This window comes from Roseivivax sp. CAU 1761 (assembly GCF_054482755.1).
The window spans coordinates 1-54,468 of record NZ_JBTLRM010000012.1 but is presented as its reverse complement, the minus strand read 5'-3'; the positions used below and the strand labels follow the sequence as shown (position 1 = coordinate 54,468).

Annotated in this window: 56 protein-coding genes, 1 tRNA gene and 1 pseudogene (1 of these 58 only partly in view); 32 read left to right on the top strand and 26 right to left on the bottom strand. The window is 70.7% G+C overall.

The genetic code is table 11. The features are described from left to right. The 4 genes and pseudogenes from ACXYMW_RS09605 to ACXYMW_RS09590 all read left to right on the top strand — a co-directional run. Positions 1–12: the final stretch of a DUF4011 domain-containing protein gene (locus ACXYMW_RS09605; protein ID WP_459035095.1), read on the top strand. The gene continues 3,672 nt to the left of window position 1, outside the view; the window shows 12 of its 3,684 coding nt (coding positions 3,673–3,684); its start codon lies beyond the left edge, outside the window; it ends in the stop codon at positions 10–12. Beyond that, positions 9–1,601: an AAA domain-containing protein gene (locus tag ACXYMW_RS09600; protein WP_459035094.1), complete on the top strand. Its 1,593-nt coding sequence runs from the start codon at positions 9–11 to the stop codon at positions 1,599–1,601. The genes ACXYMW_RS09605 and ACXYMW_RS09600 overlap by 4 nt, the downstream gene beginning before the upstream one ends. 153 nt (positions 1,602–1,754) lie before the next feature. After that, a pseudogene (locus ACXYMW_RS09595) lies at positions 1,755–2,028 on the top strand (transposase); the annotation flags it as partial. A 244-nt stretch (positions 2,029–2,272) separates the two neighbouring features. Continuing rightward, on the top strand, positions 2,273–3,916 hold the full coding sequence (locus ACXYMW_RS09590; protein ID WP_459035093.1) for a DNA recombination protein RmuC: 1,644 nt from the start codon (positions 2,273–2,275) through the stop codon (positions 3,914–3,916). Between the two features lie 90 nt (positions 3,917–4,006). Here the strand turns inward: ACXYMW_RS09590 and ACXYMW_RS09585 are convergent. The 9 genes from ACXYMW_RS09585 to ACXYMW_RS09545 form a co-directional block, all read right to left on the bottom strand. Next, positions 4,007–4,082, bottom strand: a tRNA-Thr gene (locus ACXYMW_RS09585). 58 nt (positions 4,083–4,140) lie between these two features. After that, positions 4,141–4,527, bottom strand: coding sequence for a Na+/H+ antiporter subunit G (locus ACXYMW_RS09580; protein WP_459035092.1), 387 nt, complete (start codon positions 4,525–4,527; stop codon positions 4,141–4,143). After that, entirely contained in the window at positions 4,524–4,808 is a 285-nt protein-coding gene (locus tag ACXYMW_RS09575) for a K+/H+ antiporter subunit F (protein ID WP_459035091.1), read from the bottom strand. The genes ACXYMW_RS09580 and ACXYMW_RS09575 overlap by 4 nt, the downstream gene beginning before the upstream one ends. Continuing rightward, a complete protein-coding gene (locus ACXYMW_RS09570; RefSeq protein ID WP_459035090.1) occupies positions 4,805–5,305 on the bottom strand; it encodes a Na+/H+ antiporter subunit E in 501 nt (166 codons plus the stop codon). Before ACXYMW_RS09570 ends, ACXYMW_RS09575 begins: the two co-directional genes overlap by 4 nt. 1 nt (position 5,306) lies before the next feature. Then, on the bottom strand, positions 5,307–6,983 hold the full coding sequence (locus ACXYMW_RS09565; protein ID WP_459035089.1) for a monovalent cation/H+ antiporter subunit D: 1,677 nt from the start codon (positions 6,981–6,983) through the stop codon (positions 5,307–5,309). Beyond that, on the bottom strand, positions 6,980–7,342 hold the full coding sequence (locus tag ACXYMW_RS09560; RefSeq protein ID WP_459035088.1) for a Na+/H+ antiporter subunit C: 363 nt from the start codon (positions 7,340–7,342) through the stop codon (positions 6,980–6,982). The genes ACXYMW_RS09565 and ACXYMW_RS09560 overlap by 4 nt, the downstream gene beginning before the upstream one ends. A gap of 1 nt (position 7,343) precedes the next feature. Then, a complete protein-coding gene (locus ACXYMW_RS09555) occupies positions 7,344–10,202 on the bottom strand; it encodes a monovalent cation/H+ antiporter subunit A (RefSeq protein WP_459035087.1) in 2,859 nt (952 codons plus the stop codon). Positions 10,203–10,849: 647 nt separating this feature from the next. After that, positions 10,850–11,635, bottom strand: a complete 786-nt coding sequence (locus tag ACXYMW_RS09550; RefSeq protein ID WP_459035086.1) for a sensor histidine kinase — start codon at positions 11,633–11,635, stop codon at positions 10,850–10,852. Next, the gene (locus tag ACXYMW_RS09545; RefSeq protein WP_459035085.1) at positions 11,632–13,095 is read right to left on the bottom strand and encodes an extracellular solute-binding protein; all 1,464 of its coding nucleotides are present in this window, start codon (positions 13,093–13,095) and stop codon (positions 11,632–11,634) included. The genes ACXYMW_RS09550 and ACXYMW_RS09545 overlap by 4 nt, the downstream gene beginning before the upstream one ends. A gap of 115 nt (positions 13,096–13,210) precedes the next feature. On the opposite strand from ACXYMW_RS09545, the gene ACXYMW_RS09540 reads away from it, so the two are divergent. The 8 genes from ACXYMW_RS09540 to ACXYMW_RS09505 all read left to right on the top strand — a co-directional run bounded on the left by ACXYMW_RS09540 (position 13,211) and on the right by ACXYMW_RS09505 (position 22,407). Beyond that, positions 13,211–14,659 carry a histidine kinase dimerization/phospho-acceptor domain-containing protein gene (locus tag ACXYMW_RS09540; RefSeq protein ID WP_459035084.1) on the top strand — a complete coding sequence of 483 codons (1,449 nt, stop codon included), beginning with the start codon at positions 13,211–13,213 and terminating at the stop codon, positions 14,657–14,659. After that, positions 14,619–14,984, top strand: coding sequence for a sensor histidine kinase (locus ACXYMW_RS09535; RefSeq protein WP_459035083.1), 366 nt, complete (start codon positions 14,619–14,621; stop codon positions 14,982–14,984). The genes ACXYMW_RS09540 and ACXYMW_RS09535 overlap by 41 nt, the downstream gene beginning before the upstream one ends. Continuing rightward, the gene (locus ACXYMW_RS09530; protein WP_459035082.1) at positions 14,981–15,445 is read left to right on the top strand and encodes a response regulator; all 465 of its coding nucleotides are present in this window, start codon (positions 14,981–14,983) and stop codon (positions 15,443–15,445) included. Before ACXYMW_RS09535 ends, ACXYMW_RS09530 begins: the two co-directional genes overlap by 4 nt. Before the next feature lie 1,386 nt (positions 15,446–16,831). Further along, entirely contained in the window at positions 16,832–17,797 is a 966-nt protein-coding gene (gene coxB, locus ACXYMW_RS09525; RefSeq protein WP_459035136.1) for a cytochrome c oxidase subunit II, read from the top strand. Between the two features lie 83 nt (positions 17,798–17,880). Continuing rightward, the gene (gene ctaD, locus ACXYMW_RS09520) at positions 17,881–20,391 is read left to right on the top strand and encodes a cytochrome c oxidase subunit I (protein ID WP_459035135.1); all 2,511 of its coding nucleotides are present in this window, start codon (positions 17,881–17,883) and stop codon (positions 20,389–20,391) included. Between the two features lie 11 nt (positions 20,392–20,402). Continuing rightward, positions 20,403–20,810 carry a hypothetical protein gene (locus ACXYMW_RS09515; protein WP_459035081.1) on the top strand — a complete coding sequence of 136 codons (408 nt, stop codon included), beginning with the start codon at positions 20,403–20,405 and terminating at the stop codon, positions 20,808–20,810. After that, positions 20,807–21,373 (top strand): cytochrome c oxidase assembly protein, encoded by a 567-nt coding sequence (locus tag ACXYMW_RS09510; protein WP_459035080.1) that lies wholly within the window; start codon positions 20,807–20,809, stop codon positions 21,371–21,373. Before ACXYMW_RS09515 ends, ACXYMW_RS09510 begins: the two co-directional genes overlap by 4 nt. After that, on the top strand, positions 21,370–22,407 hold the full coding sequence (locus ACXYMW_RS09505; RefSeq protein WP_459035079.1) for a c-type cytochrome: 1,038 nt from the start codon (positions 21,370–21,372) through the stop codon (positions 22,405–22,407). The genes ACXYMW_RS09510 and ACXYMW_RS09505 overlap by 4 nt, the downstream gene beginning before the upstream one ends. On the opposite strand, the gene ACXYMW_RS09500 is transcribed toward ACXYMW_RS09505, so the two are convergent. Continuing rightward, positions 22,377–22,856: a low molecular weight protein-tyrosine-phosphatase gene (locus ACXYMW_RS09500; RefSeq protein WP_459035078.1), complete on the bottom strand. Its 480-nt coding sequence runs from the start codon at positions 22,854–22,856 to the stop codon at positions 22,377–22,379. The two genes, ACXYMW_RS09505 and ACXYMW_RS09500, sit on opposite strands and share 31 nt — an antisense overlap. A 57-nt stretch (positions 22,857–22,913) precedes the next feature. Here ACXYMW_RS09500 and ACXYMW_RS09495 point away from each other — a divergent pair, with 57 nt between their 5' ends. Genes ACXYMW_RS09495 through ACXYMW_RS09480 form a run of 4 tightly spaced genes read left to right on the top strand, consistent with a single transcriptional unit; the run spans position 22,914 to position 25,812 of the window. Beyond that, complete coding sequence (locus ACXYMW_RS09495; RefSeq protein ID WP_459035077.1) at positions 22,914–23,609, top strand: NAD-dependent deacylase; 696 nt, start codon at positions 22,914–22,916, stop codon at positions 23,607–23,609. Beyond that, positions 23,606–24,562: an endonuclease/exonuclease/phosphatase family protein gene (locus ACXYMW_RS09490; protein ID WP_459035076.1), complete on the top strand. Its 957-nt coding sequence runs from the start codon at positions 23,606–23,608 to the stop codon at positions 24,560–24,562. The genes ACXYMW_RS09495 and ACXYMW_RS09490 overlap by 4 nt, the downstream gene beginning before the upstream one ends. A 31-nt stretch (positions 24,563–24,593) precedes the next feature. Then, positions 24,594–25,028, top strand: coding sequence for a type II 3-dehydroquinate dehydratase (aroQ, locus tag ACXYMW_RS09485; RefSeq protein WP_459035075.1), 435 nt, complete (start codon positions 24,594–24,596; stop codon positions 25,026–25,028). Between the two features lie 13 nt (positions 25,029–25,041). Beyond that, positions 25,042–25,812: an HpcH/HpaI aldolase family protein gene (locus tag ACXYMW_RS09480; RefSeq protein WP_459035074.1), complete on the top strand. Its 771-nt coding sequence runs from the start codon at positions 25,042–25,044 to the stop codon at positions 25,810–25,812. Between the two features lie 45 nt (positions 25,813–25,857). On the opposite strand, the gene ACXYMW_RS09475 is transcribed toward ACXYMW_RS09480, so the two are convergent. The 7 genes from ACXYMW_RS09475 to ACXYMW_RS09445 form a co-directional block, all read right to left on the bottom strand. Beyond that, positions 25,858–26,859 (bottom strand): ABC transporter substrate-binding protein, encoded by a 1,002-nt coding sequence (locus tag ACXYMW_RS09475; RefSeq protein ID WP_459035073.1) that lies wholly within the window; start codon positions 26,857–26,859, stop codon positions 25,858–25,860. 40 nt (positions 26,860–26,899) lie between these two features. After that, a complete protein-coding gene (locus tag ACXYMW_RS09470) occupies positions 26,900–27,745 on the bottom strand; it encodes an ABC transporter permease (protein WP_459035072.1) in 846 nt (281 codons plus the stop codon). Positions 27,746–27,845: 100 nt separating this feature from the next. After that, positions 27,846–28,769: an ABC transporter permease gene (locus ACXYMW_RS09465; protein WP_459035134.1), complete on the bottom strand. Its 924-nt coding sequence runs from the start codon at positions 28,767–28,769 to the stop codon at positions 27,846–27,848. A 133-nt stretch (positions 28,770–28,902) separates the two neighbouring features. After that, entirely contained in the window at positions 28,903–29,685 is a 783-nt protein-coding gene (locus ACXYMW_RS09460; RefSeq protein WP_459035071.1) for an ABC transporter ATP-binding protein, read from the bottom strand. Positions 29,686–29,776: 91 nt separating this feature from the next. Further along, positions 29,777–31,237: a dihydropyrimidinase gene (hydA, locus tag ACXYMW_RS09455; protein ID WP_459035070.1), complete on the bottom strand. Its 1,461-nt coding sequence runs from the start codon at positions 31,235–31,237 to the stop codon at positions 29,777–29,779. 74 nt (positions 31,238–31,311) lie between these two features. After that, positions 31,312–31,575 carry a hypothetical protein gene (locus ACXYMW_RS09450; RefSeq protein WP_459035069.1) on the bottom strand — a complete coding sequence of 88 codons (264 nt, stop codon included), beginning with the start codon at positions 31,573–31,575 and terminating at the stop codon, positions 31,312–31,314. Continuing rightward, positions 31,572–32,822, bottom strand: a complete 1,251-nt coding sequence (locus ACXYMW_RS09445; protein ID WP_459035068.1) for a Zn-dependent hydrolase — start codon at positions 32,820–32,822, stop codon at positions 31,572–31,574. The genes ACXYMW_RS09450 and ACXYMW_RS09445 overlap by 4 nt, the downstream gene beginning before the upstream one ends. Before the next feature lie 196 nt (positions 32,823–33,018). Between ACXYMW_RS09445 and ACXYMW_RS09440 the strand changes: the two genes are divergently transcribed. Both ACXYMW_RS09440 and ACXYMW_RS09435 read left to right on the top strand, forming a co-directional pair. Further along, positions 33,019–33,651 carry a TetR family transcriptional regulator C-terminal domain-containing protein gene (locus ACXYMW_RS09440; RefSeq protein WP_459035067.1) on the top strand — a complete coding sequence of 211 codons (633 nt, stop codon included), beginning with the start codon at positions 33,019–33,021 and terminating at the stop codon, positions 33,649–33,651. An 84-nt stretch (positions 33,652–33,735) separates the two neighbouring features. Then, on the top strand, positions 33,736–33,918 hold the full coding sequence (locus tag ACXYMW_RS09435; RefSeq protein WP_459035066.1) for a hypothetical protein: 183 nt from the start codon (positions 33,736–33,738) through the stop codon (positions 33,916–33,918). Between the two features lie 168 nt (positions 33,919–34,086). On the opposite strand, the gene ACXYMW_RS09430 is transcribed toward ACXYMW_RS09435, so the two are convergent. The 4 genes from ACXYMW_RS09430 to ACXYMW_RS09415 form a co-directional block, all read right to left on the bottom strand. Further along, positions 34,087–34,560, bottom strand: coding sequence for a cupin domain-containing protein (locus ACXYMW_RS09430; RefSeq protein WP_459035065.1), 474 nt, complete (start codon positions 34,558–34,560; stop codon positions 34,087–34,089). 97 nt (positions 34,561–34,657) lie between these two features. After that, the gene (gene preA / locus ACXYMW_RS09425; RefSeq protein WP_459035064.1) at positions 34,658–35,965 is read right to left on the bottom strand and encodes an NAD-dependent dihydropyrimidine dehydrogenase subunit PreA; all 1,308 of its coding nucleotides are present in this window, start codon (positions 35,963–35,965) and stop codon (positions 34,658–34,660) included. 13 nt (positions 35,966–35,978) lie between these two features. After that, complete coding sequence (locus ACXYMW_RS09420) at positions 35,979–36,332, bottom strand: DUF1428 domain-containing protein (RefSeq protein ID WP_459035063.1); 354 nt, start codon at positions 36,330–36,332, stop codon at positions 35,979–35,981. Beyond that, positions 36,329–37,684, bottom strand: a complete 1,356-nt coding sequence (locus ACXYMW_RS09415) for an NAD(P)-dependent oxidoreductase (protein WP_459035062.1) — start codon at positions 37,682–37,684, stop codon at positions 36,329–36,331. Before ACXYMW_RS09415 ends, ACXYMW_RS09420 begins: the two co-directional genes overlap by 4 nt. Positions 37,685–37,986: 302 nt before the next feature. On the opposite strand from ACXYMW_RS09415, the gene ACXYMW_RS09410 reads away from it, so the two are divergent. The 8 genes from ACXYMW_RS09410 to ACXYMW_RS09375 all read left to right on the top strand — a co-directional run bounded on the left by ACXYMW_RS09410 (position 37,987) and on the right by ACXYMW_RS09375 (position 43,131). Next, positions 37,987–38,487 carry a type III secretion system chaperone family protein gene (locus ACXYMW_RS09410; RefSeq protein WP_459035061.1) on the top strand — a complete coding sequence of 167 codons (501 nt, stop codon included), beginning with the start codon at positions 37,987–37,989 and terminating at the stop codon, positions 38,485–38,487. A 78-nt stretch (positions 38,488–38,565) separates the two neighbouring features. Then, positions 38,566–39,381 (top strand): pyrroline-5-carboxylate reductase, encoded by an 816-nt coding sequence (proC, locus tag ACXYMW_RS09405; RefSeq protein ID WP_459035060.1) that lies wholly within the window; start codon positions 38,566–38,568, stop codon positions 39,379–39,381. Then, positions 39,374–39,724, top strand: a complete 351-nt coding sequence (locus tag ACXYMW_RS09400; protein ID WP_459035059.1) for a tRNA-binding protein — start codon at positions 39,374–39,376, stop codon at positions 39,722–39,724. Before proC ends, ACXYMW_RS09400 begins: the two co-directional genes overlap by 8 nt. A gap of 68 nt (positions 39,725–39,792) precedes the next feature. Further along, positions 39,793–41,094, top strand: a complete 1,302-nt coding sequence (gene hisD, locus ACXYMW_RS09395) for a histidinol dehydrogenase (RefSeq protein ID WP_459035058.1) — start codon at positions 39,793–39,795, stop codon at positions 41,092–41,094. 127 nt (positions 41,095–41,221) lie between these two features. Beyond that, on the top strand, positions 41,222–41,704 hold the full coding sequence (locus ACXYMW_RS09390) for a UPF0262 family protein (RefSeq protein ID WP_459035057.1): 483 nt from the start codon (positions 41,222–41,224) through the stop codon (positions 41,702–41,704). A gap of 4 nt (positions 41,705–41,708) precedes the next feature. After that, a complete protein-coding gene (locus ACXYMW_RS09385) occupies positions 41,709–42,155 on the top strand; it encodes an arsenate-mycothiol transferase ArsC (protein ID WP_459035056.1) in 447 nt (148 codons plus the stop codon). Then, entirely contained in the window at positions 42,155–42,553 is a 399-nt protein-coding gene (locus ACXYMW_RS09380; protein WP_459035133.1) for a ketosteroid isomerase-related protein, read from the top strand. The genes ACXYMW_RS09385 and ACXYMW_RS09380 overlap by 1 nt, the downstream gene beginning before the upstream one ends. Continuing rightward, the gene (locus ACXYMW_RS09375; protein WP_459035055.1) at positions 42,550–43,131 is read left to right on the top strand and encodes a GNAT family N-acetyltransferase; all 582 of its coding nucleotides are present in this window, start codon (positions 42,550–42,552) and stop codon (positions 43,129–43,131) included. Before ACXYMW_RS09380 ends, ACXYMW_RS09375 begins: the two co-directional genes overlap by 4 nt. A 25-nt stretch (positions 43,132–43,156) precedes the next feature. Here ACXYMW_RS09375 and ACXYMW_RS09370 read toward each other — a convergent pair whose 3' ends face one another. The 3 genes from ACXYMW_RS09370 to ACXYMW_RS09360 all read right to left on the bottom strand — a co-directional run bounded on the left by ACXYMW_RS09370 (position 43,157) and on the right by ACXYMW_RS09360 (position 46,717). Beyond that, positions 43,157–43,933 carry a gamma-glutamyl-gamma-aminobutyrate hydrolase family protein gene (locus ACXYMW_RS09370; protein WP_459035054.1) on the bottom strand — a complete coding sequence of 259 codons (777 nt, stop codon included), beginning with the start codon at positions 43,931–43,933 and terminating at the stop codon, positions 43,157–43,159. Between the two features lie 157 nt (positions 43,934–44,090). Further along, positions 44,091–46,232 (bottom strand): malate synthase G, encoded by a 2,142-nt coding sequence (locus tag ACXYMW_RS09365; protein WP_459035053.1) that lies wholly within the window; start codon positions 46,230–46,232, stop codon positions 44,091–44,093. A gap of 203 nt (positions 46,233–46,435) precedes the next feature. Further along, positions 46,436–46,717, bottom strand: a complete 282-nt coding sequence (locus tag ACXYMW_RS09360) for a hypothetical protein (RefSeq protein ID WP_459035052.1) — start codon at positions 46,715–46,717, stop codon at positions 46,436–46,438. A 177-nt stretch (positions 46,718–46,894) separates the two neighbouring features. Between ACXYMW_RS09360 and pepN the strand changes: the two genes are divergently transcribed. Together pepN and ACXYMW_RS09350 are read left to right on the top strand one after the other, a co-directional pair. Then, positions 46,895–49,444, top strand: a complete 2,550-nt coding sequence (gene pepN, locus ACXYMW_RS09355) for an aminopeptidase N (RefSeq protein ID WP_459035051.1) — start codon at positions 46,895–46,897, stop codon at positions 49,442–49,444. Between the two features lie 215 nt (positions 49,445–49,659). After that, positions 49,660–50,526 carry a lysophospholipid acyltransferase family protein gene (locus ACXYMW_RS09350; protein ID WP_459035050.1) on the top strand — a complete coding sequence of 289 codons (867 nt, stop codon included), beginning with the start codon at positions 49,660–49,662 and terminating at the stop codon, positions 50,524–50,526. 196 nt (positions 50,527–50,722) lie between these two features. On the opposite strand, the gene ACXYMW_RS09345 is transcribed toward ACXYMW_RS09350, so the two are convergent. Further along, a complete protein-coding gene (locus tag ACXYMW_RS09345) occupies positions 50,723–51,472 on the bottom strand; it encodes a transglycosylase SLT domain-containing protein (protein ID WP_459035049.1) in 750 nt (249 codons plus the stop codon). A 263-nt stretch (positions 51,473–51,735) separates the two neighbouring features. Here ACXYMW_RS09345 and gatB point away from each other — a divergent pair, with 263 nt between their 5' ends. The 3 genes from gatB to ACXYMW_RS09330 are packed head-to-tail and all read left to right on the top strand — an operon-like array spanning position 51,736 to position 53,607. Continuing rightward, on the top strand, positions 51,736–53,250 hold the full coding sequence (gene gatB, locus ACXYMW_RS09340; protein ID WP_459035048.1) for an Asp-tRNA(Asn)/Glu-tRNA(Gln) amidotransferase subunit GatB: 1,515 nt from the start codon (positions 51,736–51,738) through the stop codon (positions 53,248–53,250). Position 53,251: 1 nt separating this feature from the next. Next, on the top strand, positions 53,252–53,479 hold the full coding sequence (locus ACXYMW_RS09335; RefSeq protein ID WP_459035047.1) for a hypothetical protein: 228 nt from the start codon (positions 53,252–53,254) through the stop codon (positions 53,477–53,479). Continuing rightward, entirely contained in the window at positions 53,476–53,607 is a 132-nt protein-coding gene (locus ACXYMW_RS09330; RefSeq protein ID WP_459035046.1) for a hypothetical protein, read from the top strand. The genes ACXYMW_RS09335 and ACXYMW_RS09330 overlap by 4 nt, the downstream gene beginning before the upstream one ends. A gap of 6 nt (positions 53,608–53,613) precedes the next feature. Here ACXYMW_RS09330 and ACXYMW_RS09325 read toward each other — a convergent pair whose 3' ends face one another. Next, positions 53,614–53,961, bottom strand: a complete 348-nt coding sequence (locus ACXYMW_RS09325; protein ID WP_459035045.1) for a hypothetical protein — start codon at positions 53,959–53,961, stop codon at positions 53,614–53,616. A gap of 167 nt (positions 53,962–54,128) precedes the next feature. Here ACXYMW_RS09325 and ACXYMW_RS09320 point away from each other — a divergent pair. Further along, positions 54,129–54,468 (top strand): DUF4177 domain-containing protein (locus ACXYMW_RS09320; protein ID WP_459035044.1); only part of this gene is annotated, 340 nt, incomplete at its 3' end.

Sequence of the window (54,468 nt, the reverse complement as noted above, 5' to 3'; positions counted from 1 at the left end):
ACACCGAGATGAGCCTCATTCGGCATGAACTTACCAAGGTGCGTAACCGGATCGGCGTGCGCAGCCTCACCTCGCGCGCCGGCGCGGCACTGATCGATCTCAAGCCCTGCTGGATGATGTCGCCTCTCGCGGTGGCGCAATACCTGCGCAGCGGCTTCGCCTTCGACCTCGTCGTCATCGACGAGGCCTCGCAGATGACGCCCGAAAATGCGCTGGGCGCAATCATGCGGGCGCGCCAGTTGGTCGTCGTCGGCGACACCAAGCAGCTGCCGCCCACGAGCTTCTTTTCCAAGGTGCTCGACGATTCCGACGAGGACGAGGACGCCCGCACCGACAGCGAAAGCATCCTCGACATGGCCAACACCACCTTCACGCCGGTGCGCCAGCTGCGCTGGCACTACCGCTCGCGCCACCCCAATCTGATCGCCATCTCCAACAAGATGGTCTACGACGATCAGCTCACGATCTTCCCCGCGGCCCGTGACAACGATCCCGACCTGGGCGTCGAGCTTGTTGAGATCGAGGGTGAGTATCGCAAGGGGCGCAACATTCCCGAGGCCCATGCCATCGTGCAGGGCGCCGTCCAGCACATGCGCGATCATCCCGAGAGATCGCTCGGCATCGCCACGATGAACAAGGATCAGACCGAGCTCATCATGGCCGAGTTCGAGCGCGAGCGGGCGCGCCACCCGCATGTCGAGGCCTATATCGATCGCTGGGCCGAGCGGGACGACGGGCTCGAGGAGTTCTTCGTCAAGAACCTCGAGACGATCCAGGGCGACGAGCGCGACGTGATCATGATCTCCACGCTCTACGGACCCGACGCGGAAACCGGCAAGGTCTACCAGCGCTTCGGACCCGTGAACTCCGTGCACGGCCACCGGCGCCTCAACGTGCTCTTCTCCCGCGCCAAGGAGAAGATCGTGACCTACACCTCAATGAAGCCCACGGATATCCAGGCGGAAGGCAAGGCCTACGGGGTGGCCATGCTGCGGGCCTGGCTCGAGTTCTCGCGAACCGGCCAGATCACCGAGATCCAGACCGAACGGAAATCGACCGACAGCCCCTTCGAGGATTTCGTCATCTCCCAGATCGAGGCGGCCGGATACGAGGCCGTGCCGCAGGTGGGTGCATCGGGCTACCGGATCGACATCGGCGTCCGGCATCCAAGCTGGCCCTACGGCTTCATCCTGGCCGTGGAATGTGACGGTGCACCCTTCCATTCCTCGCGCTCGAGCCGCGACCGAGACCGGCTTCGCCAGCAGGTCCTCGAAGGCCTTGGCTGGCACTTCCATCGCATCTGGTCGACCGATTGGTTCCGCGACCCGCGCCGCGAGATCGAAAAACTGCGCACAGCCCTTGATGCGGCCCTCGAGCGGGCCAAGGCCGAAGAGGCGCAACGCCAGGAAGACCGTGCCGCGGCGGCAGAGCGCGCCCGGCGCGCCGCCGAAGAGGCCGCTAAGCGGGCGGCGGAGCTTGAGGCGAAGGTGGGCGAGGAGACCGATGAGAGCGCCCAGGGGCAGCTCTTCGATCTCGCATCCACGCCACCGGCCGAGGAGCAGGCCCCGAACGCTCCGGAGGCGAGTAGCGCCACCTCGTAAGCCTATCGCAATGAGCACCCACGCCAGCCCGGGGACACCTTCGGGCTGGCACCCCTCAATGGCTCCCGGAGGGCTGTAAACGGTCCAATCTTCCGGGAATGCCTCTCATTCCCGCCTCCGGCCTCCCGCGGCAGGAAGGCTTGCGTCTGGGACATGGCTGAGGTGCTGCATGGCCAAGGCATGCCGGTCGCCGATGCGGTGAGCCAAGTCGGCATAACGCAGCAGAGCTACCACAGGTGGCGAAGGCAATATGGCGGCATGAGCCAGAGCCAGCTGAAGTGGCTGAAGGAACTTGAGAAAGAGAACCAGCGGCTTAGACGGGCGGTCTCCGACCTGACACTCGACAAGCTCATCCCGACCGAGTCTGCACGGGAAACTTCTAAGCCCCTTGCGCCGACGCCGGTGCATCGACCATGTGAGGCAGGAGGGTGGCTTGGGGGTCGAAACCTGAGTGTCAACGCGTAACAAAAGTGGGTCCGTAACACTGTTACAAATTGACATGTAACCTACTGATAAATATATATCCCTTGAAAATTCAATCCTGTCCAGCAGCACCACCTTCCCCCTTCCGCGAGATCGCCCCCGGGTCCGGCAGCTGCCGTTGACGCCGGAGCACCCCGCCGCCATCCTGCCGGCGAGGCACGAAGGTTTCCGTTTTCAGGGCATTCCACATGCAATTTATCGAGCAATATCAATCGGTCATCCTGCTGGCCATCCTGGCGGCGCTGGTCATCGCGGGGCTCGCGCGAATGCTGGGCGGGCGCCGCGCCGCCGGCCCCGATCCGGCGATGCAGCGCGAGAACACCGAGCTGCAGACCCGGCTGGCGACGCTGGAACGCCAGCACGGCGCGCTCGAGGATGCCCGGGCGGGGCTGCAGGACAGGCTGGGCGCGGCGCAGGCCGAGATCGCCAGCCTGACGGTCGAGCGCGACGGCGCCCGGCAGAGCCTCGCCGAGGAGCGCGCCCGGCTCGAGGCGGCGGTGGCGCGGCTCGAGGCCGGCGCCGCCGAGCGCGAGGACCGCCATGCCGCCGCGCTGGAGGAGCTGCGCCGCGACCGCGAGGCCGCGCTCGAGGCGCAGCGCCGGGCCGCCGAGGCGGCGCGCGGGGAGGCCGCGGCGGAGCGCGCTGCGCTGGCCGACCAGCTGCGCCAGCTCGACGCCACGCGCAGCCGGCTCGAGGCCGAGCTGGCGGCGCAGAAGGAGAGCCACGAGCGGCTGCGCGCCGAAACCGAACGCAACCGCGACCAGTTCGTGCAGCATTTCCGCAACATCTCGTCCGAGCTGCTCGACAGTCAGCGCAAGCAGACCACCGAGTTCCAGCGCGGCGAGCTCGAGAAGGTGATCGAGCCCTTCAAGGTCGAATTGACCGGCCTGAAATCGAACCTCAAGGAGCTGCATGACCGCTCCGAGAGCCAGCGCAAGGAGCTGGGCGGCCAGATCGCGCTGATGCAACAGCAGGCCTCAAAGCTGTCCGACGACGCCCACGCCCTCGCCGTGGCGCTGCGCGGCGAGAAGAAGCGCCAGGGCGATTGGGGCGAAACCATCCTCGACCGCATCCTCGAGGTGGCGGGGCTCGTCGAAGGCACGCATTTCACCCGCCAGGGCAGCGTGACCAATGCCGAGGGCCGCCGCCTGGTGCCCGACATCGTGGTGCACCTGCCGCAGGACCGCGACGTGGTGATCGATTCCAAGGTCTCGCTGAACGCCTACAGCGACCTGGTGAACGCCCAGGACAAGGAGGCGGAGGCGGCGGCGCTGAAGCGCCACGCGGCGGCGGTGCGGGCGCATTGCCGGGCGCTCGGCGGCAAATCCTACGACGATCTGGGCTACCAAACGGTGGATTCGGTGCTGATGTTCATGCCGGTGGACGGCGCGCTGACCGCGGCGCTGAGCCAGGATTCCGACCTGATGATCCAGGCCGCCGAACAGGGCGTGCATCTGGTCACGCCGGCGACGCTGATGCCGATCCTGAAGATCGTCGATCACCTCTGGACCATCGAGCAGCGCAACCGCAACGTCGAGGACATCGTCGAACGCGCCGGGCGGCTGCACGACAAGTTCGTGCTGGCGGTCGAATCTGTGCAGGCGATCGGCCAGCATCTCGACAAGGCGGTGGGCGCGCATGGCGAGGCGCTGAACCGGCTGTCGCAGGGTTCGGGCAACGTGCTGCGCCAGGTCGACCAGCTGCGCCGGCTGGGCGCCAAGACCCGCAAGACGCTGCCCTCGGAGCTTCTGGAGATGGCCGACGAGCCGGACCCCGAGGAGCAGGCGCCGGACGCGGCCGGCGACCGCGACCGCTCGGTTCCGGCCGAGTGAGGCGGGCGGGGCACCGCCCTCCCCCGTGGCCGGCGCGCGGGCCGCGGGACAGGTCCCCCGGGCGCGGCTATCTGCGTATGGTGTGGGACGTGGTGCCGGCAGAGGGACTCGAACCCCCGACCCCGAGATTACAAATCACGTGCTCTACCAGCTGAGCTATACCGGCCTGGTGCCGCCCTCCTAGACCGCCGGGGGCAGCGGGGCAAGGGCCCCTGCCCCGCCGGTCAGGGTGTCTTGGGCGCCTCGTCGGCATCCGCGCCCGGCGCGTCGAGCACCGCCCAGGTGGCGTCGCGCGGCGGCGCCGGCGGGTCGATGCAGCGACGCTGGTGCAGGTGCACCTTGGCGATGAAATGCGCCGAGATCGGCGCCGTGACGAACAGGAAGGCCATGATCAGGATCTCGTGCAGCGAGCCCTCGTGATGCACGAAGGCGCGCAGCATCGACGCGGCGAGCAGGGCGCCGACGCCCAGCGTGCCGGCCTTGGTCGGCGCGTGCAGCCGCTTGGTCGGGTCGTCGAGCTTCAGGAGCCCGAAGGACCCGATCAGGGTGAACACGGCGCCGATCACCAAGAGCGCCGCGATGGCGAGGTCGGCAATCTCGATGAGGGTCATTCGATCAGGTCTCCCCGCAGCACGAAGCGGCAATAGGCCACCGTCGAGACGAAGCCCAGCATCGCCACGATCAGCGCCGCCTCGAAGTAGATCTGCGTGCCCTGGGCGATGCCCAGCAGCACGATCAGGCCGATGGCGTTCAGCACCATGGTGTCGAGCGCGAGGATGCGGTCGCCGGTCCACGGCCCGATGATCAGCCGCACCATGGCGAGAACCTGCGCCAGCGACACCGCGGCGAAGGCGCCGTAGAGCGCGAGTTCGGCAAGGCGGTCGGCGGTCATTCGAAGATCTCCTTCAACCGGCGTTCGTAGCGGCGCTTGATGTCGTCGCGCACCGCCTCCGGGCTGTCGGCGTCGAGCGCGTGGACCAGCAGCGAATGGCCCTCGCTCGAAAGGTCCGCCGACACCGTGCCCGGGGTCAGGGTGATGGTGCCGGCGAGGATGGTGATCGCCTCGGGCGTGCGGATGTCGAGCGGCACCACCACCCACATCGAGCGCATCTTGGAATTCGAGCGGGTCAGCACGATCCAGGCCACCACCACGTTGGCCACGAAGATGTCCCAGATCACCACCAGCGAGTAGAGGAACATCTTCCAGGGGTTGATGTGGCGCGGCGCATCCGGCCAGTACGGGTAGCTCACCTGCGGGATCAGGATGCCCAGAAGCACGCCCAGCACCACCGCGTTCACCCCGAAGGAATTGGTCAGGATGCAATAGGTCAGGGCGAGCAGGATCGACAGGTAGGGATGCGGCAGGATCCGCCGGAACAGGCGCGTCATCTCAGTGGCCTCCCTCGTCCTCGGCGACGCCGTCGCCATCGCCGTGATCGCCCGACGAGCCGCCCGCCTCGCCGCCGCTCCCGGACGTGTCACCGGCGTCCTTGCTCTTCTTCTTGATCTCCTTGCCCGGGCTTTCCAGCACGGTGGAGATGTAGGGCGCCGGGGCGAAGAGCTGCGCCGCGGTGGCCTGCATCACGCGCATCGCCGGCCCGGCGAAGACGGTCTGCAGCGCCAGCAGCCCCAGCAGCAGCCCGATGGCGATCAGCGGCAGCGGCGAGATGCGCTCCAGCACCGGGGCCGGGGCGGACTCCGTGTTGTCCATCTCGGTGCCGGGATCGTCCGGCCCGCAATCGACCTGGCGCGCCTTCCAGAACACCGTGGAGCCGGCCCGGGCGAAGCCCACCACCGCGATCAGCGAACCCGACAGCACCACCGCCCAGACCCAGACCATGCGCTCGGTGCCGAAGGCCGCGTCGAGGATCAGAAGCTTGCCGATGAAGCCCGAGAGCGGCGGCAGCCCGGCCTGCGCGATGGCGGCGGCGAAGAACAGCCCGGCCAGCAGCGCGGCGCCGGCGAAGGGCCGCGCCGGCACCAGCCGGCCGCCGCCGCTGCGGTTGCCCTCGACGAGGTCGGCGATCAGGAACAGCGCCGCCGTGGCGAGGGTGGAATGCACCGCGTAGTAGAGCGCCGCCGCCACGCCCTCGGGCGTCAGCATCGCCACCGCGCTCATCAGCATGCCCATCGAGCCCACCACCGAGAAGGCCACCAGCCGGTCGAGCCGGCGCGCGCCCAGCACCCCGATCATGCCGATGGCGAGGCTGAGCAGCGCCAGCGGCTGCAGCCAGAGATCGAACAGGCCCTGCGTGGCCTCGAGATCGGGCGGGAAGACCAGCGTGATGACCCGGATGATGGCATAGGCGCCGACCTTGGTCATGATCGCGAAGAGCGCCGCCACCGCGCCCGGCGCCTCGGCATACGACGAGGGCAGCCAGAATTGCAGCGGCACGATCGCCGCCTTGACCAGGAACACCATGATCAGCAGCACCGCGGCGACCCGGATGCCGGCATTGGCCTCCGGCCCGATGGAGGCGACGCGGCCGGCGAGATCGGCCATGTTGAGGGTCCCGGTCTCGGCGTAGAGGGTGCCCAGGGCGAACAGGAACAGCGTCGAGCCGAGCAGGTTGTAGAGCACGTATTGCGTGCCCGCCTTCACCCGCCGCGTGCCGCCCGAGAAGATCATCAGCCCGTAGGAGGCGATGAGCAGCACCTCGAAGAACACGAAGAGGTTGAAGACGTCGCCGGTCAGGAAGGCGCCGTTGATGCCCATGATCTGGAACTGGAAGAGCGGGTGGAAGCCGCGGCCCCGCGCGTCCCAGTCGCTGCCCATCACGTGCAGCAGCACCAGCACCGCCAGCGCCGAGGTCAGCAGCAGCATCAGCGTCGATAGCCGGTCGGCCACCACCACGATGCCGAAGGGCGCCTCCCAGTCGCCGAGCTGGTAGAGCGTCACGTGGCCGTCCGAGGCGCCGACGAACAGCCCCAGCGCGACGGCGAGCACCGACACCGCGCCGGCCATCGAGAAAGCGCGCTCGATGCGGAGGTGATGCCGGGTGACCAACAGCATGAAGGCGGCCAGCAGCGCCGGCAGCACGACGGGCGCGATGATCCAGTGGCTCATGGGCGGGCCTCGTTCTCGCGCGGGGTGCCGGTCTCGCCGGGCAGGTCGTCGACGTGGTCGTCATCGGCGCCGAGATAGGCGCCCAGCGCGATCACCACGACCACCGCGGTCATCCCGAAGGAGATCACGATGGCGGTCAGCACCAGCGCCTGCGGCAGCGGATCGGTGTAGCGCTCCACCCCGTCGTTGAGGATCGGCGGCGCGCCGACGGTGAGCCGGCCCGAGGCGAACAGGAAGACGTTCACCGCGTAGGTCAGCAGCGACATGCCGACGATGACCGGGAAGGTGCGCAGACGCAGCACCAGGTAGAGCCCGGCCGCGGTCATCACGCCGACGGCGCTGGCGACGATCAGTTCCATGTCAGTGGTCTCCTCCGGCGGTGCTGTCCCGCGACGGGTCGATGTCCATGGCGTATTCGCTCGGCACCGCGGCGCTGCGCCGCGCCAGGCGCGAGAAGCTCTCGAGCGACAGCAGCACCGCGCCGACCACCGCGAGGAACACGCCGAGGTCGAACAGCGCCGCGGAGGCGATCTCGAATTCGGTGAGCAGCGGCGGGTCGACATAGCCGAAGGACGAGGTCAGGAATTCGTGCCCGGTGAACCAGGCGCCGATGCCGGTCAGCCCGGCGATCAGCACGCCGGCGCCGACGATGGCGTGGTAGGCGAAGCGCTGGCGCTCGGCCGCCCAGGTGAAGCCCGAGGCCATGTATTGCATGACCACCGCCACCGCCGCCACCAGACCGGCGATGAAGCCGCCGCCGGGCAGGTTGTGGCCGCGCAGGAAGATGTAGACGCCGACCAGCAGCACCACCGGCATGATCACCCGGGTCAGCACCACCATCATCAGCGGGTGGCGGTCGCCGGCCAGCGACCGGTCGGGTTCGCGGTTCAGCAGCCGGGCGCGGACCGGCCCGGACAGCAGCGCCTCGGTGAGCCCGAAGATGACCAGCGCCGCGATGCCCAGCACGATGATCTCGCCGAAGGTGTCGAAGCCGCGGAAATCCACCAGGATGACGTTGACGACATTGGTGCCGCCGCCGCCGTAATAGGAATTCTCGAGGTGGTAGTCCGAGATCGTCGGCGCGGCGAAGTCGCGCAGCAGCAGGAAGAAGCACAGCGCCGCCGCGGAGGCGCCGCCGGCGATGGCGATCAGCGCGTCGCGCAGGCGGCGCCCGGCGGAGCTTTCGCGCGGCGTCTCGTTGGGCAGGAAGTTCAGCGCCAGCAGCATCAGCACCACGGTCACCACCTCGACCGAGATCTGCGTCATGGCGAGGTCGGGGGCGCTGAAATAGGCGAAGCCCACCGACACCATGGTGCCGATGATGCCGACCAGGATCAGCGCGCCGAGACGGTTGCGGTGGTGCAGCACCAGAAAGCCGCAGGCGGCGACCAGCATCAGCCAGCCGGCCGCCGCGACGGCGCTCGGCGTACTGGCGCCGCGCGCCAGTCCGGCGGCCTCGCCGGTCACGAAGGCATAGGTCCCGGCGGCGATGACGGCGGCCGCGAAGATCGCGGCATAGCGCGTGAAGGCGCCGTTGTGCAGCCCGTGGGTGACGCGCCGCGCCAGCCCGACGGCCCCGGCGATCACCGCGTCGAAGATGGTCTTGGCCTCGGGCCGCGGGGTGCCGTCCCAGCCCTTTTGCAGCCAGCGGTGCAGCAGCAGCAGGACGAGGCCGCCGAGCACCGCCACCGCCGACATGTAGAGCGGCACGGTGATGCCGTGCCAGATCGCCAGGTGGTAGCCCGGCACCTCGGCCGCGCCGCCCAGCACCGCGCCGGTCACCGCCTTGACCAGCGGCTCGGCGAGGAACGGCGCGAGGCCCAGCACCACCACGATCACCGCGAGCAGCGCCGGCGGCAGCCACATCCCGGCATTGGGGTCGTGCGGCGTCGACGGATAGTCGTCGCGCACCGGGCCGAAGAAGGTGTGCCAGATGAAGCGGAAGGAATAGGCGGCCGAGAACAGCGCCCCGAACACCGCCACCGCCGGCACCAGCCAGTCGGGGCCGTAGAGCTTGGTGTGCAGCGCCTCCTCGAGCATCATCTCCTTGGAGACGAAGCCGTTGAAGAGCGGGATCCCGGCCATCGACAGGCCGCTCACCACGGCGATCGCGAAGGTGACCGGCATCAGCTTGCGCAGCCCGCCGAGGCGGCGGATGTCGCGGGTATGGGCCTCGTGGTCGACGATGCCCGCGCACATGAAGAGCGCCGCCTTGAAGCTCGCATGGTTGAGGATGTGGAACACCGCGGTCATCGCCCCGAAGGCGGTGCCGGTGCCCAGCAGGAAGGTGATCAGGCCGAGATGGCTGACCGTGGAGAAGGCCAGCAGCGCCTTCAGGTCATGCTTGAAGAGCGCGATCACCGCGCCCACGCACATGGTCACCAGACCGGCGGTGGAGACGGTGTAGAGCCAGGCCTCGGTGCCCGACAGGACCGGCCACATCCGCGCCATCAGGAAGATCCCGGCCTTCACCATGGTCGCCGAATGCAGGTAGGCCGAGACCGGCGTCGGCGCCGCCATGGCGTGCGGCAACCAGAAGTGGAACGGAAACTGCGCCGATTTGGTGAAGGCGCCGAGCAGGATCAGGATCAGCGCCGGCAGGTAGAGGTCGGATTGCTGGATCAGCTCGCGGTTCTCGAGGATCACCGTCAGGTCGTAGCTGCCGACGATCCGGCCCAGCAGCAGCATGCCGCCGATCATCGCCAGCCCGCCCATGCCGGTGGTGGCCAGCGCCATGCGGGCGCCCTGCCGGCCCTCGGGCAGGTGCTTCCAGTAGCCGATCAGCAGGAAGGAGGACAGCGAGGTCAGCTCCCAGAAGACCAGCAGGAGCAGGATGTTGTCGGACAGCACGATGCCCACCATGGCGCCCTGGAAGAGCAGCAGGTAGCTGAAGAACTCGCCCATATTGTCGTTGCGCGACAGGTAGTAGCGCCCGTAGGCGATGATCAGCAGGCCGATGCCGAGGATCAGCGCCGCGAAGAAGAAGCCCAGCGGGTCGAGGAACAGCGTGGCGTTGAGCCCGAGATCGGGCAGCCATTCGGCCCGCGCCGTCACCGTCTCGCCGCGCAGCATCGCCGGCAGGTGCGACAGCAGGCCTGCCAGCGCGGTCAGCGTCACCGCGAGCGTGCCGGTGGCGCAGGCCTTGCGCCCGGCGCCGTTGAGAAGCCCGGGCAGCAGGGCACCGAGAAACGGAAGTACAACGAGGATAAAGAGCGACACCGGGGCTCCTGACCGTGACCGGGGTTTCGTGGCGCCCCGATTACTGCGAAAGTTTCGCCCGAGGCTCAAGGGGCCGCGGCGCGAATTCCTCGCCAGTCGCCTCGGCGCGGGCGGGCCCGCCGGGCACCGCGCGGTCCGACAAGGCCGCGGCGCCGCGCCCCGGCCGGCGCCGCATCGCAGGCCGCCGCCGCGACCACGCGCCGCAACGCCTCTGCCCGACGCGCGGCGGTTTCCCGCCCCGATGCGTCGCGCCTGCCCCGCCCGACGCGCCCATGCGCGCGGTCCGAGGCACCGTGGCTGTCCTGCCCAATGCGCCCGTTCGCGCGGTCCGAGGCGTCGCGCCTGCCCCGCCCGACGCGCCCATTCGCGCAGTCCGAGGCGTTGCGCCTGCCCAGGCCGACGCGCCCAATTGCACAGTCCGAAGCGTTGCGCGTGCCGCGCCCGACGCGCCGCGGGAGCCTTGTGTCGCGCGGTGCCTTGTGCCACCCGGCGCGGATCACCCGCCGCCGCGCCGGGCGCGCGGCCTCGGCGCGCTCAACGCCGGCCCCGGACGGCGCCGGGTGCAGGGCGCTTGCGCCCGCGCCCGCGCCGCAACCGCTTTCCGTCGCGCCCGCGTGCCGCTGCTCCTTGGAGACGGCCGGGGCGGGTCAGCCCTCGGTCCGGAACAGCGGCAGGGCCACGTGCAGCAGCGTGCCGCCGCGCCGCCCCGGCGCGAGGAACTCCGCCTGGCCGCCGTAATGCCGGGTGATGCGGCGCAGCACCGCCAGCCCCATCCCGGCACCGTTGTCGACATCGCGCGAGACCAGCTTGACCAGCGGCTTGAAGACGGATTCGCGGTCCGCCTCGGCGATCCCGGGGCCGTTGTCGCGGATGTAGAGGTGCCAGCGATGCGTGCCGACGCGGCCAATCACGGTGATCCGGCTGGCGCCGTGGCCGTGCCGCGCAGCATTGACGATGGGGATGGCGAACACCCGCCGAAGGTCGGTGATGCCGATCGGCACCCGGATCTGCGGCAGGCGCACGCGGATCGACAGGGTCCGGGCCTCGGGCAGGCCCTCCAGCACCTCCTCGAGCACCCGCTCGACGCTGCAATATTCGTGCGTCTGCAGCCGCCCGACGCGGGAATATTCCAGCAACCCGCTGATCAGGAGGTCGAGCCGCCTTGCATGCCGGCCCATCAGGTCGAGCGTGCGCGCGGTGTCGCCCGGCAGCGCGATGCCGGCGTTCTCGAGATCCTCGGCGAACCAGACCGGCAGTTCGGTCAGGGCGCGCACCGAAGCCCGCAGATCGTGCGAAAGCCGGTAGACCAGTTCGTCGGTCGGGTCCTGCCGCGCCTCGTCCGGGATCGCCCCGCCGATGATGATCGGCTCGCAGGCAGTCTCGGCGGGCAGGGCGGCGTCGCTCCGGAACATGGCGGCACTGGCTTCGGTCATTGCTTGCTCTCCTCGTTAAAATCGGTCGCGATGCCGCGGGCGGCGGCGCCGGTCGTGTCGCGCAGGCTGCTGCGGAGATCGTCGGGGTAGCGCGCCCGCAGCGCGCGCCAGCGCTCCGCCTGGCGGGCCCGGCCGGTGCGGTGGGTCAGCAGGTCCCAGCTTTCGGCGATGCGCGCCAGCGCCCGGCCCGGCGTGACCTCGCCGTCGAGCGCCAGCCGCAGCCAGCGTCCCAGGGTGGCGAAGTAATCGTTGCGGCGCGCCAGGTAGAGGTCGGGCATGGCCTGCTGCAGCCCGTTGCGGTGCACCTCGAGGAAGGCCGGCGAATAGACCTCGCGGATGCGGGCATCGTGGTAATGCTCGCGGCGGAACGGGTCGAAGAAGCCGCCGGCCTGGCGCACCGCCAGGGTGGAGACCCGGGCGCTGGCGGCGTGCAGGCAGAACCGGTAGGCGCGGTCGGGATCGCGGCAATGCCGCGCCACGACGTAGCTCCAGCCCCAGTTGAAATAGGAGACCGGGTGGTGGCGCCCGTCCCAGGACCCGCCCGGGGTGGCCGCGACGACGACCCGGTCGCGCATCCGGCCATCCGGGCCGCGCAGGTACTTCTGTGTCCCGCCCCAGCCGAGATTGGCATAGACATCGCCGCGGTCGTAGCGCCGCCAGTTCGCGCCCAGGGCCGAGATCGCGCCGGCCTGGTGGGCCTCGCTGGCAATCATCTCCTCGAGCGCGGCGCGGCCCTCGGCGCCGGCGATCTGCGGCGCCATGTCGGGGCCGAAGGGCCAGATTCCCTTGGCGTGGAAGCGCAGCCACCATTCCCAGCCAAGATAGTTCGGGCTGCGCACCATGGCGCCGCCATAGCGCCCGGCCTCCGGAGCGTGGAAGAACGCCATCTGCCGGTCGAAGGCGGTCCAGTCGCGGGGCGGCGCCAGCGCCTCGCCGAAGCGGTCGGCATAGCGGGCGGCGAGGTCGCGATCCTCCATCATGTCGCGGTTGTAGAAGGCGAGATAGACGTCGCCGTCGGTCTGGTAGCCGTAGAGCCGGCCGTCGAACCGGTCGCCGTTGCGGTACAGCATGGAGCGGGTGAATTCCGCCGGCTCGTGCCGGGCGGCGTGGCTGTCGAGCGGCAGGATGGCGCCGGCCTCGGCGAGGTCGGGGATGCCGTAGGTCGCCGGCAACGCCACGTCGAAGCGCAGCCGCGGCGCCACCGCCTCGAGCAGGATGGCGGTGTTGATCTCCTCGGTGGGCACCGAATGCAGCTCCGCCCGGATGCCGTGCGCGGCCTCGAAGCTGCGCACCACGGGCCGCAGGTTGGCCTCGCTGCCCTCGGGCATCAGCACCCGCAGCGGCGACGCCGCGCTCGGCGCGCCGCGCGGACGGCGGTCCGCCGCCGCGGCCGGCAGCCCGCCCGCCGCCCCGAGCGCGGCCAGTCCGGCGAGCAGCGTCCTGCGTGTCTGAGCGGGCATCCGAGAATCTCCGTCGCGGCAATCGGGGCCCAGATTGCGCCGTGGATTTTAACGTCCGGTAAACAATTTCAGAGGATTACTGCCGAAGCGGAGGCTGCTGCGGAGGTCGGCCCGGATGACATTGGTGCGCAAGCTGAGGCTCTGCCTGGCGGTCACCGCGCTGCTCCTGGTCGGGCTCGGCGCCGCCGGCGCGGTGCAGGTCGACCGGCTGGCGCGCAACCTGCGCCAGCTCGAGGCCACCACCGTCCCGGCGCTCGACCAGGTGGTCCGGCTGACCCGGCATGCCGCCGCGCTCGGCGATCTCGAGCGTCAGGTGCGCAACGCCGCCGACGCCGCGGCGCTGGCCGACCTCGCCGGGCTGGCCGAGGCGACGCTGGGCGAGCTCGAGCGCACCCTGCTGGCCGGGCCGGGGGGCGCGGGCGCCGCCACCGGCGCGCTGGCCGAGGATCTCGCCGGCGCCTTCGCCGCGGCGCTCGAGGCCCGGCGCCGGAGCTTCGAGCTGCAGCGCCAGCGCAATGCCAGCTGGAGCACCGCCCAGGACGCGCTCGACGCGGTCGGCGCCATCGTCGAGCCCGATGCCACGCGCGCCATGCTCGGCATCCACCGCGCCGCCCTGATCGACCCGACCGCCGTCGACGTGGTCGAGGCGGTGGGCGAGGTCAATCTCCACCTCACCGCGCTGGTGCAGCTCACCAACCGCCTGCGCACCGCCCCGGCGGCGCGGATCGGGCCGATCGGCGCCGAGGTCTCGGACCGGCTGGAGACGCTGTCGGCGGCGCTGGCCCGGCATCCCTGGCGCGGCGACCGGGCGGCCATCGGCCAGCGGCTCTGGGACTTTTCCGAGGCCGTCACCGGCACGTCCGGGCTTTTGTCGCTGGCCCCGGCGCTGATGGACGCGCATTCGGCCGAGCGCGCCGCGATGGCGCGGCTCGGCGCCCCGGTGGCGCAGATGTCGCGCGGGCTGGAACGGGCGCTGGGCGCGGCCCGCGAGGAGCTGCTCGCCGCCAGCGGCCGCGCCGCGCAGATCGTCGAGCGGCGGCTCGGCCAGTTCACCCTTCTGGTGGCGGCGGTGGTGGTCCTGGGCGGCCTGTTCCTGTGGTGGCTGATGGAGCTGGCGCTGCTGCGGCCGCTCGCCGTGCTGACCGAGAATGCCCGCCGCATCGCCGCCGGGCGCGACGCGCTGATCGCCCTGCCGGCCCAGCGGCGCGACGAGATCGGCGCCCTGGAGGCGGCGCTGCAGCGCGCCCGCCACACCGCCGACGAGCTGCGCCGGTCCAACGAGGAGCTGACGAAATTCGCCTATGTCGCCTCGCACGACCTGCGGGCGCCGCTGCGCGCGGTACAGCATCTCGTCGAATGGACGGTGGAGGATCACGGCCCCGCCCTGCCCGCCGAGGCGCGCGCCAATCTCGATCTGGTGCGGCAGCGCACGCAGCGGCTCTCCGACCTCCTGTCGAGCCTTCTGGACTATGCCCGGGCCGGGCGCGGCCAGGATCGCCACGCTGGTCACGCCGTTCCGGACCGTGCTGCTCAACCTCGTCTCGAACGCCATGAAGCACCATGACGGCGCCACCGGGCGGATCGCCGTCCGCGCCACCCGCCGCGACGGCGGCACCCGCATCGAGGTCAGCGATGACGGGCCGGGCATTCCGTTGGCCCATCAGGGCCGCATCTTCGAGCTGTTCCAGACCCTGCGCTCGCGCGACGTGGTCGAGGGCAGCGGCCTCGGCCTGGCCCTCGTGGACAAGCTGGTGCGCGAACTCGGCGGCACGATCAGCGTGCATTCCGACCCCGAGCAGCGCCGCGGGACCACCTTCCGGCTCGACCTGCCGGCGCCGCGCGCCGCGCCGGCCCCCGGGCCGGACGCATTGAGGAGCATCGCCGCATGAGGGAACCCAACAAGGTCACCTTTCTCGTCGTCGACGACGACGAGGTCTCGGTCATGGCGATCAAGCGCGCCATCGGCAAGCTGCGCCTGACCAATCCGATCGAGGTCGCCGGCGACGGCGTCGAGGCGCTGGAGCGGCTGCGCGACCGCGGCCCGGAGCGAATCCGGCGCCCCTATATCGTCCTGCTCGACCTCAACATGCCGCGCATGGGCGGGCTGGAATTTCTCGCCACGGTGCGCCGCGACGCCGAGCTGCAGAACGCCGTGGTCTTCGTGCTGACCACCTCCGACGCCCCCGAGGACGTCGCCTCGGCCTACCAGCACAAGGTCGCGGGCTACATCCTCAAGGAGGATACGTTCGGGTCTCTGAAGAACGCCGTCGACCTGCTCGGCGCCTATATCGAGATCGTCCAGCTGCCGCGGCAGGCCGCCGAACTGGCCCTCGGCCCCTCCGGCGCCTGACCCCGGCCGGACGCCCCGCGCGCCGCCGCCCGCGGACCCGACCGACGGGCGGACCGCCGCTCCGGTGCGGCGCCGCGGGCCCGCCATGCCGCAGGCGATGGCCGGGCGGTCGAGCCCGGCAGGCGCTGAGGCCCCATGCAGGGCGCCGGTATCGATGCCATCGCCGCGAACCCCTCCGATGCGCGCGAGGCGTCCCATGCGGATCGCCCACGGCGACCGTGTCAGGCGACAGCGCGGGCGGCGTGACCCGACCGGGGCGGTCCGCCCAAGGCGCCGGCGCGCTCGGACCGGGCGGCCCGGCCGGGGCGCCGATGCGGGCCGATAGCGCAGTCCGGCCGGGCTCCGGTGCGGTCCGACCGCGCCGCCTGACCGGGGCGCGGGGGACGCGGCCCGGGCGGGCGATCCCGCCAAAGCGGTCTCTCGGGGATGCGGCGCAAGCCCTTCGCACAGATGGCCGGCGCGGCCTTGCCCGACCACGACGGGTGCGGTTCGACCACGAAGGCATCGCCCAGGGCTCCGGCCGGGGTTCGGCGGAGGCGGTGCGTCCGGGCGGTCCGGCCAAGGCGCGGCGCACGCGGTTCGACCCAGTTCTCCGGCCAGGGGGCCATCGCGCGCGGACCGGACAGGCCGGCCAGGGTGGCGGCGCGAACCGCTCCCGCGGACCGGCGATGGCGTCACGGCCTTTCCGGGCGGTCCGGCCACGGCGCGGCGCACGCGCTTCGACCCGGTGCTCCGGCCGGGGGGCCATCGCGCGCGGACCGAAACGCCCGGCCAGGGTGGCGGCACGGACCGCTCCCGCGGATCGGCGATGACGTCACGGCCCGTCTGGGCGCCGCCCCGGGCGCCGCGGCGGGTATCCCGCGCGCGATCCCGCCCCCCGCCTGGGCACTCCCGCGCGATGCCGCCGAGGGCCGGTCGGGGCACAATGTCGGTCGGCTCCCCGAAGCCGGACGCAGCGCCCCGGGGCAGACGCCCCCCGGGACCCCGGCCCGATCCCGGCGCGCACCCGGTCATTCCCGCGCGATGCCGTCGAGAGCCGGTCGGGGCTCGATGGCGGTAAGCTTCCCAATGCAGGACGCAGCGCTTAGGGGCAGACGCCCACCCGGGAGCCCCGGCCAGATCCCGCCCGGTCATTCCCGCGCGATGCCGCCGAGGGCCGGTCGGGCCTCCGTGGCGGTCAGCTCCCCGCAGCCGGACGCAGCGCCCGGGGCAGACGCACCCGAGGTCCCCGGCCGCCCGAACCCGCCGCGCGCCAAGAGAAAGTTCGCGCTGGCGGGAACCCGCCGGCGCGCCCCGGCATTGATCCCCAGACTGCGCGAACCGACGCGGTCGTGAACGGCACCGGGGACGGGTGGACATGAGGACATGAGCGCCGCCGCGCGACGCATCCTGGCGGCCCTGCCGGCCGCCGCGGCGCTGCTCCTGCTGGCGGCCTGCGCCGGCCCGCAATCCGTCCTCGATCCCGCCGGCCGCGAGGCCTCCGAGATCGCCCGCCTGTTCTGGGTCATGCTGGCCGGCGCGGTGGTGCTCTGGGTCGCGGTCAACGCGCTCTTCCTCTTCGTCACCCGCATCAAGCCGCAATCGATGTCGCGCTGGCTCGCCGAGGCGGTGATCGTCGGCGGCGGCATCGCCCTGCCGCTGGTGGTGCTCTCGGTGCTGCTGGTCTGGGGGCTCGGCCTGATGGCCGACCAGCGCCAGCCCGGCGACGGGCTCCGGCTGCGGATCACCGGCGAGCAGTTCTGGTGGCGTGTCGAATACCTCCCCGAGGGCGCCACCGAGCCGGTGATCAGCGCCAACGAGATCCGCCTGCCGGCGGGCCAGCGGGTCGACCTCGAACTGACCTCCGACACCGTCATCCATTCCTTCTGGGTGCCGGCTTTGGGCGGCAAGATGGACATGTTTCCCGGCCGCACCACCACCCTGACCCTGGAGGCCGAGACCCCCGGCACCTATCGCGGGCAATGCGCCGAATTCTGCGGCCTGAGCCACGCCCTGATGGCGTTCAACGCGGTGGTGATGCCGGAGGCCGACTTCGCCGCCTGGCTCGAGCAGGAGGCCGCCCCGGCAAGCGCCGCCGAGGGACCCGGCGCGGCGCTCTTCGCCGCCGAGGGCTGCGGCGGCTGCCACGCCGTGCGCGGCACCGAATGGGTCGCCAATGTCGGCCCCGATCTCAGCCATGTCGGGCGCCGCACCAGCCTCGCCGCGGGCATCCTGCCGATGACCGAGGAGGCTCTGGTGAGCTGGATCCGCGCCCCCGAGGCGCACAAGCCGGGCGTCGAGATGCCGGCCTACGACCACATGGACGAGGCCGACCTCGCGACCGTCGCCCGCTGGCTGATGGAGCTGAAATGACCGAGTCCACGGCCGATCCGAGCTACGTCTCCCCCGCCGGCGCGGCCGGCGGCGCCAGCGGGCCCTACCCGCCGACCGAGGAGATGCTGGCCCGCCCGGTGCCCGAGGCCGAGAGCGAGGCGCAGAAGGAACGGCTGAAGGCGGTCTGGGCCGAGCCCAAGGGCTGGCGCTACTGGTCGGCGGTGAACAATTCCGAGGTTGGCGCCTGGTATTCTCTGACCGCCTTCTTCTTCATGCTCTGCGCCGGGGTGCTGGCGCTGGTGATGCGGGCGCAGCTGGCCTTTCCCGAGAGCGACCTGATCTCGGCCCAGACCTACAACCAGTTCTTCACCATGCACGGCTCGGCGATGATGTTCCTCTTCGCCGTGCCGATGTTCGAGGCGATCTCGATCCTGCTGCTGCCGGCCTTCCTCGGCGCGCGGGACATGCCGTTCCCGCGGCTCTCGGCCTACGGCTACTGGTCGTTCCTGATCGGCGGCTGCTTCGTGCTGGGCTCGATCCTGTTCGGGGTGGCGCCGGAATCGGGCTGGTTCATGTATCCGCCGCTGGCCACCAAGGCCGAGGGCATGGGCCCCGACATCTGGCTCTTGGGCCTCTCCTTCATCGAGGTGGCCTCGATCGCCGCCGCGGTCGAGCTGCTGGTCGGCGCGCTGAAATGCCGGCCGCCGGGGATGCGGATCAACCTGATCCCGCTCTACGCCTGGTACGTCATCGTGGTCGGCGCGATGATCCTCTTCGCCTTCCCGCCGCTGATCGCGGGCGACTTCCTGTTCGAGCTCGAGCGCAGCTTCGACTGGCCGTTCTTCGACCCCGAGCGCGGCGGCGACCCGATGCTCTGGCAGCACCTGTTCTGGATCTTCGGCCATCCGGAGGTCTACATCATCTTCCTGCCCTCGATCGCGCTCGCCGCGATGATCGTGCCGACCGCGGCCAAGCGGCCCATCGTGGGGTATTCCTGGATCGTGCTCTCGGCGGTGGGCACCGGCTTCCTGAGCTTCGGGCTCTGGGTCCACCACATGTTCACCACCGGCCTGCCGGCGATCAGCCTCGGCTTCTTCTCGGCCGCCTCCGAGGCGGTGGTGATCCCGACCGGCATCCAGCTCTTCGCCTTCGTCGCCACGCTGATGGTCGGCCGCGTCACCATGAGCCTGCCGATGCTGTGGATCGCCGGCGCCCTGGCGATCTTCACCGCCGGGGGTCTCACCGGCGTGATGGTGGCGCTGGCGCCCTTCGACTGGCAGGCGCACGACACCTATTTCGTCGTCGCCCACCTGCATTACACGCTGTTCGGCGGCATGGTCCTGCCAATCATCGGCGGCGTCTATTACTTCTACCCGTTCTTCGCCAAGAAGAAGATGTCCGAGCGGCTCGGCCGCTGGTCGTTCTGGCTGACCTTCACCGGGTTCAACGTCACCTTCCTGCCGATGCACTATACCGGCCTGATGGGCATGCCGCGGCGGGTCTTCACCTATCCCGGCGACCTCGGCTGGGACTGGCCCAACCTGATCTCCAGCATCGGCGCCTTCGTGATGGCCGCGGGCATCCTGGTCTTCGCCTGGGATCTGGTGCGCCCCAAGACCCGCCAGCCGCTGACCGAGCGCAATCCCTGGGGCGGCGGCACGCTGGAATGGGCGCATGACGTGCCCGACATGAAATGGGGCGTGCGCTCCATCCCCTACATCACCTCGCGCTATCCGCTCTGGGAGCAGCCGCAGATCGTCGAGCGCATGGATGCCGGGCGCTTCTATCTCCCCGACAGCGAGGAGGGCCACCGCGAGACCCTGATCACCACGGTGATCGACGCCCGCCCGGTCGCCATCCAGCGCGTCACCGGCCCGGCCTGGGTGACCGTCTGGGCGGCGGTGTTCACCGGCGGCGCGTTCATCTTCCCGACCTTCCACTGGTACATGCCGGCGATCGTCTCGGGCGCGCTCGCCATCGCCTGCGTGATCTACTGGCTGTGGACCTCGACGGCGCTGATCCCCGCGCGCGATCGCCGCGATGCCGGGCTCGGGCTGACCCTGCCGACCTATATCTCGGGGCCGCCATCGGCCGGCTGGTGGGGCATGTGCATCACCATGCTGGGCGATGCCACGGCCTTTGCCAGCCTGGTCTTCGGGGTGTTCTTCTACTGGACCGCCGGCAGCGACTTCCCGCCCGAGGGCGCGACCCATGCCGGGCTGGCGGCGACGCTCGGCGGGGGAGCGCTGCTGCTCGGCGCGTGGGCGGCGACGACCGCGGCGGTGACGGTCAACCGGAAGGGGGCGCCGGGCGCCGCGGCCGGGCTGCACGGCGGCGCGGCGCTGGCCGCGGCGGCGGGCATCGCCGGTCTGGTCTGGGGCGTCATGGGCCCCGGGCTCGACCCGACCGCGCATGTCTACCCGGCGATGATGTGGGCCCTGGTGGTCTGGACCTCGGTGCATGCCGGCGCCGGCATCATCATGCAGCTCTACTGCGCCGCGGCGCTGGTCTTCGGGCGCGCCACGCCGCGGCACGACGCGCCGCTGCGCAACGTCGCGCTGTTCTGGCACTTCATGGCGGTGACCGTCGCGGTGACCGCCGCGATGGTGGCGCTGGTGCCGCGGGCGATGTGAGGGAGGCCGTCATGGTGCGCGATGTCAGACCCGCCGACCGCGAGATCGCCGAGGAGCAGAGCAGCCTCTGGCGGCTGGCCTTCGCGCCCACCATCTGGGCGCTGCACTTCGTCGCCAGCTACGGTTTCGCGGCGCTGAGCTGCGCCAAGTTCCCGGACTGGACGCTGGCCGGGCTGCCGGCCTGGCGCACCACCGTCTTCGCGCTCAGCGCGGTGGCGCTGGCGGCGATCCTGTGGATCGGCTGGCAGGCCTGGCGGCAATGGGACTTCCTCGACGATTTCGACTATTCGCACCACACCGCGGAGACCGAATCGCGGCACGAATTCCTCGGCCATGCGGGCTTCCTGCTGGCCGTCCTGTCGGTGCTGGGCGTGCTCGCCACGACGCTGCCCGCGATCCTGATCCGGACCTGCCTGTGAGGGCCGCGGCGTTCCTCCTCGCGCTGGGGCTGCTGACGCTGATCTGGGGCGGGCTGCTGACCGCGCGGCTGGGCGACGGCTTCGCCGCGCACATGCTGCGCCACATGACGCTGGTGGCGCTGGTGCCGCCGCTCCTGCTCTGGGCGCGGCCCGGGCTGGCCGCCCGCCTTGCCCCCAACGCGGCGCTGGCCCCGGCGCTCGATTTCGCGCTGGTCTGGGGCTGGCACCTGCCGGTGCTGCACGATGCCGTCCGCGTGCAGCCGGGCCTCTTCGCGCTGGAACAGGCGAGCTTTCTGCTGGCCGGGCTCGCGGTCTGGGCCGGGGCGCTGGGCGCGCGCAGCCCGCTCCTCGGCGCCGGCACGCTGCTGCTGACCACCATGCACATGACCCTGCTGGGCGCGCTGATCGTGCTCGCCCCGCGCCTGCTCTACGCCACCTGCGGCAGCCTGGCCGACCAGCAGACCGGCGGGCTGATCATGCTCGGCATCGGCACGCCGGTCTACCTGATCGCGGGTCTGGCGCTGACCGGGCGCGCCCTGACCCTGCGGGAGACGCCGGCATGAGAACCGTGATCAAGACCCTGGCCGTGCTCGCCGTGCTGGGCGCCCTGGGCGGCGCCGCGGTGGTGGTCTTCGGCCTCTACAACGTCTCCGCAAGGGTCGGCCACCTGCCCGGCGTCTCCTGGGTGCTGCACACCACCTTCCGCAACGCGGTGGCGCTGCGCGCCCCGCCCGAAAAGGAGGTGCCGGAGCTCACCGAGGCGATGGCGGCACTCGGCGCCAAGCACTTCGACAGCGCCTGCAAGATGTGCCACGCCGCCCCCGGCGCGCCGCAGAGCGCCACCATCCGCGCCATGGTGCCGGTGCCGCCGCGCATCGAGGAGGCGGTGGGCCATTGGGAGCCCGCCGAGCTGCACTGGATCGTCGACGAGGGCGTGAAGATGAGCGGCATGCCCTATTACCCCTCCGTGCGCGAGGACGAGGTCTGGCACATCGTCTCCTTCCTCACCCGGGTGGGCGAGATGGACGCCGCGACCTATGCCGAGCTGACCGCCCATGCGCCCGAGCCCGAGGCCTATTGCGCCTCCTGCCACGGCAAGGGCGGCCGCAGCGACAACCCCGAGATCCCGCGGCTCGACATCCTGTCCGAGGACTACGTCGCCATGGCGCTCGAGACCTACCGCGACGGCCGCCGCGAGAGCGGCATCATGCGGCACGCCATCTCGCAGTTCGACGCGGCGCAGATCGCCGAGTTCGCCGCCGAGTTCTCGGGCACGGCGCCGGTCCCGGCGGCGCCCGCGGGAGACGACATCGTGGCGCGCGGCCGCGCGCTTGCCCTGGCCAAGAACGGCGATCCCGACGTGCCGGCCTGCGACGCCTGCCACGGCCCGGCGCGCGCCGAGGCCAAGGCCCCGGGGCCGCGGCTCGACGGCCAGCACCGGCGCTATCTCGAGGCGCAGCTCAAGGTGTGGCGCGACGGCCTGCGCGGCGGCGGGCCGAGGGCCGAACTGATGCGGCGCGCCGCGCACGACCTGAGCGATGCCGACATCGCCGCGCTGGCCGCCTTCTACGCCGCCGGCGGGCGCGGCGCGCAATAGCCCAGCGCGTCGAGCAGGTCGGCGGCGGCGCGCTCCACGAGGTCGAGCGTCTCCTCGAAGTCGCGGGTGTAATAGGGGTCGGGCACGTGGTCGGCCGGCGCCCCGGTCAGGTAGTCGGTGAACATCGCCACCCGCGCCCGCGCGCCCGGCGGCGCCATCCGCTCGAGATGCGCGCGGTTCTCGGCATCGAGCGCCAGGATCAGGTCGAAGCGGTGGAAATCCTCGACCGTGACCTGCCGCGCCCGCTGCGCCGACAGGTCGTAGCCGCGCCGCAGGGCGGCGTCCTGCATGGCGCCGTAGGGCGGCGCACCGATGTGCCAGTCGCCGGTGCCGGCGCTCTCGATCTCGAGCGGCGCGCCGCGTTCCGCCGCCTTGGCGCGCAGCACGCCCTCGGCGGTGGGCGAACGGCAGATGTTGCCGAGACAGACGAAAAGAATACGCTGGGTCATGCACGGGCCTCCTCGGTCCCGGTTCTACCCCAGCGGCCCCAGCGACGGAAAGGCGGCATGGCAGGCGACAAGATCGTGATCCTCTCGGGCGCCGGGCTGTCGGCGGAAAGCGGGCTCGGCACCTTCCGCGACCGCGACGGCATCTGGAGCCGGGTGCGGATCGAGGACGTGGCCACGCCCGAGGCCTTCGCCCGCGACCCCGCCCGCGTCCACGCCTTCTACAACGCCCGCCGCGTCCAGGCGGCCAAGGCCAGCCCCAACCCGGCGCATCACGCGCTGGCGCGGCTGCAGCGCGCCCTGGGCGACCGGGCGGTGCTGGTGACGCAGAACGTCGACGGGCTGCTGGCCGCGGCGGGCGCCCGGGCGCTGCACATGCATGGCCGCCTCGCCGGTGCGCTCTGCGCCGCCTGCGGGCACCGCTGGGAGGCCCCGCCCGAGATGCATCCCGACGATGCCTGCCCTTCCTGCCAAGCCGCCGCCACCCGGCCCGACGTGGTCTGGTTCGGCGAGATGCCGCACCATCTCGACGAGATCGACGCGCATCTGGCCGAGGCTGGGCTGTTCGCCGCCATCGGCACGTCGGGCCAGGTCTACCCGGCCGCCGGCTTCGTCGAGATCGCCGCCGCCGCCGGCGCCGGGACGGTGGAGATCAACCTTGCCGACACCGAGACCTCGCCGGCCTTCGCGGAGCGTCTGACCGGGCCGGCCAGCGCGGTGGTTCCGGACTGGGTCGACCGCCTGCTGGCGCAATGAGCCGGGTGCGGCGGCGCGCGGCGTTCGGGCTCGTCGGCCTCGCCGCGGCGGCGATCCTCGTCGGCTGCCAGCTGCTCGGCCTCGGGGCCACCGCGCCCTGGCCCGAGAAGCCGCCGGGCGCGCTGCGGGTGGCGAGCTACAACGTCCACTACATCTACCTGAACCGCGCCGAGGGGGCCTGGTCGCGCGCCGACTGGGACCGCCGCCGCGACCCCCTGGCGCAGGCCGTGGCGGCGCTCGACGCCGATATCGTGGCCTTCCAGGAGATGGAGAGCTTCCAGGGCGGGTCGGATGGCAGCGTCAACCTCGCCCGCGACCACCTGCTGGCCCGCCTGCCCGAATTCGCCGCCGCGGCGGCGGGGCCGTGGCGCGACTTCCCCGCCACCCAGCCGATCTTCTACCGCCGCGACCGGCTGCGGCCGCGCGACGCGGGCTGGTTCTTCTTCTCCGAAACGCCCGAGGTGATCTATTCGCGGACCTTCGACGGCTCCTACCCCGCCTTCGCCTCCTGGGCGGTGTTCGAACGGCGCTCCGACGGCGCCCGGCTCGGCGTGCTCAACCTGCATCTCGACTATTCCAGCGGCGAGAACCGCCGCCGCTCGGCCGAACTCGTGGCCGCGCGGATGCGGCCGCGGATCGCCGCCGGCGAGGCCTGGGTGCTGGCCGGCGACCTGAATGCCCGCCACGGCTCGGAGCTCCACGCCATCCTCGAGGGCGCGGGCTTCGGCTTCCTGCCGGTGGCCGGCGCGACCTACCATTTCAACCGCGGGCTCGACCTGTTCGGCGCCATCGACCACCTCGCCCTGGCCGGGCCGGTGGCGGCGCTCGGCCCGCCCGCGGTGCTGCGCCGGCGCTTCGACGGCGAATGGCCGAGCGACCATTACCCGGTCGCCGCCGATCTCCGCCTGGCCTGCCCACAGCCATGCTCGACACCTCCCCGCCCGGCGGACTAGGCTGCGGCAAAAACCGCGGTGCGAGAGACTTATGCCCCTGATCTATGTCCTGAACGGCCCCAACCTGAACCTGCTCGGCAAGCGCCAGCCCGAGATCTACGGGCACGAGACGCTGGCCGATGTCGAGGCGCTGTGCCGGGCCGCCGCCGGCGACGGTCACGCCATCCGGCTGCTGCAATCGAACCACGAGGGCCAGATCATCGACTGGATCCACGCCGCCCGCGACGAGGCGGCGGCGATCGTCATCAACCCCGCCGCCTACACCCACACCTCGGTGGCGATCCTCGACGCGCTCAACGCCTTCGACGGCCCGGTGATCGAGGTCCACCTGTCGCAGGTCCACAAGCGCGAGCCCTTCCGCCACCATTCCTACGTGTCCAAGCGCGCCGACGGGGTGATCGCGGGGCTCGGCATCGAGGGTTACGCCGCCGCCATCCGCCGCATCGTCCAGCTGTGCCCCGCCTGAGGAGAAAGACGGCATGGAGCTTCCCCGCAACGCCTTCAAGGCCGCGCTCGCCGCGGGCCGGCGCCAGATCGGCCTCTGGTGCACCCTGCCCGACCCGGCGATCCTCGAGATGCACGCGCAATGCGGCTATGACTGGCTGCTGATCGATACCGAGCACACCCCGATCGATGTCGAGCGCGCGCTGCCCCTGCTGCAGGCGGTGGCCGCCGCCGGCCAGCCGGTCTCGGCGGCGATCCGGCCGGGCTGGAACGATCTCGTGGAGATCAAGAAGGCGCTCGACATCGGCGCCCAGACCATCGTCGTGCCCTACGTGCAATCGGCCGAGGAGGCCGAGGCGGCGGTGGCGGCCCTGCACTACCCGCCCCGCGGCGTGCGCGGCGTCGGCGGCTCGACCCGGGCCAGCCGCTACGGCATGGTGGCCGATTACGCCGGCCGCGCCTCCGACGAGCTCTGCCTGATCCTGCAGGTCGAGACCCGCGCCGCGCTCGACGCGCTGGACGACATCCTGGGGGTCGAGGGGGTCGACGGCATCTTCATCGGGCCGGCCGATCTCTCGGCCTCGCTGGGCCATGCCGGCAATCCCTCGCATCCCGAGGTGCGCGGCGCCATCCTCGACGCCACGCGGCGGATCCGCGCCGCCGGCCGCGCCCCGGGCATCCTCACCCACGATGACAGCCTGCTGCGCGGGGCGGCCGAGGCCGGGGCGCTGTTTCTCGCCCTCGGCGTCGATCTGGTGCTGCTGCGCGGCGCGGTCACCGCCCGCCGCGCCGCCTGGCACGACTGAAAAGGGGCCGGCGGGGGGCGCGCCCCGCCGGCCCCGGGCGGCGGCTCAGTTCAGCGCCTGGTCGGTGACGTCGTGGGTCCAGGCGCCCTCGGGCTCCTTGGTGATCGCCGGGTTCTCCTCGCTCACCGCCGACAGCAGCGTCTGCACCGTCTGCTCATAGCTCGCGGGGTCGAGCGCACCGTCCGAGCCCTCGGTCAGCTTGGCGATCTCGCCCATCATGTAGGTCTGGTGCTCCAGCGTCTGGGCCCCGGTCATGTCGTTGTCGACGACGATCTGGGCGGCCTCCTCGGGGTTCTCCTCGGCGTATTTCCAGCCCTTCATCGAGGCCCGCACGAACCGCGCCATCTTGTCGACGAAGTCCGGATCCTCGAGATCCTCCTCGAGCACGTAGAGCCCGTCCTCCAGCATCCCGATGCCCTGCTCGAGATAGTTGAAGTTGACCAGGTCGTCCTCGGAATAGCCGGCATCGAGCACCTGGCCGTATTCGTTGTAGGTCATGGTCGAGATGCAGTCGGCCTGCCCGTTCAGCAGCGGGTCGACGTTGAAGGCCTGCTTCAGCACCGTCACGCCGTCCTCGTCGGCGCCGTCGGTGGCGATGCCGAGCTGCGCCATCCAGGCATAGAACGGGTATTCGTTGCCGAAGAACCAGACGCCCAGCGTGCGGCCGGGGAAGTCCTCGGGACTGGAAACCCCGGTCTCCTTCAGGCAGGTCAGCTGCAGCCCGCCGGTGGCGAAGGGCTGGGCGATGTTGACCAGCGGCACGCCGCGCTCGCGCGCCGCCAGCGCCGCCGCCATCCAGGTCACGATGACATCCGCGCCGCCGCCGGCGATGACCTGCTCGGGGGCGATGTCGGGGCCGCCGGGCTTGATGGTGACGTCGAGGTTCTCCTCGTCGTAGAAGCCCTGCGCCTCGGCCACGTAATAGCCCGCGAACTGCGCCTGGGTGACCCATTTCAGCTGTAGCGTCACCGCGTCCTGGGCCAGCGCGGTTTGCGCGACCAGGCTCAGCGCGGCGGCGCCGAGGGCGCCGGGGATCAATGTCTTCATCGCATACCTCCTTGTCGGTCCTGTCTTTCCGCCCGGCATCTCAGCGCCGGTGCGACGGGTGCCAGAACGTGACCCGAGCCTCGAGCGCCGCGATGGCGCCGTAGAACAGCGTGCCGGCGATCGCCGCCACGGCAATCTCCGCCCAGACCATGTCGAGCGCAAGCTGCCCGACCGAGGTGGAGATGCGGAACCCGACCCCGGCCACCGGGGAGCCGAAGAATTCCGCCACGATCGCCCCGATCAGCGCCAGCGTGGTGGAGATCTTCAGCCCGTTGAAGACGAAGGGCATCGCCGCCGGCAGCCGCAGCTTCAGGAAGCTCTGCCAGTAGCCGGCGCCGTAGGTCCGCATCAGGTCGCGCTGCATGGCGCCGGTATCGGCGAGCCCCGCCACGGTGTTGACCAGCATCGGGAAGAACACCATGACCACCACCACCGCGGCCTTGGATTGCCAGTCGAAGCCGAACCACATGACCAGGATCGGCGCGGTGCCGACGATCGGCAGCGCGGCCATGAAATTGCCCACCGGCAAGAGGCCGCGGCGCAGGAAGTCGAAGCGGTCGGCGACGATGGCCACCGCGAAGGCCGCGGCGCAGCCCATCAGGTAGCCCGACAGCGCGCCCTTGAGCACGGTCTGGACGAAATCCGTCCACAGCACCGAGAGATTGGCGGCGAAGGTCGCGGCGATCGCCGAGGGTGCCGGCAGGATCACCCCGGGCACGTCGAGCCCGCGCACCACCAGCTCCCACAGCAGCAGCAGCGTCACGCCGAAGAGCGCCGGCACCGCCATGCGCACCGCCGGGCGGTCCGCTGCGGGCCCGTTGGCGAGCCGCGCATTGGCCCACCAGGCCAGCGCCCAGAGCGCCAGCGCCAGGATCACCAGAGCCATGCCCGCATCCCTCCTTCTTCTGAGCCGAAATATCCTCGGGGGGGCGCGGCCCGCCGGGCCGCGCGGGGGGCAGAGAGCCCCCCCCCGGGGCCGCACCGGCTCACCGCGCCATCCCCATGCGCGCCAGCACCGCGCGCTCGATCAGCCCCAGGAGCCCGACGGCGAGCGCCGCGAGGATCGCCGCGGCGAAGAGCGCCGACCAGATCTGCACGGTCTGCCCGTAATAGCTGCCCGCCAGCAGCCGCGCGCCGAGCCCGGCCGAGGCGCCGGTCGGCAGCTCGCCCACGATGGCGCCGATCAGCGAGGCCGCGATGCCGATCTTCAGCGAGGCGAAGAGATAGGGCATCGAGGCCGGCAGCCGCAGCTTGAAGAAGGTCTGCGGCTTCGAGGCGCCGTAGGTGGCGAGCAGGTCGAGCTGCATGCCGTCCGGCGCCCGCAGCCCCTTCACCATGCCGACCACGACCGGGAAGAAGGACAGGTAGGCCGAGATGATCGCCTTCGGCACGATGCCCTGGATGCCCACCGAATAGAGCACCACGATGATCATCGGCGCGATGGCGATGATCGGGATGGTCTGGCTGACGATGGCCCAGGGCAGCACCGACATGTCCATGACGCGGGAATGCACGATCCCCACCGCCAGCAGGATGCCCAGCGCGGTGCCCATGACGAAGCCCAGCAGCGTCGCCGAGAGCGTCACCCAGCCGTGATAGACCAGGCTGCGCTTGCTGCTGGGCGCGACGCTCAGCGTCGAGGCCCAGAGCTCGGCCGCCACCTGGTGCGGCGCCGGCAGCTGGGCGCGCTCCTGGGTGAAGGCGCCGGACAGCGCCACGCCGGGATTGGCCAGCGCCTGGGCCAGGCCCGACATGCCGCGGCGCTCGGCAGGGCTCTCCGGGGTGACGGCGACGCCGGCGCGCGACGCCGCCAGCACCGATTGCGGGGCGTTCATCGGGATGCAGGCGAGATACCACAGCGCCAGCAGCGCCGCGACCACGGTCAGGACCGGCAGCGTGGTGCGGCCCATGCCGCGCGACCACAGCGCGACCCGGCCCGAGCGGCCGATCCCGGCCCCCTGGGCGGCCAGCGGGGCGGTGCGTGCGCTCATGCTGCCGCCTCCCGGCGCCGGACGGGCCGGGCGCCGCGCCCTGCCCCGGCCATCACGCCGCCTCCATGCCGGCGCGCAGGCCCTCGCGGACCCGGTGGGCGATCTCGATGAAGGCGCGGCTGTCGCGGATCTCCAGCGGGCGCTGGCGCGGCAGCGGGCTGTCGATGACGTCCGAGATGCGCCCCGGCCGCGGGCTCATCACCACGATCTTGGTCGACAGATAGACCGCCTCGGGGATCGAATGGGTGACGAAGAGCATGGTCTTGCCAGTGCGGTCCCAAAGCTTCAGCAGCTCCTCGTTGAGCCGGTCGCGGACGATCTCGTCGAGCGCGCCGAAGGGTTCGTCCATCAACAGAAGTTCGGCATCGAAGCTCAGCGCGCGGGCGATCGAGGCGCGCTGCTGCATGCCTCCCGAGAGCTGCCAGGGATATTTCTTCTCGAACCCGGCGAGGTCCACCAGTTCCAGGGTCTCGCGCACCCGGCGGGCCTTCTCCGCGCCGGAAAAGCCCATGATCTCGAGCGGCAGGCGGATATTGCCGCCGATGGTGCGCCAGGGATAGAGCCCGGCGGCCTGGAAGACGTAGCCGTAGAGCCGGGCGCGGCGCGCCTCGTCGGGGCTCATCCCCTTGACCGTCAGGGTGCCCGCGGTTGGCGTCTCGAGCCCCGCCACGCAGCGCAGGAAGGTGGTCTTGCCGCAGCCCGAGGGGCCGATGAAGGAGACGAACTCGCCCTCGCCCACATCGAGGTTCACGTCCTTCAGGGCATGGACCGGGCCGTCATTGGTCCGGAAGGTGAGGTTCAGATCCTTGGCGTGGATCACGGGGGATGCGCTCATCGGGCGGGTCCTCCGGTCGGGCTGAGGGGCGCCCGCGCGGGGCGGCGGACGCGGCGGTGCTGCGGCTGGCTCGATCGCTGGCGCACCTGCCTCAGACCCCCGCGGGGATGTTGAGCGGGTCGCGGTGGATCTGCTTGGGCGCGGTCAGCGCCTTCCACTTCGACAGCGCCTGATGCGCCGAGGGGAAGGCCGGGCGCGGCACGAAGCGGCCGCGGCCGGGCTGCGGCTGGGAGTTCTGGCCCCAGGCCCAGATCACCTCGCCGCGGCTCAGCGTGTAGCGCGGCTGCGCCTTGACCTCGAAGCCCTCGAAGACGTTGTAATCGAGGATCGAATGGTGGTTCGAGGCGCTGATCGTCTTGGTGATCTTCGGATCCCAGACCACGATGTCGGCATCGGCGCCTTCCACGATCGCCCCCTTCTTGGGGTAGATGTTGAGGATCTTGGCGACATTCGAGGAGGTCACGGCGACGAACTCGTTGGGCGTCAGCCTCCCGGTCTCCACGCCGTGGGTCCAGAGCACGCCGAGCCGCTCCTCGAGCCCGTTCGAGCCGTTGGGGATCTTGGTGAAATCCTTCACGCCCATGCGCTTCTGCTCGGTCGAGAAGGCGGCGTGGTCGGTGGCCACGACCTGCAGCGACCCGGCCTGGAGCCCGGCCCAGAGGCTGTCCTGGTGGTCCTTGGAGCGGAACGGCGGCGACATCACCCGGCGCGCGGCATGGTCCCAGTCCTTGTTGAAATACTCGCTCTCGTCGAGCGTCAGGAACTGCACCAGCGGCTCGCCATAGACCCGCATGCCCTTCTGCCGGGCCCGCCGGATCGCCTCGTGCGCCTGTTCGCAGGAGACGTGCACGATGTAGAGCGGCACGCCGGCGGCATCGGCGATGGTGATGGCGCGGTTCGCCGCCTCGCCCTCGAATTCCGGCGGCCGCGAATAGGCGTGGCCCTCGGGCCCGGTGATGCCCTGCTCGAGCATCTGCTGCTGCATGTCGGCCACCAGGTCGCCGTTCTCGGCATGCACCATGGGCAGCGCGCCGAGCTCCCGGCAGCGCTTGAACGAGGCGAACATCTCGTCGTCCTCGATCATCAGCGCGCCCTTGTAGGCCATGAAGTGCTTGAACGAATTGACGCCCATCTCCACGGCGTCCTTCATCTCGTTGAAGATGGTCTCGTTCCAGCCGGTCACCGCCATGTGGTAGCCGATGTCCGAGCAGATCTGCGGCGCCGACTTGCGGTGCCATTCCTGGATCGCGTTCTTGATCGAGCCGTCGGCGCCGGGCAGGCAGAAATCCACCAGCATGGTGGTGCCGCCGACCGCCGCCGCCCAGGTGCCGGTCTCGAAGGTCTCGGCCGCGGTGGTGCCCATGAAGGGCATCTCGAGATGGGTGTGCGGGTCGATGCCGCCGGGGATCACGTAGGCGCCCTCGGCGTCGATCACCTCGTCGCCCTTCAGGTCCGCGCCGATCTGCTTGATCGTCTCGCCCTCGATCAGCACGTCGGCCTTCCAGGTGCGGTCGGCGGTGACGATCGTGCCGTTCTTGATGACCTTGGTCATGGTTGTCTCCCTGTCGTTCTGCCGGCGCGGTTTTTGTGCGCCGTTATCCTGTTGCGGCGCCCCGGCCGCCGTCCTCAGCCGCCGCGCGCCGCGTCGGGGCCGGCGCAGACCGGCCGGCCGTCGGCGTCGCGCACCAGCTCCGCGGGCCCGCCCGAGGCCGGCACCACGGTCTGGCAGCCATTGCCGTCGATCACCAGGGCCGCGCCCTCGGTGTCCTCGACGATGGTGGTGTCGCCGATCTGGCGCACCCCCGGCGCGGTTTCCACGCCGGCACCGCCGCCCAGCCCGCCGCAGCCCGCCAGCGCGAGCCCGAGGCAGAGGGCGGCGGCGGGCCTCACGCGGCGATCTCCGCGGTCTCCACCACCGCGTGCAGCAGCACGTCGGCGCCGGCCTTTGCCCAGTCCTTGCTGATCTCCTCGGCCTCGTTGTGGCTCAGCCCGTCGACGCAGGGGCACATGACCATGGCGGTCGGCGCCACCCGGTTGATCCAGCAGGCATCGTGGCCGGCGCCCGAGACGATGTCGCGGTGCGAATAGCCCAGACGCTCGGCGGCGCCGCGGATCGCCGCCACGCAGCCGGGATCGAAGGTCACCGGGTCGAAATGGCCCACCGGCTCGATGGCGATGCCGAGGCCCAGGTCGCGGGCGATCTCCGCCGCCTCGGCCTCCAGCTGCTCGCGCATCGCCGTCAGCTTGCCGAGATCGGGCGAGCGGAAGTCGATGGTGAAGACCGCGCGGCCGGGAATCACGTTGCGCGAATTGGGGTAGACGTTGGCCTGCCCGACCGCGCCCACCGCGTCGGGCTGGTGCGCCATGGCGATGCGGTGCACCGCCTCGGTGATCCGCGCCATTCCGAGCCCGGCATTGACCCGCATGTCCATCGGGGTGGAGCCGGTATGCGCATCGCGCCCGGTCAGCGTCACCTCGAGCCACCACAGGCCCTGGCCGTGGGTGACCACGCCGATCTCCTTGCCCTCGGCCTCGAGGATCGGCCCCTGTTCGATATGCAGCTCGAAGAAGGCGTGCATCTTGCGTGCGCCGACCTCCTCGTCGCCGCGCCAGCCGATGCGGTCGAGCTCGTCGCCGAAGCGCTTGCCCTCGGCATCCTCGCGGGCCTCGGCCCAGCCCTGGTCGTGGACGCCGGCGAAGACGCCAGAGGCCAGCATCGCCGGCGCGAAGCGGGTGCCTTCCTCGTTGGTCCAGTTGGTCACCACGATCGGCCGTTTCGTCTTGATCCCCAAGTCGTTCAGGGTGCGCAGGATCTCGAGCCCGCCCAGCACCCCGAGCACGCCGTCATACTTGCCGCCGGTGGGCTGCGTGTCGAGATGCGATCCGACATAGACCGGCAGCGCCTCGGGATCGGCGCCCTCGCGCCGGGCGAACATGTTGCCGAGCCGGTCCAGCCCCATCGTGGCGCCGGCCGCCTCGCACCAGCGCTGGAACAGCGCCCGGCCCTCGGCATCGGCGTCGGTCAGGGTCTGGCGGTTGTTGCCGCCGGCAATGCCGGGGCCGATCCGCGCCATCTCCATCAGACTGTCCCAAAGACGGTCGCCGTCGATCCGCAGGTTCTCGCCCGGTGCTGCCATGTCACATCCCTGTCGTTTCCGCCGTCCCCGTCCCGCGCTTGCGGCTTGACCAGGGCGGCCGCGGTTTTTTACCATTTGGTAAAGCCACGATTGCAACCGGGTGCGGACCTGTCAAGCCGCGGATCGGATCAGGCGCGGCTCCATTCCGCAACCCGCCCCGCATCCGCCCGGGCCTTGTGCAGCAGGATCGCGCCTCATGGCCCAAGACGCCACCTCCCGTCCGGCCAAGAAGCCCCGGACCCGCATCCAGATCCGCAACCGCCGGCGCATCCTGGACGCGGCGCTCGACGTGTTCTCGCAGCACGGCTTCCGCGGCGCGACGCTGGATCAGATCGCCGAAAGCGCCGGCATGTCGAAGCCAAATATCCTCTACTACTTCGACGGCAAGGAGGCCATCCACGTCGCGCTGCTGAATGCGCTGATGGACGAATGGCTGGCGCCGCTGGCCGAGCTTGAAACCTGTGCCGACCCGCTCGAGGCGCTGATGGGGTATGTCGGGCGCAAGCTGGAGATGAGCCGCGCCTATCCGCGCGAGAGCCGGCTCTTCGCCAACGAGATCCTGCAGGGCGCGCCGCGCATGGCGGGACATCTCGAGACCGGGCTGAAGCCGCTCTTCGAGACCAAATGCGCGCTAATCCGCGTCTGGGTGGCGCGCGGCCGGATCGCCCCGGTCGACCCCGAACACCTGCTCTTCACGATCTGGGCGGTGACCCAGCATTACGCCGATTTCGAGGCCCAGGTGGCGGTGCTGCAGCCCGATCCCGAAGCCGCCTGGCAGCGCGCCCGCCAGCATGTCGACACGATGTTCCGCAAGCTTCTGACACCCTAGGGCGCGTTTCTCGGAAAAGTTGCAGGGAACCTTTTGCCGCGCCCGTGCGTTGTGCCCTGTCTGTTCTACAGGGAGGAACCGGACATGGATGCGATGCAAGTCTCCGAATATGCCCACGCATTGTACCGCGCGCATGGACCGCGGGCCGAGGCGGAAGCCGCCCAGAAGGCCCGCGAATGCGAGGAGCGCGGCAAGACGCACGACGCCCAGAACTGGCGCGAAATCCGTGCGCGCATCCACCAGATGCGCGGGCCGCGGCAGACCTGACCGCGCCATTCCCGCGACCCGCCGAGAGCGCGCCGGACCCGGCGGGCGGGTCGCGATGCCGCGCCGTGACGGCGCGCGCGGGCGCCGCTGCGCGCCCGCGCTTCCGGCCAAGCTCGACAGCCCTCCATCTGCAAGCCGGAGAATGCCGATGCCCGCCGCCCCGGCGGGTCAGGGCTGCGGGTGGTTTGGATCGACCCAGCGCACCTCTTCGACCTCCTCGGCCGGCGCGATGTCGAGATTGACCACCACCGGCTCCTGGTCGCTGCGGATCACCACGCATTCCAGGGGTGCGTCCGGGCTGGCGTTGATTTCCTGGTGCGGCACATAGGGCGGCACGTAGATGAAATCCCCGGGCTCGGCCTCGGCGGTGAATTCCAGCCGCTCGCCCCAGCGCATCCGGGCGCGGCCGCGCAGCACGTAGATGATGCTCTCGAGATGGCCGTGATGATGCGCGCCGGTCTTGGCGTTGGGCTGCACGTCCACGGTCCCGGCCCAGAGCCTGTTCGCCCCGGCCTTGGCGTTGTTGATGGCCGCCGCCCGGGTCATGCCCTCGGTCTGCGGCGTGTTGAAGTCGAACTCCGCCGCCTTGACGATCCGCACCCCGGCATTCCGCCAATCCGTCGCCTTGCTCCCGTCCGTCATGCCGCGCCCTCCCCGCCTGGTCCGTGACCAGCCTAGCAGAGACGCGAGCGCGGCGACACGGGCGGAGGGGCGCTGCCCCGTCCGCCCGGCCTTCGGCCTATTCCGCCGCCTTCACCGCCATCGGGTTGTTGGGATGCGTCGTCCAGTTGGCATAGGTCTTCTCGACCCGGCGGCCGGTGCGCGGATCGATCTCGCCGTCCTGCATCTCCACCATGGTGATGCAATCCTCCACCGGGCAGACATCGACGCAAAGGTTGCAGGCGACGCATTCGTCGTCCTTCACCTCGAAGACCCGGCCCGGCTTCATCGCGATGGCCTGGTGCGAGGTGTCCTCGCAGGCCGCATAGCAGCGGCCGCAGGAGATGCAGAGATCCTGGTCGATGCGCGCCTTGGTGACGTAGTTGAGGTTGAGATACTGCCAGTCGGTGACGTTGGGCACGGCGCGGCCGACGACCTGCGACACCGAGGTGTAGCCCTTCTCGTCCATCCAGGCCGAGAGCCCGCGCGCCATCTCCTCGACGATGCGGAAGCCGTAGGTCATCGCCGCGGTGCAGACCTGCACGTTGCCGGCGCCGAGCGCCAGGAACTCGGCCGCGTCGCGCCAGGTGGTGACGCCGCCGATGCCCGAGATCGGCATGCCGCGCGTCGCCTCGGCGCGAGCGATCTCGGACACCATGGAAAGCGCGATGGGCTTCACCGCAGGGCCGCAATAGCCGCCATGGCTGCCCTTGCCGTCGATCGTCGGCATCGGTGCCATCAGGTCGAGATCGACCGAGGTAATCGAGTTGATCGTGTTGATCAGCGACACCGCATCGGCACCGCCGTTCCGCGCCGCCGCGGCGGGCTTGCGCACGTCGGTGATGTTCGGCGTCAGCTTCACGATCACCGGCCGGTCGTAATACTGCTTGCACCAGCGGGTGACCATCTCGATGTATTCCGGCACCTGCCCCACGGCGGAGCCCATGCCACGCTCGGACATGCCGTGCGGGCAGCCGAAATTGAGCTCGATGCCGTCGGCGCCGGTCTCCGCCACCCGCGGCAGGATCGCCTTCCAGGCCGCCTCCTCGCAGGGCACCATGATCGAGGCGATCAGCGCCCGGTCGGGGTAGTCGGCCTTGACCCGCGCCATCTCCTCGAGGTTCACCTCGAGCGGGCGGTCGGTGATCAGCTCGATGTTGTTGAGGCCCAGGAGCCGCCGGTCAGCGCCCCAGATGGCGCCGTAGCGCGGGCCGTTGACATTGACCACCGGCGGCCCCTCGGCGCCCAGCGTCTTCCACACCACGCCGCCCCAGCCGGCCTCGAAGGCGCGGCGGACATTGTATTCCTTGTCGGTCGGCGGCGCCGAGGCCAGCCAGAACGGGTTCGGGCTCTTGATGCCCACGAAATCGGTCGTCAGATCGGCCATCTGCGTTCCCCCCTCAAATATCCAGGATCCGGTCGAAACCGGCAAAGATCATCCGCTTGCCGTCGATCGGCGTGGCCTGCATGGCCTCCTGCATGCGCGGGTCCTCCATCGCGGCCTTCATGCCGGCCTCCTGCGCCGCCCGGTCGGGCCATTCCTGCCAGCCCATGACCACGGTCTCGCCGGGCTCGACCTTCACCGCCATCGGGAACGAGGTCAGCTTGCCCTCCGGCACGTCGGCGCCCCAGCATTCCACCACGCGGGTGGCGCCGTGATCCTTGAACAGCTCGGCGATGCGCCGGGTCGCCGCCTCGTAGGCGTCGCGCTCCGCATCCGGCACCGATCCAATATAGGCCATCACCCAGCTCATGCCGCAGCCTCCCCATGCGCGCCCGCGGCCCCGGACAGGACCGCGTGGATGTCCTCGGCGGCGTCGCGGCCCTCGGCCACCGCCACCACGGTGAGGTCCTCGCCCGGGGTGCAGTCGCCGCCGGCCCAGACGCCCGGCAGCGCGGTGCGCCCGGCGCCGGTCACGGCGATCTTGCCGCCCGCCATTTCCAGCCCGGCCACCGGCACGAAGGCCTGGCCGATGGCGCGGAACACCTGGTCGGCGGGCAGGCGCAGGGTCTCGCCGGTGCCCTTGAGGCCGCTGCCGTCATCGGCGGTGTATTCCAGCTCGATCTCGCGCACCGCGCCGTTGCCGTGGATCGCCTTGGGCTGGGCGTTGCAGAGGATGCGCACACCCTTCGAGGCGGCAAGGTCCTGCTCAAAGCCCGAGGCGCCCATGCGGTCGCGCGACCGGCGATAGGCCAGCGTCACGTTCTCGGCGCCCAAGAGCCGCGCCTGCACGGCGGCGTCGATGGCGGTCATGCCGCCGCCGATCACCACGACGTTGCGGCCCACCGGCAGCCGGGTCAGATCCTCGGCCTGGCGCAGCTCGGCGATGAAGCCCACCGCGTTGTCGACGCCCTCGCGCTCCGCTCCGGGCACGTCGAGTTCGTTGACGTCGGCCAGCCCGACGCCGAGGAACACCGCGTCGAACGCGCCGCGCAGCGTGTCGAGGTCGAGATCGCGGCCCAGCGCCTTGCCGGTCTCGATGGTGATGCCGCCGATCTGCAGCAGCCAGTCGACCTCGCGCGCCGCGAAGCTGTCCACCGCCTTGTAGGCCGCGATGCCGTATTCGTTCAGCCCGCCGGGCTTCGGCCGGGCGTCGTAGACGGTGACGGCATGGCCGTGCATGGCCAGCCGGTGGGCGCAGGCGAGCCCCGCCGGGCCGGCGCCCACCACCGCCACCCGGCGGCCGGTCTCGGGCGCGCGGGCATAGGGGTGGCTCTGGCGCGCCATCAGCGCGTCGGTGGCGTGGCGCTGCAGGCGGCCGATCTCCACCGGACGGCCCTCGGCGGCCTCGCGCACGCAGGCGCCCTCGCACAGATCCTCGGTCGGGCAGACCCGCGCGCACATGCCGCCGAAGATGTTCTGGTCGAAGATCGTGCGCCCGGCGGCCTCAGCCTGGCCGGTGGCGATCTGACGGATGAAGAGCGGGATGTCGATCGCCGTGGGACAGGCGGTGACGCAGGGCGCGTCATAGCAGAAATAGCAGCGATCCGCCGCCACCGCCGCCTCGTGCGGGTCGAGCGGCGCGTGCAGGTCGGCGAAGTTCGACTCGATCTCCTGGGCGTCCAGGCGTGCCGGGACGATGCCTGGGGTCAGCGGGTCGGCCATGGTCGGTCCTCCTTGTTGTCGTCTTGTTATTGGATGGAAGCTTGGCACAGGGCGTTTTTTTATCAAACGGTAAATTTTGGACAGGGGGGAGATTTCCCCCTTGTGGACAACCCCGTCATGTTGGGGCGCATAGCGGTCTATCCACAAGTTAATGGGTTCGGCGCAAAAATATCGCTTTACACTGCGCCATCGCCACAGGCACCATATCTAGTGAGAGGTGCGGGCCAGCCCGCCGTCTCTAGAGCAGGCACCGAACGGTAGGGGGCGCTCCCGCCTTCAGCCATGATGAACGAGGTGACGGCATGGCGCTTTCCGAGCAGTATATCGAAGACGAAATCCATCCGATCGACATCGTCGAACACCTGGCGGCGCATCACGACTGGGAATGCGACCGCATCGGCGACAACCAGATCGCCATGGCCATCGAGGGGCAGTGGCGGACCTATTCCATCACCCTCGCCTGGAGCGATGCCGACGAGACGCTGCGGATGATCTGCAGCTTCGACATGGACCCGCCGGCGGAGCGCCTGCCGGCGCTCTACGAGGGTCTGAACGCGGTCAACGACCAGTGCTGGGCCGGGGCCTTCTCGTTCTGGGGCGCGGAAAAGCTGATGGTCTACCGCTACGGGCTGGTGCTGGCCGGCGGCCAGATCGCCTCCCCCGAGCAGATCGACACGCTGCTCACCGCCGCCATCGCCGCGGCCGAGCGCTACTACCCGGCCTTCCAGCTCATCGCCTGGGGCGACCAGGATCCCGGCGAGGCGCTGCAGATCGCCATCGCCGAGGCCTACGGCCGGGCCTGACGGCTTTCGGTCCGAGCATTGCGCCGGGGCCCGCCCCGGCGTAACCCTGTCGCCGGCATACGGCTGAGGGGACGCGTGATGCAGGATACCGAGATTGCCCGCCGCGGGCTGCTGCTGCTGGGCTGCGGCAAGATGGGATCGGCGATGCTGGAGGGCTGGCTGGCGCGCGGCCTGCCGCCGGCCGCAATCCACGTCACCGACCCCAACCCCTCGGACTGGCTGCGCGGCCAGGGCGTGCATCTCAACGACGACTTCCCGGCCGATCCGGCCATCGCGGTGATCGCGGTGAAGCCGCAGGTGATGCGCAGCGTGCTGCCGGCGCTGGCGACGCTGGGCCGGGGCGGCACGCTGTTCGTGTCGATCGCCGCCGGCACCCCGATCGCCACCTTCGAGGAACTGCTCGGCGCGGACACCGCGGTAATCCGCGCCATGCCCAACACCCCGGCCGCGGTCGGGCGCGGCATCACCGCGCTGATCGGCAATGCCCGGGTCGACGAGGACCGGATGCAGCAGGCCGAGATGCTGCTCTCCGCGGTGGGCGAAACCGTGCGGCTCGACGACGAGGCGCAGATGGATGCGGTGACCGCGGTCTCCGGGTCGGGGCCGGCCTATGTCTTCCACCTGATCGAATGCCTCGCCGCCGCCGGCGAGGCCGAGGGGCTCGACGCCGAGATCGCCCTGCGCCTGGCGCGCGCCACCGTGGCCGGGGCCGGCGCGCTGGCGATGGACTCGGGCGAGCCGCCGGCGCGGCTGCGCGAGAACGTCACCAGCCCTAACGGCACCACCCAGGCCGGGCTCGAGGAGCTGATGCACGAGGAGACCGGCCTGCCGCCGCTCCTGCGCCGCACCGTGGCCGCCGCCGCCGCCCGCTCGCGCGAGCTTGCCAATGGCTGACGGCGCGCCCCAGATCGACTTCGACGCCTTCCTCGCGGTCGACATCCGCGCCGGCACCATCACCCGCGCCGAGCCCTTCCCCGAGGCCCGCAAGCCCGCCTACCGGCTGTGGATCGATTTCGGCCCCGAGCTCGGCGAGAAGAAGAGCTCGGCCCAGATCACCGTGCATTACCGCCCCGAGGACCTGGTCGGCCGGCAGGTCATGGCGGTGGTCAACTTCCCGCCGCGCCAGATCGGACCGGTGCGCTCCGAGGTGCTGGTGCTGGGCGTCGCCGACGCACAGGGCGCCATCGTGCTGGTGACCCCGGACCAGCCGGTCGGCAATGGCAGCCGGCTGCACTGAGCGGCGCCCGGGTTGAGGCCGCGCCGGCGCCCGCTATAAGGGCGGCGCAGGTCCAGAGGAGTTCCGCCATGCCCGTGTTTCTCGACAGCAGCGATCCCGGCTTCGAGGCGGATTTCGCGCGGCTCCTCGGCGCCAAGCGCGAGGACAGCCCCGATGTCGACGCCACCGTGGCGGCGATCATCGCCGATGTCCGCGCCCGCGGCGACGCCGCGCTGATCGAGTACACCGCGCGCTTCGACCGCCTGACGCTGGCGCCGGGGGACCTGGCGATCCCGCGCGCCGAGGTCGACGCCCAGATCGCCCGGGTCCCCGAGGCGGAGCGCGCCGCGCTCGACCTCGCGGCGGCGCGCATCCGCGCCTACCACGCCCGGCAGATGCCCGAGGATGCCGGCTGGACCGACGCCGCCGGGGCCACGCTGGGCTGGCGCTGGACGCCGGTGGCGGCGGCCGGGCTCTACGTGCCGGGCGGACTGGCCTCCTACCCTTCCTCGGTGCTGATGAACGCCATTCCCGCCAAGGTCGCGGGGGTCGAGCGGCTGGCGATCTGCGTGCCGACGCCGGACGGCGCGGTGAACCCGCTGGTGCTCTTGGCCGCGCGGCTTGCCGGAGTGGACGAGATCTACCGCATCGGCGGCGCCCAGGCGATCGCGGCCCTGGCCTACGGCACCGAGAGCATCGCGCCGGTGGACAAGATCACCGGCCCCGGCAACGCCTATGTCGCCGCCGCCAAGCGCCGGGTCTTCGGCCGCGTCGGCATCGACATGATCGCCGGACCCTCGGAGATCCTGGTGATCGCCGACGGCGACAACGACCCGGACTGGATCGCCCTCGACCTGATGAGCCAGGCCGAGCACGACGAGAGCGCCCAGGCCATCCTGGTGACCACCGACGCGGCCTTCGGCCGGGCCGTGGCGCGGGCCGTCGAGGCGCGGCTGGAGACGCTGGAGCGGCGCGCCATCGCCGCGGCCAGCTGGCGCGATTTCGGCGCCGTGATCGCGGTGCGCGACCTCGACGAGGCGGCGGCCCTGTCCGACCGGGTCGCGCCCGAGCATCTCGAGCTCTGCGTCGCCGACCCGGAGGCGCTGGCCGAGCGCATCCGCCATGCCGGGGCGATCTTCCTCGGCCAGTGGACCCCGGAGGCGATCGGCGATTACGTCGGCGGGCCCAACCACGTGCTGCCCACCGCGCGCTCGGCGCGCTTTTCCTCGGGGCTCTCGGTGCTGGACTTCCTCAAGCGCACCACGATGGCGCGGATGACGCCCGAGGCGCTGCGCGCGGTCGGCCCGGCGGCCGAGACGCTGGCCGCCTCGGAAAGCCTCGAGGCGCACGGTCTGTCGGTCACCGCCCGCCTCTCCCGGCTCAACGAGTGAGCGCCTGCCGCCGCAGCGGGCACCGCGGCCTGCGGGAGATGACCGGGCGGCAGATGCTGCGCTGCGGCATTGCGGCCCGGCACCCCCGCCGCTACTGTGCCCGCCAAACCGTGCGAGGCTGATTGCCATGAGCCATATCGCCCATCTCGAACTCGACGATGCCGGCCTGCCACCGCCGACCCCGGAGATCGAGCAGGAACGCCGGGTGGCGCTGTTCGACCTGATGGAACGCAACAGCTTCGCGCTGCGTCCGCGCAACGGCGCCGCCGCGCCCGAGGGCCCCTACCGGGTGGCGCTGTCGATCCGCGACAAGCGCCTGGTCTTCGACGTGGCGCCGGCCTCGGCCGCCGGCAGCGCCGCGGAGTTCCACCTCTCGCTGTCGCCGTTCCGGCAGGTGGTCAAGGACTACTTCCAGATCTGCAAGAGCTACTACGACGCGGTGAAGACCCTGCCGCCGAGCCAGATCGAGACCATCGACATGGCCCGGCGCGGCATCCACGACGAGGGTGCGCGCATCCTGCGCGAGCGGCTCGAAGGCAAGGTGGAGATCGACGAGGACACCGCGCGGCGGCTCTTCACCCTGATCTGCGTGCTGCATTTCGGGGGCTGAGGACGTGGCCGAGAAGCTGCCGCAATCGGTGCTCTTCTGCTGCGACCACAACGCCGTGCGCTCGCCGATGGCCGAGGGCATCATGAAGAAGCTCTACGGCACCTCGACCTACGTGCAGTCGGTGGGCGTGCTCAACGATCTCGACATCGACGGATTCGCGATCTCGGTCTGCGGCGAGATCGGCGTCGAGCTGGCGCGCCACCGGGCGCGCGATTTCGACGAGCTGGAGGCCATGGGCGAGGCCCTGTCCGGCTTCGACCTGGTGGTTGCGATGTCCCCGGCGGCGCAGCGCCAGGCCCTGGATCTAACCCGTTTGTTCCACTTGCGGGTCGAGTACTGGCCGATCATGGATCCCACGGGGCTGGGCGAGACGCGCGAGACCAAGCTGAACGCCTATCGCCAGACCCGCGATCAGATTCTGGACCGAATGACAGGAAAATGGGGACGATGATGGCACGCGAGACGCTGGAGCGCTATTTCGACGCCTTCAACCGGGACGACACCGACGGCATGATCGACTGCCTCGCCGAGGACGTCGCGCATTACGTCAACGAGGGCGAGGTGCGGATCGGCCGCGACAAGTTCCGCGACTTCTGCGCCCACATGACGCGCTGCTACGACGAGAAGCTGACCGAGATGGTGCTGTTCACCGCAGAGGACGGCACCCGCGGCGCCGCCGAGTTCATGGTCAACGGCACCTATCTCGAGACCGATTCCGGGCTCCCGGAAGCGCGCGGCCAGACCTACCGCCTGCCCGCCGGGTCGTTCTTCTCGATGGCCGAGGGCAAGATCACCCGCGTGGTGACCTATTACAACCTGTCGGACTGGATCCGGCAGATCTCGGCATGAGGGTCGCGGCGCTCACCGGGGAGGAGCTCGACGCCGCGCTCGATGACGTGGCGCGGCTGCGGATCGAGGTGTTCCGCACCTATCCCTATCTCTACGACGGCGATCTCGACTACGAACGCAGCTATCTCGAGACCTACCGCAACAGCCCCGGCGCGGTGCTGGTCGGCGCCTTCGAGAATGGCCGCCTGGTGGGCGCCGCCACCGGCACCCCGATGGAGGAGCATGCCGGCGATTTCGCGGCGCCCTTCGCGCGCACCGGGCTCGACCTGAAATCGATCTTCTACAACGCCGAGTCGGTGCTGCTGCCGGACTATCGCGGCCGCGGCGTGGGCAATGCCTTCTTCGATTCGCGTGAGGCGCATGCCCGCCGGCTCGGCCGGTCGCATGTCTGCTTCTGCAGCGTGGTGCGCCCCGACGACCACCCGCTGCGCCCGGCGGGCTACGTGCCGCTGCACGGCTTCTGGCGCAAGCGCGGCTATGCACCGCTGCCCGGGGTGGTGGCGCGGTTCCGCTGGAAGGACATCGACCAGCCGGCGGAAACCGATCACGAGCTGCAATTCTGGATGCGCGAACTCTGAGCGCGGCGCGGCGCCGACCGTCGGGTCAGCCGGTGCGCCGGGCCGGCGCCCGGCGGCCCGCCGCCCAGTCCCGCGCCGCCGCGCCGAAGGCCTCGAAGAGCGGGCGCGACACCGGGTCCTGCGCGGCCTGCCATTCCGGGTGCCACTGCACCGCCAGGGTGAAGCCCGGCGCGCCCTCGACATAGATCGCCTCGGGCGTGCCGTCGGGGGCGCAGCCGTCGATCACGATGCGGCGCCCGGCCCGGGCGATGCCCTGGCCGTGCAGGGTGTTGGTCATCACCTCGCGTTCGCCGACGATGCGGTGGAACGGCCCGCCCTGGGTGAAGGTGACGGTGTGGCGCAGCGCGAACTTCTCGTCCAGCGTACCGTCCGGCGGCATGCGGTGGTTCATCCGCCCCGGCAATTCGCGGATCTCGGGGTGCAGCGTGCCGCCCAGCGCCACGTTGACCTCCTGGAAGCCGCGGCAGACCCCGAAGACGGGCTGGCCGCGCTCCACGCAGGCCCGCACCAGGGGCAGCACCACGCCGTCGCGGCCGCGGTCGAAGGCGCCATGTGCCACCGTCTCGACCTCGCCGTATTCCTCGGGGTGGACGTTGGGCCGGCCGCCGGGCAGCAGGAAACCGTCGCAATGGTCGAGCAGTTCCGGGATCGACACGAGCCGGGGATCGGCGGGCACCAGAATCGGCAGGCAATCCGACACCTCGGCCACCGCCTCCGACAGCATGGTGCCGGTGAAATGCGCCGGATACTGGTCGTTGACCAGGTGGTGGTTGGTGATGATGCCGACGACCGGTCGGGTCATGTGCGCGCCTTCCCTCTCTGTCCGGCGGTCAAGATAGGCGCTTCGCGGGCGCCGATAAAGGGCGCCCGCGCACAGCCGCCGCGCGGCTGCGCAGAACCTCGAGGGGCCGGGACACCGCCACCCGGAACTTGGGCGGCGCGCCTCGGCGGCCGGACCTTCAGGCGCGGCGCTTGAGTTCCAGCCGGCGGCGGTGGAGCACCGGCTCGGTGTAGCCCGAGGGCTGCTCGCGGCCGTTGAAGATCAGGTCGCAGGCCGCCTGGAAGGCGATGCCGTCGAAATCCGGGGCCATCGGCCGGTAGGCCGGATCGTCCTGGTTCTGGCGGTCCACCACCTCGGCCATGCGGCGCAGGATGGCCATCGCCTCGTCGCGCGACACCACCTCGTGATGCAGCCAGTTGGCGATGTGCTGCGCCGAGATCCGGCAGGTCGCGCGGTCCTCCATGAGGCCGACATCGTTGATGTCGGGCACCTTGGAGCAGCCCACCCCCTGGTCGATCCAGCGCACCACGTAGCCGAGGATGCCCTGGGCGTTGTTCTCGACCTCGCGGCGCACCTGCTCCGGCGTCCACTTGCGGAACGCCGCCAGCGGGATGTCGAGCAGTGCATCGAGATGCGCCCGCCGCCCGCCGGCGCGCAGCGCCTTCTGGACCGCGAAGACGTCGACCTTGTGATAATGCAGGGCATGCAGCGTGGCGGCGGTCGGCGACGGCACCCAGGCGGTGTTGGCGCCGGCCTTGGGATGTTCGATCTTGGTCTCCAGCATCGCCGCCATCTTGTCGGGCATCGCCCACATGCCCTTGCCGATCTGGGCCTTGCCCGAGAGCCCGCATTCCAGCCCGATATCGACATTGCGGTTCTCGTAGGCGCCGATCCAGGTCTTGCGCTTGATGAAGTCCTTGCGGCTGAACGGCCCGGCCTCCATCGAGGTATGGATCTCGTCGCCGGTGCGGTCGAGGAAGCCGGTATTGATGAAGGCCACCCGGTGCTTCGCCGCGCGGATGCATTCCTTGAGGTTGGCCGAGGTGCGGCGCTCCTCGTCCATGATGCCGATCTTCACGGTGTGGCGCGGCAGGTCGAGCACGTCCTCGACGCGGGCGAAGATCTCGTCGGCAAAGGCCACCTCGTCGGGGCCGTGCATCTTGGGCTTCACGACGTAGACCGACCCGGTGACCGAGTTGCCGCCCTCCTGGGCCAGATCGTGCTTGGCGATCAGCACGGTGATCATCGCATCCATCAGGCCCTCGAAGATCTCCTCCCCGTCGCGGGTCAGGATCGCCGGGTTGGTCATCAGGTGGCCGACATTGCGCACCAGCATGAGCGCTCTTCCCTTCACCGTGACCTCGCCGCCCTCGGGCGCGGTATAGGTCAGGTCGGGGTTGAGCGCGCGGGTCACCGTCTGGCCGCCCTTCTCGAAGGTCTCGCTGAGATCGCCCTTCATCAGGCCGAGCCAGTTGGCATAGGCGCCGACCTTGTCCTCGGCATCGACGCAGGCCACCGAATCCTCGCAATCCATGATCGCCGAGACCGCGCTTTCGAGCCGCACATCGGCGAGGCCGCACTGGTCGCGCGCCCCGATCTGGTGGGTGCGGTCGAAGACCAGCTCCACATGCAGGCCGTTGTTGCGCAGGAGCACCGCCTCGGGCGCCGCCGGGTGGCCGCGATAGCCCACGAACTTCTCGGGCTGCGCCAGCGGCATGTCGTCGACCAGCAGCGCGCCCTTGCGGATGTGGTAGCGCCGTGCATCGGCATGGCTCGTGCCCTCGAGCGGGAAGGCCTCGTCGAGGAATACCCGGGCGCGCGCCACGACCCGGGCGCCGCGGCCGCGGTCATAGCCGGCGGCGGGCGGCGGGCTGCCCATCGCGTCGGTGCCGTAGAGCCCGTCATAGAGCGACCCCCAGCGGGCATTCGCGGCGTTCAGCGCGTAGCGGGCATTGGTGATCGGCACCACCAGCTGCGGCCCGGCCACGGTGGCGATCTCGGGGTCGGTGCCGGTAGTCTCGATCTCGAAATCGTCGCCCTCGGGGATCAGATAGCCGATCTCGGCGAGGAACGCCTTATAGGCCTCGTGGTCGTGCGGCTGGTTGCGCCGCTTCAGGTGCCAGTCGTCGATCTTCGACTGCAGCGTCTGGCGGATCCCCAGAAGCTCGCGGTTGCGCGGGGCCATGTCGTGGGCCAGTTCCGACAACCCCTTCCAGAACCGTTCGGGCGCGACGCCGGTGCCGGGCAGCGCCCGGCTCTCGATGAAATCGAACAGTTCCGGGGCGATCTGGAGATCGTGGCGGAGAACGCGGTCGGTCATCTGGCGATTCCTCTCGTGCGCGGTATGCAATTGCGCACCGATAGCACCGCGTGTTTCCGATAGGCAACTCCCGGCACCCGGCGCGCAGCGACCGCGGGGCGGTCCTCATAAACGATGCCCCGGACGCAGGACGGGATCCGGGGCCTCGGGGTGCGGTCGGCTGCGCGGGCCATGCGGCCCGCGCCCCGTGCGTGAGCTTGGCCTTACTGCGCCGGCTCGGCCTCGACGGTGCCGGTATCGTTGCCGCCCGGGGCGTAGGTGCCCTCCTCGTAGCCTTCGAGCGCCTCCTCGGTTTCCGTGCCTTCCGGCGTGGTGGCGATGTCGTCGGAGCCCATCTCGCCCGTCTCGTCCGGCGCCATCACCAGAAGGTAGATGCCGAAGGCCACGATGAGGATGGTGGAATAGACCATGATCGCCCCCATCCCCAGCAGCGAGGGGCGGTGGCGCTTGGCCTCTGTCTTGGTGTTGGTGTCGGGTGCGGACATAGCTGGAAGCCTCGTATTGCCTCTGAGATTGCAGGCCGGTCTCTTGCCGTTGCGGCTTGCGCGTCGGTTGCGTAACACCCGGGGGCAAGGTCGCGTTCCGGCACTGCGGGGAAGATCGGCACGGCGCCGCCCGTCTCCGCCCGGTCCGGCAGAAGCGAGTTTCAGGAGAACGCCCCCGTGAAAGACGCCAGCCCCCAGACCATCTACCTCGCCGATTACGCGCCGTTCGGCTTCACGGTCGAAGAGGTCCACCTGACCTTCCGGCTGGCCCCCGAGGCGACCCGGGTGATCAGCCGCATCCGCTTCGCGCCGAACCCGGCCGCCGCCGACCGCCGCTTCTTCCTGCACGGCGAGGATCTCACGCTCGTCTCGGCCCGCATCGACGGCCGCGCGGTGACCCCCGACATCACCCCCGAGGGCCTGACCTGCGAGGTGCCCGACGCCCCCTTCACCTGGGAGGCCGAGGTCGAGATCGCCCCTGCCGCGAACACCGCGCTCGAGGGGCTCTACATGTCGAACGGCATGTATTGCACGCAATGCGAGGCCGAGGGCTTCCGCAAGATCACCTATTACCCCGACCGTCCAGACGTCATGTCGGTCTTCACCGTGCGGATCGAGAGCGCCCTGCCGGTGCTGCTGTCGAACGGCAACCCGAAGGGCGCCGGCGACGGCTGGGCGGAATGGCACGACCCCTGGCCCAAGCCCGCCTATCTCTTCGCGCTGGTGGCCGGCGACCTCGTCGCCCATCCCGACCGCTTCACCACCCGTTCGGGCCGCGATGTCGAACTCAACATCTGGGTGCGTCCCGGCGACGAGCACAAATGCGCCTTCGGCATGGAGGCGCTGAAGAAGTCGATGCGCTGGGACGAGGAGGTCTATGGCCGGGAATACGACCTCGACGTCTTCAACATCGTCGCGGTCGACGATTTCAACATGGGCGCGATGGAGAACAAGGGGCTGAACATCTTCAACTCCGCCGCCGTCCTGGCCTCTCCCGAGACCGCCACCGACGCCAATTTCGAACGCATCGAGGCGATCATCGCGCATGAATACTTCCACAACTGGACCGGCAACCGCATCACCTGCCGCGACTGGTTCCAGCTCTGCCTGAAGGAGGGCCTGACGGTGTTCCGCGACAGCGAGTTCACCGCCGACATGCGCTCCGCCCCGGTCAAGCGGATCTCCGACGTGATCGACCTGCGCGCCCGTCAGTTCCCCGAGGATCAGGGCCCGCTGGCCCACCCGGTGCGTCCCGAGAGCTTCCAGGAGATCAACAACTTCTACACCGCCACGGTCTACGAGAAGGGCGCCGAGGTGATCGGCATGCTGAAGCGCCTGGTGGGCGACGAGGCCTATGCCCGCGCGCTCGACCTCTATTTCGAGCGCCATGACGGCCAGGCCTGCACCATCGAGGACTGGCTCAAGGTCTTCGAGGACACGACGGGCCGCGACCTGTCGCAGTTCCAGCGCTGGTATGCGCAGGCCGGCACGCCGCGTCTGGCGGTGGAGGACGCCTTCGAGGGCGGCACCTACACCCTGACCTTCCGCCAGCACACGCCGGCCACCCCCGGCCAGCCCGACAAGGCGCCGCAGGTGCTGCCGATCGCGGTCGGCCTGCTGAACCCGAACGGCGACGAGGTGGTGCCGACCACGCTGCTCGAGATGACCGAGGCCGAGCAGAGCTTCCGCTTCGAGGGGCTATCGGCCAAGCCGGTGCCGTCGCTGCTGCGCGGCTTCTCCGCCCCGGTGGTGCTGGAGCGCCCGGCCGACCGTGAGGAGCAGGCCTTCCTGCTGGCCCACGACACCGATCCCTATTGCCGCTGGGAGGCCGGGCGCAGCCTCGCCCGGGCCGCGCTGCTGGCGATGATCCGCGACGGCGCGGCGCCCGACACCGCCTATCTCGACGGGCTGGAGCGGTTGGTCCGCGATGCCGGGCTCGATCCCGCCTTCCGCGCGCTGATGCTGTCCCTGCCGTCGCAGAACGAGCTGGCGCAGGTGCTGCACGAGAGCGGGACGGTGCCGGATCCGGATTCCATCTACGCCGCCCGCGAGGCCATGCTCGAGGCCATGGCGGCGCGCTGGGAGCCGCATCTCGACGCGCTGCTGGCCTCGGTGCGGGTCGAGGCGCCCTACGCCCCCGACGCCGCGCAATCGGGCCGGCGGGCGCTGTCGGGCGCGCTGCTGGCACTGAAGACCCGGCGCGATGGCGGCGCCGCGGCGGCGGCACAGTTCGAGACCGCCGACAACATGACGCTGCAGCTCGGCGCGCTGTCCTGCCTGATCCAGGCCGGCCGCGCCGAGGCGGCACTGGCCGCCTTCGAGGCGCAATGGCAGGGCGACCGGCTGGTCATGGACAAGTGGTTCGGCCTGCAGATCATCGCCGCCCCCCCGGCCGAGGCCGCCGACCGCGCCGCCGCGCTGACCCGGCACCCGGCCTTCGACTGGACCAACCCCAACCGGTTCCGCGCGGTGATGGGCGCGCTCGCCGGCAACCATGCCGGGTTCCACCGCGCCGACGGTGCGGGCTACCGCCTGCTTGCCGACTGGCTGATCCGGCTCGACGCCAAGAACCCGCAGACCACCGCGCGCATGTGCACCGCCTTCCAGACCTGGAAACGCTACGATGCCGCCCGCCAGAAGCTGATGCGCGGTGAGCTCGAGCGCATCGCGGCGCAATCGGCGCTGTCGCGCGACACCGGCGAGATGGTCGGCCGGCTGCTGGCCTGACGGCCCCGGGGCGGGGCCTGCGCCCCGTGCCGTCCCGGCGCGTTAACAAATTCCCGCGCGCCGGGAACCCGCAGCGGCCACCGCGCGTTTCGTGAGGCTGACCGGCGCAGCGTGGCCGCGGGGTGCGGGACGGCGCTCAACCCAGCGGGCGGGGCTTCCCTTTCACCCCCCTGCATGTCATGGAACCCCAACGCAATCGTGATCGTGTGCCGGAAATGAAGGATCGCATCGACCCGCTGATCGAGGAACGCGCGCCCTGGCTGTTCTCCAACCGTCTCGGCACGGTGCGGGCCCGCCAGCTGCTGCACGTCCTTCTGGGCTACGAGCGCACCCTGGCGCTGGCCACCGAGCTGCGCGATGCGCCCTCGGCCGGGATCATGCAGGAGATGGGCCGGCTGCTGGCGCGCGATGTCGAGGTCAAGGGCCTGTCCAACATCCCGCGCAACGGCGCCGCGCTGATCGTCGCCAACCATCCCACCGGCATCGCCGACGGCATCATCCTGCACCACCTGATCGCGCCGCTGCGCCCCGACGTCTACTATTTCGCCAACCACGACATCCTGCGCGTCATGCCGCAGATGGCCGACATGATCGCCCCGGTGGAATGGCGCGCCGAGAAGCGCAGCCACGGCAAGACGCGGGAGACCATGGCCTATACCCGCAAGGCGGTCGATGCCGGCCGGCTCGGGGTGATCTTCCCCGCCGGCCGCCTCGCCAAGCGCCGCGGCCTGTCGCTGCACGAACGGCCCTGGATGGCCTCGGCGGCGATGATCGCGCGCAAGTTCGACCTGCCGGTGATCCCGGTCAACATCCGGGCGCGCAACTCGGTGCTGTTCTACCTCTTCGACCGCATCCACCCGACGCTGCGCGACATCACCCTGTTCCACGAGACCCTGAACAAGGACCGCCAGCCCTACCGCGTCACCGTGGGCGAGCCGATCTCGCCGCGGGCGCTGCCGCGGACCTCGGAGGAGGGCATCGAGATCCTGCGCCGCGCCACCCTGGCGCTGGGCGGGCACCGGGCGCCGGCAGTGTCGCTGATCGACAATTCCCGCCGCCCGTCCTGGCTCAAGGCGACCTGACCGGCCCCCTTCGTGCACGCCCCGGGGCCGCGCCGCGCCCACACCGCGCGCCGGCCGACCGCCCCGTCCTTTGCACCAATGCCGCGCAGGCCCCCCGCCACCCGCCGGCGCACCCGGCATACCGGCCCGCGATCACTGCGGCAGCTAGGCACGCGACCGGGGCTGCACGGCCCAGGGCGCCGTGCAGCCCCGGCGGTCAGGGTGCCAGCGCGACCTCGAGCGCCGGCGCTGCCGGAGCCGCTGCGGGCAGGTCCGGCCGGGCCTGCGGCCTGAGCGCCGGCACGGCGGGCCGGCAATAGGGCTGGGCCCGCGACCAGGCGATCATGTCCTCGCGCTTGGCGCGGCTGTGGAACGGCCCCCAATCGGCGGCGACGCCGCGCATCCCGGCCGAGACCACCCGGTCGCGCGCCACGGTGCGCGCCATGATCCGCAGACCGCAGCTCAGATTGGCCGGCCCGTCGCGCAGGTCGGCGCCGCTCTGGGCCCGGCAGCCATAGGCCCGCGCGGTGGCCGGGGCGATCTGCAAGAGGCCGTGCCAGCGCCCGCCGCCGCCGCTGACCTGCGGCCGCCAGGTGCTCTCATGGCGCGCCAGGGACGAGACCAGCCCGACCCAGAACGCCTCGCGCAAGCGGGAATCGTTGGCGCGGTAGCCCGGGCACCAGGTGTCGATGTCGCCGGGCACGATCTCGGTCAGCCGCGCCGCCGGGCCGCGCAGCGCCCGGACCGCCGCCCGGGTCCAGGCGACCCGGCGCGGCCCCTTGCCCCAGCGCGCCTCGGGGATGCGGTCGTCGCGCATCTTCGGCCGCGGCGATACCGCCACCGCCGCCTCGGAGATTGCGGCCGGACCGGGCGCCGGCAGCGGGAGGGACATGGCCTGCGGCGGCGCGGTGGCGGCGGCGGCGAGGGGGGCGAGGCAGAGCGCCCCGATCAGCAGCATGCGTGTCATGGCGCGGAGCATTCCCCAAGCGCCGCGATGCAGCAAGCGCGGCCGCCGCAAGCCCCCCGCATGCGCGACGCTCCGCTCATACCCGGCCGGCATCCCGGCCCGCGCCCCCTTCTTCTGAGCCGAAATATCCCGGGGGCACGGGGGCAGCGCCCCCGAATCGCTGCGGATCGCGGCCGCGGCCCGGCCTGCCGCGCCGGCCCTGCCCTTGCCCGCACCGCCGGCCTCGCCTAAGACCCGGGCCAGTCCGAAAGCGGGAGCGCGCGATGCTGGATCTGAGCTACGAATCCCCCACACCCAAGGTGATCGCCGGGGCGAAGCACGATTGGGAACTGGTCATCGGCATGGAGGTCCATGCCCAGGTCGCCTCCCGGGCCAAGCTGTTCTCGGGCGCCTCGACGCAATTCGGCGCCGAGCCCAATTCCAACGTCTCCTTCATCGACGCGGCGATGCCCGGCATGCTGCCGGTGATCAACGAGTTCTGCATCGAGCAGGCGGTGCGCACCGGGCTCGGCCTGAAGGCGCAGATCAACCTGTTCTCGGCCTTCGACCGCAAGAATTACTTCTATCCCGACCTGCCGCAGGGCTACCAGATTTCCCAGCTCTACCACCCGCTGGTCGGCGAGGGCGAGATCCTCGTCGACATGGAGCCCGGCATCGCCCGGCTGGTGCGCATCGAGCGCATCCATGTCGAGCAGGATGCCGGCAAGTCGATCCACGACATGGACCCGGCGATGTCCTTCGTCGATCTCAACCGCACCGGCGTGGCGCTGATGGAGATCGTCTCCCGCCCCGACATCCGCGGCCCCGAGGAGGCCGCCGCCTATGTCGGCAAGCTGCGCCAGATCCTGCGCTATCTCGGCACCTGCGACGGCAACATGCAGAACGGCAACCTGCGCGCCGACGTCAACGTCTCGGTCTGCCGGCCCGGCGCCTACGAGAAATACCGCGAGACCGGCGATTTCGGCCATCTCGGCACCCGCTGCGAGATCAAGAACATGAACTCCATGCGGTTCATCCAGGCCGCCATCGACTTCGAGGCGCGGCGCCAGATCGGCATCCTCGAGGGCGGCGGCACGGTGGTGCAGGAGACCCGGCTCTACGATCCCGACAAGGGCGAGACGCGGTCGATGCGCTCCAAGGAGGAGGCGCACGATTACCGCTACTTCCCCGATCCCGACCTGCTGCCGCTGGAGATCGAGCAGGCCTGGGTCGACGGCATCCGCGACAGCCTGCCGGAACTGCCCGACGCCAAGAAGGCACGCTTCGTTACTGAATTCGGGCTCTCCGAATACGACGCTAACGTGCTGACCGCCGAGGTCGCCAACGCCGCCTATTTCGAGGCCGTGGCGGCCGAGGCCGGCGACGGCAAGGCGGCGGCGAACTGGGTCATCAACGAACTGTTCGGCCGGCTCAAGAAGGACGACCGCGACATCGCCGAGAGCCCCGTCGCGCCCGCCCAGCTGGCCGGCATCGTGCGGCTCATCAAGTCGGGCGAGATCTCCGGCAAGATCGCCAAGGACGTCTTCGAGATCGTCTACAGCGAGGGCGGCGACCCGGCCGAGATCGTCGAGGCCAAGGGCCTGAAGCAGGTCACCGATACCGGCGCCATCGAGACCGCCGTGGACGAGGTCATCGCCGCCAACCCGGCGCAGGTCGAGAAGGCCAAGGCCAACCCCAAGCTCGCCGGCTGGTTCGTCGGTCAGGTGATGAAGGCCACCGGCGGCAAGGCCAACCCCAAGGCGGTGAACGAGATCGTGTCGGCCAAGCTCGGGCTCTGAGATGTTCGGCGACACGCCGGTCATCGTCCACAACGAGCGGGTGAAGCTGTTTTCCGGCTTCCTGAACGCGGTGGGGCTCGGGCTGATCGGCTTCGCGGTGCTGCGCCCGCTCACCGCGCAGCCGATGGCGGTCGGGCTCGGATCGGTTTGGTTCGGCCTCGCGGGACTGGCATTGCACGCCCTGGCGCATTATGTATTGGGCATGATGCGCAAGGAGGCGCGGCCATGACCCTGTTCGAGTTCGCAGTTCCCCTCATCGCCCTGGCCGTGGCCGGGGTGGGCACGGTGATCCTGCGCCGCGAGGCCCGCGCCATCGACCGGCGCCGCGCCGAGCGTCTCGGCAAGGGCCCGCACTGACCCCGGTCAGCGGATCGTCAGACGCAGCCGGAAGGCCTCCCAGTCGAGCCGGCGGAACAGCTGGTAGACTTGCACCTCGTATCCCCGCGCCCCGGTGCGGAAGCTGACATCCGCCTGGCATTCGGTGACCCCCGGAATGGTGAAGCAGGTATTCTCGCTGCCCAGAAGCTCCACCCGCGCGGTCTGTCCCGCCGCCGCGGCGAAGGTGAAGCAGCGCGGCTCGAGATCGGTGACCCGGCCCGCGACCTCGCCGGAATGGGAGCCGCGCTGGAAGCGGATCTCGGAACATGGCTGGGCGGCCGCCGCAGCCCCGAGGACCGCGAGAGCCGCGGCCAGGACAAGGGATTTCGTCATCAAATGCGCTCCTGACGGAAATGCACGGATTTCGGTTCAATGCGCCCGATGATACCATCGCGCCCGACGCCGGCAAAGCCGCGCCGACCCCGTCCCGCCGGTCTGGCCATCGCCGCCTGGCGGCTTATTCTCCAGCCCGTGCCCCGGCCCCAGCGATGAGTGAGACCATGCCCGCATTCGAATACAAAGTCGTCCCCTCCCCCGCCCGCGGCGAGAAGGCCAAGGGCGTGAAGGGAGCGCAGGCGCGCTTTGCCCATGCGGTGGAGACGCTGATGAACCAGATGGCCGCGGAGGGCTGGGAGTACCAGCGCACCGAAACCCTGCCCTCCGAGGAGCGGTCGGGCCTCGCCTCGACGACCACGGTCTGGCGCACCCTGATGATCTTCCGCCGCGCCCCGGAGGACGCGCTGGCGGAATTCGCGCCGCGGCGCCCGGTCGCGGCCCCCGCGCCCGACGCGCCCGGCACCCGCGGCGCGGCGCCGTCGGCGCCGCAGGGCCACGACCCCG

Excerpts from the sequence above, each read along its gene's own strand:
- ACXYMW_RS09390 (WP_459035057.1), top strand. The coding sequence starts at position 41,222 with ATGAGCCATATCGCCCATCTCGAACTCGACGATGCCGGCCTGCCACCG.
- hisD (WP_459035058.1), top strand. The coding sequence starts at position 39,793 with ATGCCCGTGTTTCTCGACAGCAGCGATCCCGGCTTCGAGGCGGATTTC.
- ACXYMW_RS09470 (WP_459035072.1), bottom strand. The coding sequence starts at position 27,745 with ATGGCTCTGGTGATCCTGGCGCTGGCGCTCTGGGCGCTGGCCTGGTGG.
- ACXYMW_RS09570 (WP_459035090.1), bottom strand. The coding sequence starts at position 5,305 with ATGACGCGCCTGTTCCGGCGGATCCTGCCGCATCCCTACCTGTCGATC.
- ACXYMW_RS09380 (WP_459035133.1), top strand. The coding sequence starts at position 42,155 with ATGGCACGCGAGACGCTGGAGCGCTATTTCGACGCCTTCAACCGGGAC.
- ACXYMW_RS09480 (WP_459035074.1), top strand. The coding sequence starts at position 25,042 with ATGGAGCTTCCCCGCAACGCCTTCAAGGCCGCGCTCGCCGCGGGCCGG.
- ACXYMW_RS09415 (WP_459035062.1), bottom strand. The coding sequence starts at position 37,684 with ATGGCCGACCCGCTGACCCCAGGCATCGTCCCGGCACGCCTGGACGCC.
- ACXYMW_RS09565 (WP_459035089.1), bottom strand. The coding sequence starts at position 6,983 with ATGAGCCACTGGATCATCGCGCCCGTCGTGCTGCCGGCGCTGCTGGCC.
- ctaD (WP_459035135.1), top strand. The coding sequence starts at position 17,881 with ATGCTGGCCCGCCCGGTGCCCGAGGCCGAGAGCGAGGCGCAGAAGGAA.
- ACXYMW_RS09325 (WP_459035045.1), bottom strand. The coding sequence starts at position 53,961 with ATGACGAAATCCCTTGTCCTGGCCGCGGCTCTCGCGGTCCTCGGGGCT.
- ACXYMW_RS09410 (WP_459035061.1), top strand. The coding sequence starts at position 37,987 with ATGGCGCTTTCCGAGCAGTATATCGAAGACGAAATCCATCCGATCGAC.
- ACXYMW_RS09370 (WP_459035054.1), bottom strand. The coding sequence starts at position 43,933 with ATGACCCGACCGGTCGTCGGCATCATCACCAACCACCACCTGGTCAAC.
- ACXYMW_RS09495 (WP_459035077.1), top strand. The coding sequence starts at position 22,914 with ATGGCAGGCGACAAGATCGTGATCCTCTCGGGCGCCGGGCTGTCGGCG.
- hydA (WP_459035070.1), bottom strand. The coding sequence starts at position 31,237 with ATGACCAAGGTCATCAAGAACGGCACGATCGTCACCGCCGACCGCACC.
- ACXYMW_RS09345 (WP_459035049.1), bottom strand. The coding sequence starts at position 51,472 with ATGACACGCATGCTGCTGATCGGGGCGCTCTGCCTCGCCCCCCTCGCC.
- ACXYMW_RS09475 (WP_459035073.1), bottom strand. The coding sequence starts at position 26,859 with ATGAAGACATTGATCCCCGGCGCCCTCGGCGCCGCCGCGCTGAGCCTG.
- ACXYMW_RS09435 (WP_459035066.1), top strand. The coding sequence starts at position 33,736 with ATGGATGCGATGCAAGTCTCCGAATATGCCCACGCATTGTACCGCGCG.
- ACXYMW_RS09580 (WP_459035092.1), bottom strand. The coding sequence starts at position 4,527 with ATGACCCTCATCGAGATTGCCGACCTCGCCATCGCGGCGCTCTTGGTG.
- ACXYMW_RS09575 (WP_459035091.1), bottom strand. The coding sequence starts at position 4,808 with ATGACCGCCGACCGCCTTGCCGAACTCGCGCTCTACGGCGCCTTCGCC.
- ACXYMW_RS09465 (WP_459035134.1), bottom strand. The coding sequence starts at position 28,769 with ATGGGCCGCACCACGCTGCCGGTCCTGACCGTGGTCGCGGCGCTGCTG.
- ACXYMW_RS09505 (WP_459035079.1), top strand. The coding sequence starts at position 21,370 with ATGAGAACCGTGATCAAGACCCTGGCCGTGCTCGCCGTGCTGGGCGCC.
- ACXYMW_RS09445 (WP_459035068.1), bottom strand. The coding sequence starts at position 32,822 with ATGGCAGCACCGGGCGAGAACCTGCGGATCGACGGCGACCGTCTTTGG.
- ACXYMW_RS09420 (WP_459035063.1), bottom strand. The coding sequence starts at position 36,332 with ATGAGCTGGGTGATGGCCTATATTGGATCGGTGCCGGATGCGGAGCGC.
- ACXYMW_RS09375 (WP_459035055.1), top strand. The coding sequence starts at position 42,550 with ATGAGGGTCGCGGCGCTCACCGGGGAGGAGCTCGACGCCGCGCTCGAT.
- ACXYMW_RS09360 (WP_459035052.1), bottom strand. The coding sequence starts at position 46,717 with ATGTCCGCACCCGACACCAACACCAAGACAGAGGCCAAGCGCCACCGC.
- aroQ (WP_459035075.1), top strand. The coding sequence starts at position 24,594 with ATGCCCCTGATCTATGTCCTGAACGGCCCCAACCTGAACCTGCTCGGC.
- proC (WP_459035060.1), top strand. The coding sequence starts at position 38,566 with ATGCAGGATACCGAGATTGCCCGCCGCGGGCTGCTGCTGCTGGGCTGC.
- ACXYMW_RS09500 (WP_459035078.1), bottom strand. The coding sequence starts at position 22,856 with ATGACCCAGCGTATTCTTTTCGTCTGTCTCGGCAACATCTGCCGTTCG.
- ACXYMW_RS09460 (WP_459035071.1), bottom strand. The coding sequence starts at position 29,685 with ATGAGCGCATCCCCCGTGATCCACGCCAAGGATCTGAACCTCACCTTC.
- ACXYMW_RS09600 (WP_459035094.1), top strand. The coding sequence starts at position 9 with ATGAGCCTCATTCGGCATGAACTTACCAAGGTGCGTAACCGGATCGGC.
- ACXYMW_RS09550 (WP_459035086.1), bottom strand. The coding sequence starts at position 11,635 with ATGACCGAAGCCAGTGCCGCCATGTTCCGGAGCGACGCCGCCCTGCCC.
- ACXYMW_RS09540 (WP_459035084.1), top strand. The coding sequence starts at position 13,211 with ATGACATTGGTGCGCAAGCTGAGGCTCTGCCTGGCGGTCACCGCGCTG.
- preA (WP_459035064.1), bottom strand. The coding sequence starts at position 35,965 with ATGGCCGATCTGACGACCGATTTCGTGGGCATCAAGAGCCCGAACCCG.
- ACXYMW_RS09590 (WP_459035093.1), top strand. The coding sequence starts at position 2,273 with ATGCAATTTATCGAGCAATATCAATCGGTCATCCTGCTGGCCATCCTG.
- ACXYMW_RS09350 (WP_459035050.1), top strand. The coding sequence starts at position 49,660 with ATGAAGGATCGCATCGACCCGCTGATCGAGGAACGCGCGCCCTGGCTG.
- ACXYMW_RS09515 (WP_459035081.1), top strand. The coding sequence starts at position 20,403 with ATGGTGCGCGATGTCAGACCCGCCGACCGCGAGATCGCCGAGGAGCAG.
- ACXYMW_RS09335 (WP_459035047.1), top strand. The coding sequence starts at position 53,252 with ATGTTCGGCGACACGCCGGTCATCGTCCACAACGAGCGGGTGAAGCTG.
- ACXYMW_RS09330 (WP_459035046.1), top strand. The coding sequence starts at position 53,476 with ATGACCCTGTTCGAGTTCGCAGTTCCCCTCATCGCCCTGGCCGTGGCC.
- ACXYMW_RS09430 (WP_459035065.1), bottom strand. The coding sequence starts at position 34,560 with ATGACGGACGGGAGCAAGGCGACGGATTGGCGGAATGCCGGGGTGCGG.
- ACXYMW_RS09560 (WP_459035088.1), bottom strand. The coding sequence starts at position 7,342 with ATGGAACTGATCGTCGCCAGCGCCGTCGGCGTGATGACCGCGGCCGGG.
- ACXYMW_RS09440 (WP_459035067.1), top strand. The coding sequence starts at position 33,019 with ATGGCCCAAGACGCCACCTCCCGTCCGGCCAAGAAGCCCCGGACCCGC.
- ACXYMW_RS09490 (WP_459035076.1), top strand. The coding sequence starts at position 23,606 with ATGAGCCGGGTGCGGCGGCGCGCGGCGTTCGGGCTCGTCGGCCTCGCC.
- gatB (WP_459035048.1), top strand. The coding sequence starts at position 51,736 with ATGCTGGATCTGAGCTACGAATCCCCCACACCCAAGGTGATCGCCGGG.
- ACXYMW_RS09545 (WP_459035085.1), bottom strand. The coding sequence starts at position 13,095 with ATGCCCGCTCAGACACGCAGGACGCTGCTCGCCGGACTGGCCGCGCTC.
- ACXYMW_RS09530 (WP_459035082.1), top strand. The coding sequence starts at position 14,981 with ATGAGGGAACCCAACAAGGTCACCTTTCTCGTCGTCGACGACGACGAG.
- ACXYMW_RS09400 (WP_459035059.1), top strand. The coding sequence starts at position 39,374 with ATGGCTGACGGCGCGCCCCAGATCGACTTCGACGCCTTCCTCGCGGTC.
- ACXYMW_RS09365 (WP_459035053.1), bottom strand. The coding sequence starts at position 46,232 with ATGACCGACCGCGTTCTCCGCCACGATCTCCAGATCGCCCCGGAACTG.